We start from the raw sequence: 55665 nt of genomic DNA, 5'->3' as shown, positions 1-55665 counted from the left end.
GCTGAACGCGGTCAGCGACGCATCGACGAACGGCAGCGCCGCATCGGTCCAGCGCGCCATCATCCCGCCGAGCAGCGCGCTGCCGACGACGGCCGCGATCAGGTCGGGCAGCATCTGCCGTGGCCGCACGCCGGTCACGGGCGCGACATCGCCGGCTGGCGCCGCCTCGCCGTCGGCACCGCCGGCGGCCTCGCTCGCGCGCTGCGCGAGCCAGCGCTGCCAGCCGTACACCTGCAGCACCGCGAACGCGCCCTGCAGCAGCATGTCGGAATACAGCTTCGCGTCGAAGAAGATCCAGCCGTACAGCGCGACCGATGCGAGGCCGACCGGCCAGCACAGCATGCGTCGTTTCGCGGTCAGCCAGATCGCGAGCGCGCTGACGATCACGCCGGCGATTTCGAGTGGGGACATCGTCTGTGGTCTCCTGATGGGCTGCCGGGGCCGCGCGTCACGCAGCCGATTCCGGTCGGTCAGAAATCATAGGTCAACGACACGCGCGCGGTGCGCGGCGCGCCCGGGAACAGGTACGCATCGCCCTGCTGCTCGCCTGCGTCGCGCCAGTAGAACTTGTTGAACAGATTGTCCACCGACACGCGCAACACCGTGCGATGGCCGCCGATCTTCGTCGTATAACGCGCGCCAAGATTGAACACGAACCACGACGGCACGCGCGCGGTGCCTTCCTCGTTCGCGTTGCGCGCCGCGCTGTATTCCACGCCGCCGAGCATGTTCAGGCCCGCGATGCCCGGCACCGCGTAGTCCGCATACAGCGACGCGCGCAGCGCGGGCACGTTGATGATCTGGTGCCCTTCGTAGGCCGGCGAGCCCGAATCGACCGCGCGGGCGCGGATCGCCGCGACGCTGGCCGTCAACCCCAGCCGCTCGGTCACGCGACCGGCCGCGCCGAGCTCGATTCCCTGGTGCCGCTGCGTGCCGCGCTGCACGAACGTGTAGGTCGTGCCCGACGCGTCCGGGTCGGCGAACTGGAACGGCTTGCTGATCGAGAACACGGCCGCCGTGAGGCTCAATCGGTCGAGCCAGTCGTATTTCGCGCCGACCTCGAACTGGTGCGATTCGACGGGCGGCAGGAACGCATACGCGTTGGTCGCGCGCACGGGCGCCTGGTCGCCGAGCGACAGCGCCTTGCTGTACGACGCATACAGCGACAGCACGTTCACCGGCTTGTAGACGAGCGCGACCTGCGGCAGGAACACCGAGCGGTCGGTATGCGTCGTGTCGCCGTCGGCGCTGCTCCAGCTGCGCTGGCGCAGCAGCACTTCCTTGCCGCCCGCGAGCACTTGCCAGTGTTCGCCGATGCTGATGCGGTCGAGCCCGAACACGCCGTACTGCCACGCATCGAGGCGCGGATACGACGGCCCGGGCGAATTCGGCGACGGCGAGAAGGTCAGGTCGGGCCCGTAGACGTTCTCGCTGCCCACGTAGTCGTACACGGCGTCGGCCATGTGCACGACGCGGCGCTGCACGCTCACGCCGAGCGTCAGCTCGTGCCGCAGCGGGCCGGTCGCGAACTTGCCCGTCGTGACCGCGCGCAGATCGTCGTTGCGCCGGTATTCGCCGGGGCTGCGGAAATCGTATACGTCGTAGTCGCCGTTCGCGCCGAAGAAGAACGGCGACGTCGCGCCGGCCGCGCAGCTTGCCGCATACGAGCAGCCGTATGCGAACGCGCTGTTGTCGTCGATCATCGTGCGACTGCGCCCGGCGGCGACGTAGGCCTTCCAGTCGTCGTTGAATTGATAGTCGAAACGCGCGTTCAGGTTCAGCGCATCGGTCGTCACCGGTTTCGCCCACGGCTGCGTGCCGAGCGCCTTCGACGTCGTCTTGACCGACGGCACGACGGTGCCGCCGAGCAACTGGTAGCCGGGCGCGGAACGCTGGATCCACTGCTGGAATTCGGCATTGAGCTGCAGGCTCGCGCGCGGACCGATGTCCCAGTCGGCGGCGATCGAGCCGAACGTGCGCCGCCCGTTCGTGCCGTCGATATAGGAGTGCATGTTCTCCTTCGCCGCATTGATCCGGAACCCGAACTGATGGTCGGGGCCGAAGCGGCGGCCGAGATCGACGGCCGCCGACGTCGAGCCGCGGCTGTCGACGCCGCCCGTCACGCTCGCGACGTTCGCCGAGCGCTTGGTCACGAAGTTGATCACGCCGCCCGGCGCGACGACGCCGCTGTCGATGCCCGCCAGCCCTTTCAGGATCTCGACGCGCTCCTTGTTCTCGAGCGGCACGTTCTGCTCGCCGGACACCGTCAGTCCGTCGATCCGGATCGCGCTCGCGAGATCGACCGGAAAGCCGCGAATCGCGAAGCCTTCGAAATAGCCGACCGGCGCATAGTCGTTGACGACCGATGCATCGTTGCGCACGACGTCGCTCAAGCGCTTCGCCTGCTGATCGTCGATCAGCGCGCGCGTGACGACGTTCACCGACGCCGGCGTGTCGCGCAGCGGCGCGTCGTCGAGCCCCGCGACCGACGCTTCGCGCGCCCGCAGCGGGTGGCTGCGCTCGCCGCTCACCGTGATCGCGGGCAGCGTCGCGTTGCCGGTCGCGTCTGCGCCCGGTGCGGGCGTGTCGCCCGGTGCCGCCGCGGCCTGCGCCGCGAAAAGCGTGACGCCGAGGCCGACACCGAGCCCGACCTTCGCGCGCCGCCGCCGTGCGGGCGCCGCTGTTGTTCTATTCACCGTCATCGTTCTGGAAGGAAAACTCGCCACTCGACCCTGTCGAAACCCGTTGGAAGCTGCGAAGCGTACGCCCGCGGACGCTGCCGCGCTCGTCACCGCACGCGTGCGTCGACACGATATTCATCGGACGAACCGGACCATGCGGCGTGCAAGCGGGCCGACCGGTCGGAACAACGCAGGATGGGACATCGGATTCGGAGGACGCGCCGGAAACGACGCAGCGGCCGACGGGTTCGTCGGGTGCCTGTCGTGCGGCCGGCTGCCTCGCGCGGTCGTGTCATGCGGGGGACGCTTCGAACGCCCCGGTGCGGGCGGCGGGCATGCGCGCCGGCCGTTCATCGGAACGGCGGCCTGCCCGGCGCGCGACATCGCGGCGTGGCGCGCATTTTACCCCGGGCGGGGCGAAGGGCCGCGGAATCGGGCGGATCGGGAAACGGAGAAGGCGGGAACGGGAACAAGCGGCGCGGACGGCGCGACAACGGCAGCGGCAACGACAACGGCAGCGGCAGCGGCAGCGGCAGCGGCAGCGGCAGCGGCAGCGGCAACGATAACCACAACGGCAACGATGCGCTCACGATCCGCATCGTGCGCGCCGGCCTCCGACCCCGGCGTCATGGTGCGCCGGGCAGAACGCCTGTAACCGGAGCGGGAATAGCGGCCCGCTACCGGTGCATCGGCCGTTCGCTCAGAACCCCTGCATCGTCACGGTCGGATCGACGACCAGATGCACGACGCCGTAAATGACCGCGCCGACCGGCAGCGCGAGGAGGATCGCCACGAACGGCAGCAGCGTGAAGTTGGCGTTCGCGAGATCGGTCGCGCGCCTAGCTGTTGCGCACGCCGAAGAAACTCCACAGGACCAGGCGCGCCATGCCGAGCAGTTTCATGACGGGCTCCTTTATCGAATCGGTTGACGCTATCGCCGAGCCGGACGGCATCCGAAAAAAGAAGCAGTTGCGCGCGCTTTTCGCGCAGCAGGCCAGCCGCGGCCGCATGTCGCACGCGCGTCAGCGGTCGAGCACGAGCGGCTCCGTGGCCCCTTGCGCGGGCCGCGCGACGCACAGCAGCGCGCAGCCGGATGCGACCGGCGCATCGGGCGTCTGCTCGTAGTCGAGCGCGCCGGACAGCACGCGCGTCGCGCACGTGCCGCACGAACCCGAGCGGCATTCCGACGGCACGGCCACGCGCTGCCCTTCCGCGAATTCGAGCAGCGTGCCGTCGGCGGGTGTCCATGCGGCTTCGCGCCCCGTGCGCCGGAACACGACCGGCACGCTGGCCGCCGTGGGCGCGGCAGCCGAGCGGGTCGCACTGCGCGAGACGCTCGACGGCCCGAACGCCTCGAAACGGATACGCTCGTCCGGCACGTTCAGCGCGCGCAGCCCGTCGTACAGGTCGCGCATGAACGCCGACGGCCCGCACAGGTAGAAGTCGTAGTCGTCGAACGACAGGATCCGCTTCAGTTGCGCGATGTCGATGCGGCCTGCCTGCGCTGCCGTCCCTTCTTCAGGACGACTGTCGAACCAGTGAATCGACAGGCGCTCATCGGCGGCCGCGATGCGAGTCAGTTCCGCGGCAAACGGCCGCTCGGCGGCTTCGCGTTCGCCGTGCACGAACACGACTCGGCGCGACGGCATGTCGTCGGCCAGCGCCCGGCGCAGCATCGCGACCATCGGCGTGATGCCGATGCCGGCCGACACGAGCACGGCCGGGCGCGGGCTCGCGAGATCGAACGCGAAGCGGCCGCGCGGCATCTGCGCGTCGAGTGTCATGCCCGCCCGCGCATGGTCGTGCAGCCACGCCGATACGCGCCCCTCGCGCTTCACGGTGATCCGGTAATGCGCGCCGCCCGGTGCATCGGACAGCGTGTAGCTGCGAATCGACGGCGCGTCGCTGCCCGGCAGCGCGATGCGCAGCGTCAGGTGTTGACCGGCTTCGTATACAGGCAATGCGCCGCCATCCGCCGGTTCGAAATGGAACGACCGGATCGCACGCGCTTCGTCGACGATCTTCGCGATGCGCAGCGGCCGCCATGCGGGCGCCGATGCCGGCGCGGCCGCGGACGGCACGGGCCCGGCCGTTGCCGCCGCGTCGCCCGACGACGCTGCCATCGCCGCGAACTGCGGCGCGCGCTCGACCGCCGACCACCGGAACGGCAGCACCGCCCGCACGCGCCGCACTTCCCGCACATGAAAACGCACGACGCGCTGCGCGCCGTCGAACGACGCAACGACCGGCCCGTCCCACACGATCTCCGCGTGCGCGGCGACATACAGCACATCGCCGCTGTCGAAATCGACGAACAGCAGCCCCGCCCGCGGATCGTGCTGCAGGTTGCCGAGCGTATTGAAGAACCGGTTGCCGCTGAAATCGGGCGTCGTCAGCGTGCGGGCATCGTCGACGCGCACAAAGCCCGGCATTCCACCGCGATGCGACACGTCCGCGCCGCGCGCCGCGCCCGCGTCGGGCGACGTGTTCGCACTCGCGACGAAGAACGTATCGGCCTGCGCGAGCAGCGCGCGGTCCGCGTCGCTCAGCGCGTCGGACACATCGGGCGCGACGGATGCGTCGACGTCCCGTGCGACGAAGGTCGGCTTGCGGCCCTGGATGTATTTCGCGCAATTGCCGAAGCTCTGCTCGACCGCGATCGTCAGCGCATCGCCGTCCGCCGCGCGCACGACGCCGTTCACGCGATTGCGCCGCCGCGTATCGAATTCGATCCCGAGCCCGCCGAACGGCGCGCCCGCCTGCCACGTGCCGGCCAGCGGGTCGCCCGGCAGCGCGCGCGCCGCGATGCGCAGCGTGCGGGCGTCCGGCGACGTGACGAAACCGGGCGCACCGGCCCGCAGCGTCGCCCATGGCTGACCATGCGCATCGACACCGCCGAGCACGAAGAACGGCAGTTGCGCGAAAAAAGTCCGGTGCTGGTCCGGCATGAAACGCCGGATGCCGCGCCGGCCGGCCGCGCACGCCGCGTCCGTCACGCCTGCGCGCTGCTGCACGGCAAGCTCGCCCGCGTGAAACGGCGCGGTGTCGAGTTCCCAGCCCGGTACGACGGTGCTCGGCGCATTCATTGCGTTCTCCTGACAGGCGCGGTGGCCGTGAGCGTCAAGCGGCGAGCAGGCCCGCGCGCGTCGTCGGCATCGCGACGAAGCCCGGCAACGCCTCGATACGCGCCAGCCACGCACGCACGTGCGGATACGGTTCGAGCGACACACCGCCTTCCGGTGCGTGCGCGATGTACGTGTACGCGGCGATGTCCGCGATCGTCGGCTGCGCGCCGGCCGCGAACGGCTTGCCGGCCAGCTCGCGATCGATCACGTCGAGCACCTTCGCGGCCGTGCGCTTGGCCGCTTCCGGGTCGAGCTGTGCGCCGAACACGGTCACGAGCCGTGCGGCGGCCGGGCCGGATGCGATCGGGCCGGCCGCGTACGACAGCCAGCGCTGCACGACGGCCGCGCCGACCGGATCGTCGGGCAGCCAGTGCGCGTCGCCGTAGCGCTTCGCGAGGTACACGAGGATCGCGTTCGAGTCGGCGATCACGGTGCCGTCGTCGTCGATCACCGGCACCTGCCCGAGCGGATTGAGCGCGAGAAATGCCGGTTCGCGCTGCGCGCCGGCCGCGAGATCGACGTCGATGGTCCTGGACGGCAGCCCGAGCAGCGACAGGAACAGCCGGACACGGTGCGCGTGCCCGGACAACAGGAACGAATAAACGCGGATCGGCGAAGCAGGCTTGCTGGCGACAGACATGGAAACACTCCGGAAGCTCGCGCCGCCGGGGATCGGCGACGAACGGCTCCAGCGTAGCGCTCGCCGTTCGTCGCCAGAAGACGGATAATCGAGGAAACATTATCCGTTTCCATAGGACAATCAACGATGGCTGATCTGCGCGACGTGAACCTGAACCGGCTGGCGATCTTCGTCGCGGTGGTCGAGGCCGGCTCACTGACGGCCGCGGCCGAGCGGCTCGGCCTCGCGAAGACGGTCGTCAGCACGCACATGCAGCGCCTCGAATCGGAGGTCGGCGCGAACCTGCTGGTACGCACGACGCGGCGGCTGAGCGTGACCGATGCCGGGCGCGTGTTCTACGACGCGTGCCGCGACATCGTGCGCGCCACCGAAGCCGCGCTCGACGCGGTGTCGTCCGACGCCGGGCCGCTGCGCGGCACGCTGCGCGTGAGCGTGCCGATCGACTATGGCGCGCTGGTCGTCGCGCCGGCCGTCGTCGCGCTGCGCGACCGGCATCCGGCGCTCGCCGTCGAACTCGTCGCGAACGACCGCGTCGTCGATCTCGTCGCGGACAACCTCGACGTCGCGATCCGCATCGGCCGCCTCGCCGATTCGAACCATCGCGCGGTACAGCTCGGCACCTACGAGAAATGGCTGGTCGCGAGCCCGGCGTTCGTCGCGCGACACGGGCTGCCCCGCGATCCGGAGGCGCTCGCCGCGCTGCCGTTCGTGATGTTGTCGTCGCTGCCGCGCCCGCATACGCTCGAACTCGACGACGCGCGCGGCGGCCACGCGTCGGTGCGCTGCGTCGCGCCGGTGGTGTCGAACACCGCGACCGCCTGCCGCGCGATCGTGCTCGCGGGCGGCGGTTTCGGGCTACTGACGGATTTCTCGACCGCGGACGACGTCGCAGCCGGTCGGCTCGTGCGGCTGCTGCCGGGTTGGCGCACCGCGCCGGCCGGGATCCATGCGGTGTATCCGTCCACGCGGCTGCCGTCGCCGAAGGTGCGGGCGTTCATCGATGCGATGAAGGCGCGGCTCGGGCAAACGCCGGCGCTGCCGGCCCGGGCCGCGCCAATGCACGCGAAGCGCGCGAAACGCACGGCGGACTGAATCGGCCGCAGCGCGGCATGACGAATGGCGCGCCCGGCACCGACCGACGCGCTACGCGCCGGCAAGACGCGTGTGCAATGCGTCGATCGACGTCGCGACAAACGACGAGAACGCACGAATCCGCGCGGTGTCGCGAAGATCGGTATGGGTCAGCAACCACAGGTCCGTCGCCAGTGCGTCGATCCGGCCGCCGATCCGCACGAGATCCGGGTCGCCGTCGGCCAAATAGCACGGCAGCACGGCCGCGCCGATGCCCGCGCGGGCGGCAGCGAACAAGCCAAGCAGCGTATCGGCCCGATAGGCACAACGCGTGTCGGCGCCCTGCGCGCGCATCCATTTCTCCAGCGGCCGGTAACCCATTCGCGGATCCGGGCCGACCCATTCGATGTCGTCGCATGCGCCCCATGCCGGGGCCGCATAAACGGCCTGCTCGATGGTCCCGATCCGGCGACCGATCAGCGATTCGGGCGGAGACGACGACGGTCGGATCGCCACGTCGGCCTCGCGCTTCGACAGATCGAATACCGCATTCGATACCGACACGTCCAGCCCGATCTCCGGGCAGGCCCGCCGGAACGCCGCGAATACCGGCGACAGCAGGCCCGACAGCAGGGTATCGGTCGTCGTCACGCGCACCGTACCCGATGGCCGCACGTCGCGGCCCGCCACGCGCCGCTCAACGCCAAGCACTTCGTCCTCGATCCGCTCGGCGGCAGCCGCCACGTCCGCGCCGGCCGACGTCGGTGCGTACCCGGTTCGGGTCCGCTCGAACAACCTGACGCGCAGCGCGGCCTCGATCGCCGCCAGGCGGCGGAACACCGTCGCGTGGCTGACGCCAAGCCGGCGCGCGGCGCCCCCGAGCGATCCCGCCTGCGCCACGGCCAGCACGAGCCGCAAGTCGTCCCAGGACATCCGCTGTTCATTCATGCAAGCCTCGTTTGCAAAACTGGCTAATTCCCGTTCATTTTCGCAACGCGTACCGTATCAGGCAAATACCGACGCAAACCGCCTTCACCGACACGTCACGAGGAATGCCGCCGATGCACACGCTGATCGTTCATTGCCATCCCGAACCGCGCTCGTTCAACGCCGCGCTGCGCGACACCGCCGCGCGGACGATGCGCGCGCTCGGCCACGACGTCGCCGTGTCGGATCTCTATGCGGACGGGTTCGATCCGGTCGAGGCGCCGCGCCACTACCCGTGCCGCGCGAACCCCGACGTGTTCTCGGCGCTGGTCGAGCAGCGCCACGCCAGCACACATGCCACGTTGCCCGCCGACGTACGCCGGGAGATCGCCCGGCTCGAGCAGGCCGATCTCTTGGTGTTCCAGTTTCCGATCTGGTGGCATGCGGCGCCCGCGATGCTGAAGGGCTGGTTCGATCGCGTGTTCGTGAACGGCGCCCTGTACACGGGTAGCCGCCGCTACGACCGCGGCCGCTTCCGCGGCCGGCGGGCGATCTGCTCGGTCACGACCGGCGCGCCGGCCGCGACGTTCGGCCCGGGCGGGCGCAGCGGCGACATCGGCCTGCTGCTGTGGCCGATTCATTACTCGCTGCATTACATGGGGTACGGCGTGCTGTCGCCGGTGCTCGCGCATGGCGTGCAGGACGCGCGCGGCGGCTATGCGTATCAGGACGATGCGGCGCTGGCGGCCGAACTGGCCGCGCACCGCGACAATCTCGCGCGCCGGCTCGCGAACTGGCGGACGGACAGGCCGTTGCGGTTTCCGGGTTGGGACGACTGGGACGAGCGCGGCGTGCTGAAATCGGGTGTCGCCGGGTATGACCGGTTCGTGCGGGGCAGTGCGTGAGCCCCACCCGCGGAAAACTTCCTGACGCCGTCTTGAGCTGACTTGCGCTCAGACAGGGAAGAACGCTGCGGGACTTACCTTGAATCGCCGGGATAGCTCGGTAATTTGACGCACGTTCAGTTCGCGTTTCCCATTCAATACCTCTGAAACAACGCCCTGACTGCCAATCTCCGGAAGGTCCGCCTGGCGAACGTCGTTCTCCAGCATCAAGTATTTGAGCACGTCGACCGCAGATGCCTCCGGCAAGCTGTGATGCGCGTCGTCATATTCGCTGATGAACTCCCCGAGCGTATCCGCAAGCGCAGCAAGCCCGTGATGTTCGTCAGCCGCTCCGGCATCGAGCAATGCGTTAAGCGCGCGCACGGCAAAGTCATAATCCCGCTCAGAGGTGATCGGGTGAAGTGGCACCTTGAGCGAGATAGCTTCGAAGTGGCGGACCAACTCGTCGATGTCGTTCCGTGAAAAAGTCAGGGCTTCCATTTGTTGTACTCCTTGTGCGTCATGACTTCCCGCACATATAGCTTCTGCGTGTTGAAATGAATGGCGGCAATCAGCCTGTACTTGTTCCCGCCAATGTCGAACACGTAAAAATTCCCAACCTTGTCCGTCGCATTAAAGGCGTTCTTAACGTCGGCAAAGTTCGTGAAAAAGCTACCCTCGATCGTCCTGCGCCACATCTGCAGCGGAACAGCTGCATCCGCATGAATTGCGGCAAAGTCGACCAAAGCCTTGTTTGAGATCACTCGCATCCAACGAAATTATCTCAGGATGAGATGATCAACAAGGGCTGTTACAAATTGACTTACCCGCCCGCTTCCCCCAACGTCCCCAGCAACACCTTCCTGCAACTCGCGACCACCTGCGCCTCCGGATCGCGGTATTCGGTGAGCAGCCACGCGGCGCCGACGTTCGTCATCGCGCCCACCAGCGCCAGCCCGATCAGCCGCTGCTCGGTGCGCTCCGCCGGTGTCACGGGCTCGCGCGGCACGCCGATCGCCATGATCAGCTTGCCGAAGTCGATCAGCATGCGCTGATACGCCATGTCGGTATCCGCACTCACGCCCATCACCTCGAGCAGCAACACCCGCGCCGCGCACGGGTCGCGCAGAAACGCGAAGAACGCGGCGAGCCCCGCGTCGACGCGCTCGCGCAGTTCACCGCCGCGCGCGGCGACTGCCTGCGCGACCGCGTCATGCAGTTGCTGCGCGTGATGCAGATAGGTGCAGCGCAACAGATCCTCGGTGCTGTCGAACGCCGCATAGAAATAGCGATCGTTCAGCTTCGCTTCCTGGCAGATCGACCGTACGGTCGCCTTGCGAAAACCCACCGTGCCGAACACGCGCGTCGCCGCGCGGATCAACGCGTCGCGCCGCTCGGCGGCCCGTACCTCGGGCGCCACGCCGCCATACGACCGGCCTCTTTTTTCCGTTTCGAGTGCTTTCTCCATTCCGCTATTTGACATCAGGACACCCGAAAACTAAAGTGGTGACGACAAACACCACAATAGATGCGCCGCCGATGCAGCGCAAGCGGAACGGGAGGGACGACGGATGAAGGGGTTTTCCGGCAAGGTCGCCGCGATCACGGGCGCCGGTTCGGGCATGGGCCGCAGCCTCGCGGTCGAGCTCGCACGGCGCGGCTGCGAGGTCGCGCTCGCCGACGTCAACGATGCCGGTCTCGCCGGCACGGCGGCCGCGTGTACGTGGCACGGCGTACGCGTGAGCACGCGCCGGCTCGACGTCGCCGACCGCGACGCCGTGTTCGCGTGGGCCGAGTTCGTCCGCGCCGAACACGGCAAGGTCAACCTGATCTTCAACAACGCGGGCGTGTCGCTGGCCGCCAGCGCCGAAACCGCGCGCATCGCCGATCTCGAATGGATCGTCGGCATCAATTTCTGGGGCGTCGTGCACGGCACGCAGGCGTTCCTGCCGCATCTGCGCGCGTCGGGCGACGGGCACGTGGTCAACACGTCGAGCCTGTTCGGGCTCGTCGCGATGCCGACGCAAAGCGCGTACAACGCGACCAAGTTCGCGGTGCGCGGCTTCACCGAGGCGCTGCGGATGGAACTCGAACTCGACGGCGCGCCGGTGAGCGCGACCTCCGTGCATCCGGGCGGCGTCGCGACGAACATCGTCGACGCGGGCCGCGTCGATACCAGCATCCACGCACTGACGGGGCAGGACGAAGCGACCCATCGCCGCCAGGCCAACCGCCTGATCAACGCGACGACGGCCGACGAGGCCGCGCGGCAGATCCTCGCGGGCGTCGAGCGCAATGCGCGCCGCGTGCTGGTCGGCGCCGACGCGCGCCGGCTCGACAGGATCGCGCGGCTGCTCGGCGCCAGTTACCAGTGGCTGATGCTGCGCCACGTGCGCCGCGCCCGCGCACGCAACCTCCGCCCGAAGGAAGTCCCCGTGGGAGAACGCGCCCACGCCCCGGCCGCACACCCCACCACGCCGACGAAGGACCCCGCATGACCTCGACGACGACCGACCGGCGCGACGCGCCGCCCGCCCCCAGCGCTCGCCGCGACCATGGTGATGGCAACGACCTCGACGTGCTGATCGTCGGCGCCGGCCTGTCCGGCATCGGCGCCGCGTATCACCTGAAACATCGCTGCCCGCATGCGAGCGTGGCGATCGTCGAGGCGCGCGACGCGATCGGCGGCACCTGGGACCTGTTCCGCTATCCGGGCGTTCGTTCGGATTCCGACATGTTCACGCTCGGCTACAGCTTCCGGCCGTGGCACAGCGACAAGGCGATCTCCGACGGGCAGACGATCCTCGACTACATCCGCGACACCGCGCGCACCTACGGCATCGACGAGACGATCCGCTACGGTCAGAAGGTCGTCGCAGCCGACTGGGATTCGAACCGCGCGCGCTGGACGGTACGCATCGAACGCACGCAAAACGGCGCGACCGACACGCTCGTCTACACCTGCCGCTTCCTGTTCATGTGCAGCGGCTACTACGACTACGACGCCGGCTACCTGCCCGACTGGGCAGGCATGGACACGTTCGAGGGCCAGCTCGTGCATCCGCAGCACTGGCCGAAGGATCTGTCGTACGCGAACCGGCGCGTGGTCGTGATCGGCAGCGGCGCGACGGCCGTCACGCTCGTGCCGTCGATGGCGGCCGATGCGCGGCACGTGACGATGCTGCAGCGCTCGCCGACCTACATCGTGTCGCTGCCCGCGCGCGACAAGATCGCGAACGCGCTGCGCCGCGTGCTGCCGTCGCGGCTCGCGCACCGGCTGGTACGCGTGAAGAACGTCCTGCTGACGATGTACCTGTACAACGTGTCGCGCCGCAAGCCCGACCGGACGAAGCAATTCATCATCCGCGCGGCCAGCAAGCAGCTCGGCCCCGACTTCGACGTCGCGAAGCACTTGACGCCGCGCTACATGCCGTGGGACCAGCGCGTGTGCCTCGTGCCGAACGGCGACCTGTTCAAGGCGATTCGCGCGGGCCGTGCATCGATCGTCACCGACGAGATCGAGCGCTTCACGCCGACCGGCCTCAAATTGAAAAGCGGCCAGCAGCTCGACGCGGACGTGATCGTCACCGCGACCGGGCTGAAGGTGAAGATGCTCGGCGGCGCGCGGGTCACGGTCGACGGCCGCGCGGTCGATTTGCCGGAGACGGTGTCGTACAAGGGGATGATGTACAGCGACGTGCCGAACCTCGCGTCGTCATTCGGCTACACGAATGCGTCGTGGACGCTGAAGGCCGAGCTGATCGCGCGCTACGTGTGCCGGCTGCTCAATCACATGCGCGCAAACGGGTACGACACGTGCGTGCCGCGGCTCGGCGCCGGCGATCTCGGCGACGTGCCGGCCGTCAACCTGAGTTCGGGTTACATCCAGCGCGCGGCCGGCATCCTGCCGAAGCAGGGGCACCGCAAGCCGTGGAAATTCCACCAGAACTACGTGCTCGATCTCGCCTCGCTGAAGTTCAGCGCGCTCGCCGATTCCGCGATGCATTTCGAGCGCCGCGCCAAATCGGGCCCGGCCGCCCTCGCGCCGGCTGCCGAACCCGCACTCGAAACCCGCTGAGGCCGACATGACTCCTGTGCTCCATCTGATCCAGAACGTGCTGCTCGGCGTCGTCGCGGTGCTCGCCGCGCTCGCGCTGTTTTCCGGTTACGTGGCCCGTCGCGTGACGCGCGCGTTTCCGCCCGAAGGGCGCATCGTCGACATCGACGGCGACCGCATCCACTACGTCGAATACGGCAACGGGCCGCCGATCGTGTTCGTCCACGGGCTGGCGGGGCAATGGCGCAATTTCGCGTACCTGCCGCTCACGCGGCTCGCGCAGCGGCATCGCGTGATCCTGCTCGACCGGCCGGGCGCAGGCCGCTCGCTGCGCGGCGCGGCCTCGCAGGCGAACGTGTTCGCGCAGGCCCGCACGGTCGCCGCATTCATCGACGCGCTGAAGCTCGACAAGCCGGTGCTGGTCGGCCACTCGCTCGGCGGCGCGATTGCGCTCGCGGTCGGCCTCAACCATGCGGACCGCGTGAGCCGGCTCGCGCTGATCGCGCCGCTGTCGCACGAGCAGACCGAACCGCCCGCGCCGTTCAAGCCGCTGATGCTGCCGTCGCCGCTCGTGCGCCGTTTCGTGTCGTGGACCTTCGCGATCCCGCTGACGATCCTGACGGGCCGCAAGGCCGTGCGTCAGGTGTTCGCGCCGGAGGACGTGCCGCGCGACTTCCCGGTGAAGGGCGGCGGCCTGCTCGGGATGCGCCCGCACGTGTTCTACGCGACGGCGACGGACCTGCTGTCGGCGCCCGTCGACCTGCCCGCGATGGAGCGGCTCTATGCGGAGCTCGCGCTGCCGGTCGACGTGCTGTACGGGCGCGCCGATCCGATCCTGAACTGGCGCGAGCACGGCGACGCGCTCGCGAAGAAATCGGTGCGCGTGCGGCTGAAGGTCGTCGAGGGCGGGCACATGCTGCCGGTCACGATTCCCGAAGCGACGGCCGACTGGCTGCTCGAAATCGCCGCCGCGCCGGTCGACGTCGCCGCGCAGTCAGTACGTATCGCGTAGATCGCGGCAACGACGCGGGGCCCGATTCCGCGCCGGGCAGCCGGCGCCGCGGCGGAATCAGGCTTCGTCGTCGGGGATCGACAAGCCGAGATCCGAGAGCACCTCGCGCGCGCTGCGGAATGCCTCGACCGCGGCCGGCGCGCCGGCGTACAGCGCGCTGTGCAGCAAGACCTCGCGGATCTCGACGAGGCTCGCGCCGTTGTTGAGCGCGCCGCGAATATGCCCCTTCAGCTCCGTGCCGCGGCCGAGCGCCGCCAGCATCGCGCACGTGCACAGGCTGCGCGTCTTCAGGTCGATCCCGCCCCGTTGCCACGTGCTGCCCCACGCATGTTCGTTCAGCCAGTCCTGCAGCGGACGCGAGAATCCGTCGAGGTCGCGCATCGCGCGCTCGACGAACGCCTCGCCCATCACGTCGATCCGCCGCGCCTTGCCGTATTCCCTGTCCTGTTCGCTCATGTCCGTGTCCTGGTTGGAGTCGGGGCCGCTTCGGCGTCGCCGGCAGCCGAGAGATGTCCTGCCATGTTCATGCGCGCGGCGGGGTTTCGTCAAAGATGCGGCGCTCGGTTCGCGGCCGTTCGCGTCGCGGACGGCCGAACGCTACGTAACATCCGGCCGCGCGTTACGGCGCCTTACGGGAACATCGCAGCCGGGACGTTCACGCACCGCGCGCGCCTGCCGCGCGAAACCGCCATTCCTCCGTTTAAATCGCATCGATATTCCCGATTTCCGCAACAAATCGCGACACCGTTTCGCGAAACCTTTCATGGCGCGGAATTTGCAGTGAAGGCTTGGACACACTTCCAATGTCGAGGCCAACATGCACACTTTCTTCAAGAAGACGACGGTAACGATGGCCGTCTCGTCACTCCTCGCGCTGTACGGCTGCGGCTCGGTCGATGGACCGACGACCCCGCCGACGATCAAGCCGAGCACGTCGGGGACGGGCGGTAGTTCGGGGACTTCGGGTACTTCGGGCAGCGGTAGTTCGGGGTCGTCGGGGTCGTCGGGTACTTCTGGTACGTCGGGCAGCACGTCGGGTAGTACGTCTGGCAGCACGTCGGGCAGCACCTCCGGCAGTACGTCCGGCAGCACGTCCGGCAGCACGTCGGGCAGTACGTCCGGCAGGACGTCCGGCAGCACGTCGGGCAGCACCTCCGGCAGTACGTCCGGCAGTACGTCCGGCAGTACCTCCGGCAGTACGTCCGGCAGCACCTCCGGCAGTACCTCCGGCAGTACCTCCGGCAGCACGTCGGGCAGCACCTCCGGCAGTACGTCCGGCAGTACGTCCGGCAGTACGTCCGGCAGCACCTCCGGCAGCACGTCGGGCAGCACGTCGGGCAGCACGTCGGGCAGCACGTCGGGCAGCACCTCCGGCAGCACGTCGGGCAGCACGTCGGGCAGCACGTCGGGCAGCACCTCCGGCAGCACGTCGGGCAGCACCTCCGGCAGCACGTCGGGCAGCACCTCCGGCAGTACGTCGGGCAGCACCTCCGGCAGTACCTCGGGCAGTACGTCGGGCAGTACGTCCGGCAGCACCTCCGGCACCTCCGGCACCAGCGTCACCCCCCTGGGCAATGTCCTGCAGAAATCCGGCAACCTCGTGACGGCGCTCGGCACGACGGTCGTGAACGGCGGCGCTCAGATCGGCGGCGTGCAGATTCCCGGCACGAACCCGACCACGGCCACCAGCATCGGCAACGCTGTCGGCAGCCTCGGCAGCGGCGTGCAATCGCTCGGCAACGGCGTCGCGGCCGGCCTCGGTTCGATCGGCGTGTCGGCGAACCCGCTCGGACCGACGCTGACGTCGACCACCGGCCTGCTGACCGGCGCCGGCGGTGCGGTCAACAACCTCGGCACCGGTCCGCTGTCGCCGCTCGCGCCGGCGACGACCCTGGTCGGCAGCCTCGTCAACACGGTCGGCACCGCGGTCAATTCGACCGCATCGGCGCTGAACACGGCCCTGAACAGCTCGCCGGTCCAGCAGCTCGAAACGCAGCTCGGCAAGGTGATTAACCCGATCACGAACACGCTGACCGGCGGCGCCACGACGCCGGGCGTCACGCAGACGCTCGGTGGCGCGACGCTGCTCGGCACGCCGCTGAACGGCCTGCTGGGCACGCTCGGCAGCGGCCTCGCGCTCGCGGGCACGAAGGTCGGCGGCGCGACCGACAACCCGGTCGGCACGGGCCTCGGCGGCGTCGTGGGGCAACTCGGCAACACGGTGACGTCGACGGGCGGCCTCGTCAACGCCAACAACGCGGGCAGTTCCAGCAGCGGCACGGGCGGCAGCAATCCGCTCGCCCCGATCACGGGCCTGCTCGGCACGTTGACGGGTGGCCTCGGCGGCGGCAGCTCGAGCGGTTCGGGCGGCACCAGCGGAACGAGCGGCACCAGCGGCGGCCCGCTCGCGCCGATCACCGGCCTGCTCGGGACGGTGACGGGCGCACTCGGCGGCATCGGTTCGAGCGGCACCAGCGGCACGGGCGGAACGAGCGGGACCGGAGGCACCAGCGGTACCGGTGGCGCGGGCCTCGGCGGCCTGCTGGCGCCGGTCACCAACCTCGTCAACTCGCTGACGCCGCTCGGCGCGAGCCTCACCGGCACCGTCACGACGCCGGGCGACAACCTGTCCGGCACGGTCGGCGGGTTGCTGACGAGCGGCCCGGTCGGCACGCTCACGGGTGCGCTGGGAACGCCGGCCGGCTCGGCCGGCGCCACCGGCACGGTCAGCCCCGGCGGCGCGGCCGGCACCGTGACGACGCCGAGCGGCAGCGGCTCCGTGGTGACCGGCCTGACCGGCAGCACGGGCGGCGCCACCGCAGGCGGCACCGGCAACCTGCTGTCGCCGGTGACCAACCTGCTCGGCGGTCTGCTGGGCGGCGGCACCAAGAAGTAAGCTTCAACGCATCACGTATCAGAACGACAGGCCAATGGCCGGGCGCGCATCCATAAACAGCCCGGCCGACGGCCGGCGCCACCCGCCAAGCGGGGGCGCCGGCCCTCATCCCCACGAGGATCCGATCATGAATTCCACGCTCGACGGCGTCGTCGCTGCCCCGGACCGCCCACCCCGCTCCGCCACGCCCTTGCGCGCCGGCCTGCTCGGCATCACGGCCGGACTCTTCGCGCTGTGGACCACGCGCGACCACCCGGCCCTCGACGCGGCCACCCGCGCGGTCATCGCGAGCCTCGCGATCATCGGCACGATCGCGCTGCACGAACTCTTCATCTCGCGTGTCTACCTGCGCCCGAGCGCGGGGCTGTCGCGGCAGGCCGTCCGGTCGCTCGGCATCGCGCGCGTGGCGACACGGCTCGGCGCGCTGACGTCGATCTATGCGGGCATCGGCCTCCTCTACTGGCTGCTGCCCGAATACCACGGCGCGTTCTACCTGCCGTTCTGGTCGCTGCTGCGCTCGCTTGCGCCGTACGTGATCGTCGCCGCGCCGTTCTACTTCGCGTGGATGGACCGCCACCAGCGCGAGACGGACGACGCGTACCTGCTGTGGGGCCGCTTCCTGTTTCGTCACGAGCAGCCCGCGAGCTGGAAGCCCGTGCGCGAGATGCTGGCCGGCTGGGGCGTGAAGGCGTTCTTCCTGCCGCTGATGACCGTCTACCTGTCGAAGGACGCCGATCACCTGAGCGCGTCGCTCGCGAACGCGATGCATGCGCCGATGACGATCGCGACCTTTGTGTTCATGTACGACCTGTCGTTCACGATGGACCTGATGTTCGGCACCGTCGGCTACCTGTGCACGTTCCGCATCCTCGACAGCCACGTGCGCACCGTCGAGCCGACGACGCTCGGCTGGGTGGCCGCGCTGATCTGCTATCAGCCGTTCTGGTCGCTGATCTCGAACAACTACATCCGCTACGAAGGCTCGGTGTTCTGGGACAACTGGCTGCTGTCGGCGCCGACGCTGCGCGTGATCTGGGGCGCGACGATCATCCTGCTGCTGCTGACCTACGCGCTGTGCACAATCTCGTTCGGGCTGCGGTTCTCGAACCTCACCCACCGCGGGATCATCACGTCGGGCCCGTATCGCCTCACGAAGCATCCGGCCTACATCACGAAGAACCTGTCGTACTGGATGGTGTCGGTGCCGTTCGTCGAACCGCTCGGCTGGCAGATCGGGCTCATGCACTGCGCGGGGCTCGTCGCGGTCAACCTGATCTACTACACGCGTGCGAAGACGGAAGAGCGCCACCTGATGCGCGATCCCGACTATCGCGCGTATGCCGAATGGATCGCGCAGCACGGGTTGTTCGCGCGGATCCGGCAGGCGTTCGGCGCTCGGCAGGCGGTGTGACGGAGCGAGCGGAGCGGCCATTCATGCCGCTCCGGTCCTCGCGCGGGTGTCGACCTGCCTGTCGCGGGCGTCGCACCCGCAGCGACATCTTTCTATACACGCCCGCCAGCGCTTGGCGATGTGCTTGCGCGTGGACCTCCTGACGTTTCAGTCCGCCCATGCGGCCAATTGTCGCGAAACACCGCGATTCCGCGCTTTTCGTCGCCTTTCTCCGTCAGTCCGATTGCCTGCCTCCGACGCGTCGCGTATGGTGCTGGCCGTCCGCGTCCGATCCGTCGCCGGACACCCGACCGTCGTCCCGCACGACGGCCGTGCGGGCCGTGCCCGCCGCTCACCGTCTCCGCGACGCCGCCCGCCGGCGCCGCGCATTCATGAGGAAAGAGGCGTGATCCACAAAGTCCTGATCCTGTTCGCACTCTGCATCGCGGGCCTCGCCGCGATCGCCGCCGGTTTCCAGCACATCCCCAGCTGATTCGCGGCCCCGGCTCGCTTCGCCGAGCCCGGGGGCCGCACCCGCTTCCGTTCCCTTTTGCGATGAACCTCTTTCCCGAACCGCCCGGGACGGGCGGCTTTTGCCATGCGTATCGACGTACAGCATTCCCAGCACGACATCGACGACGAACTCGACACCCTTTATGAACGCCTCCACCAGCCGGGCCATCGCCTGCACGGGCTGCCGGCCGTCGCGCTCGGCCGCTCGGGCCTGATCGTCCGCCATCGCGAAGCGGACGGCGAATACTTCCTGTATGTCGAGGATCCGGCCGCGCGCCAGCTCGCCGGCTATACGGTGTTCAACCGCCTGCCCGAACTCCCGCGTCGCGCCGACCGCTACCTGCGCGCACCGCATACGCGGCTGCGGGGCTCGGCACAACGCCAGGGTCTCGCGACGACGCTGTACCGCTGGGGACTCGACGCTGGCCTGTGCCTGATGAGCGGCGCGCGCCAGTCGGTCGGCGCCGCGCGGTTGTGGACGGCGCTCGCGCAGGATTACCGGCATGGCTTCGTCGATGTCGAAGGCCGTGCGCTGCGTTATCTCGGCGAAACCGTTGCCGACGACGTGCACGGTGCGCTGCATACGCGGCGGCTGTTGCTGGGGAGCGGGTGGGGAATCGGTGAATTCGCGCGCGCGGCCGGGATAAGCGATGCGGCCCGCACACCGATGCGATAATCCGTCGAACCCGCGCGACGCGCCAGCTCAACCGCCAATCGAAACGCCGTTCGATGACCATCGATCCCCGAACCGATGTCACCCGCCCACTCGACATCGTCGCGCTGTGCGGCAGCCTCCGCGCGCAGTCGTACAACGCGGCGCTCCTCGATGCGGCCGCGCTCGTCGCCCCGCGCGGCATGCGCATCGCACGCTTCGATCGTCTCGGCGAATTCCCGCTGTTCAATCCGGATACTGAATACCCGACGCCCGCCGCGGTGCGCGATCTGATCGACCGCCTGAACACGGCCGACGGCGTGCTGATCGCCAGCCCGGAATACGCGCACGGCGTAACCGGCGTGATGAAGAACGCGCTGGACTGGGTCGTGGGATGCGAGGCCGTCGTGTACAAGCCCGTGGCCGTGTTGAACGCGTCGCCGCGCGCGACGCATGCGGACGCGGCGCTGCGCGAAACGCTGTCGGTGATGTCGGCGCGCATCGTCGAGCCCGCATCGATCGCGCTGCCGATCCTCGGGAGCCGGCTCGACGCGGCGGGCATCGCCGCACATTCGCCGTTCGCGTCGGCGCTCGTCGAAGCATTGCACGCGCTGCGCGCGGCGATCGACGATCCGGCGCCGGCCCTGGGCAACCCGCACGCCTGAGCGCGCGCGGCGTGGCGTTATCGCGCCTTCGCGCGCGTCGCCTTCTTCGCGGGCCGGGCCGCCTTCGCGCGCGGCGCCTCCTTCTCGGGCTGCGCGCCGCCGCCGGCGAGATCCTCCAGCCATGCGAGCGCATCGACGTACGACAGGAACTGCTGCAGATAGTCCGGCGACAGCTCGCGCATCGTCGCGAGCGAGCGGTGCACGAGGCTGTTCGAATTGAGCGGCCCCGCGTTGCGCGGCACCTGGTCGAGCGACTGGCGATATTGCTGTTCCGTGCGGACTTTCGACCACATCGTACGGAAGTAATCGACCAGTTCGGGATCGAGCCCGCGCCGGTCGGCCTGCGCATCGCGCGCGAGCCCTTCGACGAGCGCGGCAAGCGCGCCGCGCGCGGGCGCGCGCGCCGTGACTTCCACCGTGTCGCGCGTGGTATCGGCGTCATCGGCGCACGCGACGACCTCCGCGAAGCCTTCGATCAGCGTCGCCAGCCGCGCGTCGAGCAGCGCGCGTGCGGCGCCGTCGAGCACGGCCGCGCGCCGTTCGAGCGCGTCGATCCGGTGAAACCGCACGGGATCGAGCCGATCGGCGCCCTGCTCGCGCCATGCATCGAGCGTCGCGCGCACGTGCGTCACGTCGCCCGTCACTTTGCCTTTCCTCCGTTCGACGCCGATTTGCGCGGCACCGGCGCGATTTCCACGCGACGGTTCTTCGCGCGGCCTTCATCGTCCGCATTCGAGCTGACCGGCTGTTCGGAACCGAACGCGGCCGCGAACACCGACGACGCAGGCACGCCGGCATCGATCAGCGCGCGCGTGACCGTCAACGCGCGCTTGGCCGACAGTTCCCAGTTGTCCGCGAACAGGCGGTTGCCGGCGTGCACCTGCTGGTCGTCCGCGAAGCCGCTGATCATCAGGATCTCGTCGCGCGTCTTCAGGTACGTGGCCAGCGGGCTGGCCAGCGTCTTCAGCAGGTCGCGGCCCGCGGGCTGCAACTGATCGGAGTTCAGCGCGAACAGCACGCTGCCGCTGATCCCGATGCGCCCGTTCACGAGCGTCACGCGGCCGGCCGCGAGCGGCCCGGCGAGCGCCTGTTCGAGCGACTTGCGCTGCTGCGCCTCGAGCTGGCGCGCACGCACCGCTTCCTCGAGCTTCGACGTGAGCTGAAGCTGCATGCCGATCACGCCGACGAGGATCAGCACGAACGCGCCGAGCAGCACCGACATCAGGTCGGCGAACGCGGGCCACACCGGCGCCGATTGCGCGCCGCCGTCGATTTCGTCGTGCATGCGTTACGCTCCGACGGGCGCCCGCCGGCCGGCGAGCTGCTGCAGGTCTTCGACGATCTGCTTCTGCGACATCACGCTCAGGTCGATCACTTCGCGCGCCTGCGCGACGTAGTACTCGAGCTGTTCGTCGCTGCGCGCGAGCGATTTCTCGAGCGCGGCCTCGATGCGCTGCAGATGGGTCAGCAACTTGTCGTTCGATTCGCCGAACACCTGCACGGCCATCCCGAACGCGTCGCCGAGGCTCGCCACTTCGACGGCGCCGGCCGTGACCTGCGCGGCCACCGAATCGAGCTTGCGCGTCTCGGTGTCGACGGTGTCGTTGAAGCGCGCGCCGACGCGGTCGAGCAGATCGGCCGACGTGCTGACGAGCGCGTCGATCGCGGCGCGCTGTTCGGTCGACGCGTGGTTGACCGCGCCGAGCAGCGTCTCCAGCGTCGCGAGCAGGCGGCTGCGCTCCTCGAGCGTCGCGGTGTCGCGCACCATGCTGTCGGACAGGCGCTGGCGCAGCTCGGCGACGACGTCGGCCGCAGCCTTCGGCGCCTCCGACGCGGCCTGCACGAGACGCGCGATTTCGTTGATCGTGTCGCTCGCGTGAACCTGCGCCTGCGCGGTGATGTCGTTCGCGGTGCGGGCCAGCGTGTCGCAGATGTCCTGCTGGCGCGCGGCGGCCTGCGCGCTCGTCTGCGCCCATTCGTCGCGCAGCGCGGCCGCCATCGCCGCGAGCGAATCGTTCCAGGCGGACAGGCGGGCCTCGTCGCGTGCGGCCAGTTGCGATTGCAGGCCGGCGTGCGACTCGCGGATCGTCGTCAGCAGGTCGTTCGAGCGCTGTTCGAACGTCGACGCCTGTGCGGCGAGATCGCGCGTCGTTTGCGCCAATGCGTCGCAGATTTCCTGCTGGCGGCCGGCGCTGTGCACACCAGCGCGCTGCCATTCGTCGCCGAGCTTCGCGGCCATCGCGGTCAGCGAACCGTTCCATGCCGACAGACGCTCTTCGTCGCGCGCAGCCAGCTGCGATTGCAGACCGACGTGCGAATCGCGAATCGTCGACAGCAGATCGTTCGCGCGTTGTTCGAACATCGAAGCTTGGGCGGTGAGGTCGCGCGTCGTTTGCGCGAGGGCGTCGCAGATTTCCTGCTGGCGGCCGGCGCTGTGCACGCCTGCATGCTGCCATTCTTCGCCGAGCGTCGCGGCCATCGCGGCCAGCGAGTCGTTCCACGCAGACAGCCGTTCTTCGTCGCGTGCCGCCAGTTGCGATTGCAGGCCGGTGTGCGATTCGCGGATCGTCGACAGCAGATCGTTCGAGCGTTGTTCGAACGTCGAAGCCTGTGCGGTAAGGTCGCGCGTCGTTTGCGCCAGGGCGTCGCAGATTTCCTGCTGGCGGCCGGCGCTGTGCACGCCCGCGCGCTGCCATTCTTCGCCGAGCTTCGCAGCCATCGCGGCGAGCGAATCGTTCCACGCCGACAAGCGTTCTTCGTCGCGGGCCGCCAGTTGCGTCTGCAAACCGGCGTGCGATTCGCGCATCGCGGCGAGCGTCGCACTCGAATGGCGTTCGAACGTCGCGGCGGCTTCGCCCAGCGCGCGCGCATGCTGGCCGGCCAGCGTCTCGCCGACCTGCTCCTGGCGCGAGAGCGCATCGCGCCACGCGTCCGACAGGCGGCCTTCGGTCGATTCGAGGCGCGTGGCGACGCCGTCGAGCAGATCCGACGAACGCTGCGCGAACGTCTCGGTGAACTGGCCGAGCGTCGTCTGCAACTGCTGCGCGACGGCGTCGCCCGCGCGGCGCTGTTCGTCGAGCGCGCGGTTCCACACGGCCGTCACGTTGGCGGTGGTCTTCTCGAAGCCGTCCGTCAGCCCGTCGAGCTGACGCTGCACCGCGCCCGTCACGGTGTCGCGCAGCGCGGCCATCTCCTGCGCGAGCCCCGTCATCGTCGCGGCGACGACCGGCTGCAGCGCCGCACCGGCCACGCGCGCGCTTTCGGCGGCGCTTTCCTTCAGCGCGTCGCCGACGTTCGACGCAAGGCCCGCGTACGCCCGCTCGGTCCGATCGAAAAACGCCTGCTGACTGTCGAGCTGGCGATCGTGCAACGCGACGCTGCGCGCCTCGAGCGTCGTCATCATCGTCTGCAGCCGGTCGACCAGCGCCGGCATCACGTCGGCCTGGCGCTGCAGCAGCCGGAACGATTCGTCGCGCTGGTGCGCGGAAGAATGCACGCGCAGCGTCGTCGCGATCTTCGCGTCGAGCTGCTGGGCCGCATCGATCCGCTCGCGGCGCACGAGCGCGGACAGCAGGCCGAGCATCGCGGACGTCGCGACGCCGGCGATCGACGTGCCGAACGCGAACCCGAGCCCCTTCACCGGCGCGATCAGCGACGCGCGGATCGCATCGAGATCGGTCGCGCTCTCGAGCGCGGCGCCCGTGCCCTTCAGCGTGACGACCATCCCGAGCAGCGTGCCGAGCATGCCGAGCAGCACCAGCAGGCCGACGAGGTAAGGCGTGAGCGCCGGGCCCGGCAGCGCGACGCGCGCGCCTTCGACCCGTGCGCGCACCGCGCCGCGCAGGCCCGGATGCAGCGTATCGAGCCACGTGTCGAGCTTCGCGGGCGGCTCGGTCAGGCCGCCGACCGCGTGCGACAGCGTGGCGGTCGCCTGCCGGTAGCGCAGCAGCTCCCATGCGCCGGCGACGTAGCACGCGCCGATCAGCAGCGTGACGGCCGCCGCCAGCGGGTTCGACGCGACATAGCCGGCACCGATCCAGCCCACTGCGAGCAGACCGGCGACGAAGACAACGAGATCAAGGCGAATTCTGGACATAGCGTGTTGATTAGCAGGTGCGAAGGGCCGCGAGCAGCCCGTCTACCGTTTGAAACCGGACTTCGAGTTCGGCAAGCAGGATGCTTTGCATCTCCTCGCGAAACGTATCGAGCCATGCGCCGGGCACGATCGCCGCGACGGTCGGGATGTCGGCCACCGTGCCTTCAGTGGCAGGCGCATCGGCAGCAGCGGCCGTCGCGGCCGCGGATTCGGCCTCGGCCAGCGCCTGCCGCTCCGCGTCGCGCAGCCGCGCGAAGCGCGTGCCGAGCAGCGCGGGCACGGCCGACAGCAGGCTGCGCTCGCGCGCGCCGAGCACGCGCTCCATGATCGTGTCGAGCGTCGCGAGCCGCGCCATCCCGGACGAGCGCGCGGCGAGCGCGACCCGCAGGCGGCCACGCAACTGGCCGATCGCCGTTTCCATGTCCTGCTGCAGGGTCAGATAACGCTGGCGAAAGTCCGCGAAATCGGCCGTGTCGGCGGCCGGCGGCGGCAGGTCGCCCGGCCGGCGCCGCGTACGCGGCCGGGTGGCCGTGATCGCCTGCGCGAGGTCGTGGCGCACGCGGGCGCAGTCGCGCTCCGCGTCGTAGCCGCGCACGCCGGCCGCGACGCCCGGCGGGCTCGCATTCAGCGCGGACGACAGCGTGATCGCGTCGGTCCAGCCGAGCCACTGGCTCAGCCGGTCGGACAACGTTTGCCGGGATTCCGCGACGTCGGCATCGGCCAGGCGCGCGAGCAGCCGGACGAGCGTCGGACCGCTCAACGCCGGGCGCGGAGATGCGTGCACCATGCTGCAAACCGTCAAAAAAGGCAGCAGTTTACACGTCGTCGGGTCGTCGGCCGCCAGAATCGGGGAAGCGGCGGCGCCCGGCGCGCCGTGCGACCCACGCGAACCCCCGTCGCGCAAGGCTCGACGGGCGACGACGAGGGGTGGGAAACATGCCCGGCGGCGGCCCGCATGCGGCCGCGCCATCGGGAAGCCATGCGTTCGCGAGACGCCGACGCGCGCTCGGGCGAGCGGCGCGGCGGGTTCGTACCGGCCGCCGGCGCCGATACGGATCGGGAATGACAGCGCTCAGATTCCCGCTTTCGGCGCATTCAGGATCAGCCGCAGCCCGAGCAGCGTGATCGCGCCGGCCGCGATGCGGTCGACCCACTTCTTCGCGCGCAGGTAGAGTTCACGCGGCCGGCGCGTCGAGAAGCACAGCGCGACGAGCGTGTACCAGCCGAATTCGACCGCAAACACGAGCGGCGGCAGCACGAGGTAGCACCACAGCGGCGGATGCTGCGGAAGCAGCGCCGCGAAGATGCTGCCGTACCAGATCGCCGTCTTCGGGTTGCTGAGCTGGGTCGTGAGGCCGGTCAGGAACGACTTGCGCGCGCTGCCGCCGGCCATCGCCTGCGGATCGTCCATCGCGATCGGCCGGTCGGCGCCGCGCCAGATCTTCGACGCCATGTAGATCAGGTAAGCGCCGCCCGCGATCTTGAGGCCCACGTACAACCATTCGACAGCCTGCAGCAGCGTGTAGAGCCCAGCCAGCGCGACGCCGCCGAACACGATGCCGCCGATGCCCATGCCGAGCGCGGTGGCAAGCCCGTCGCGACGCGACAGCCCGATCGAATTGCGGGCCACCAGCACGAAGCTCGGGCCGGGAATCATCGCGCCGAGAAACAGCGCAGCCAGGATGGCGAATACGGCAGCCGATGCGGTCATCGAAGTCTCCTTGGTCAGCGACGCCGCTGCGCCGGCGCCTGCGTGTCGTTTCCGACGGTCGAGCCGCTGATTCTGGCACGCTTCGCGCGTAGCCGAAAGCGGTCGTGCGCTGCTATGCTGACCCTCTTTCCCGTCACTGCGCGCCGCCCCATGATCGAGACTCGCGTCGCCCGCCATCCCGCCGCTGCAGTTGCCGTCGAAGCGATCTCGCGCGAGGACGACGCGCGCCCGACCGTCGGCATCGAATTCGACGGCGACGCGCCCGAAAACCCGACGCCCGGCACCGAGTTTCCCGGGCGCGATCAGTCCCCCCGCGCGGCTCGTCCCCCTTTTCTTCCTTCGATCGAACCTCCCGCCATGCGCGCTCTTCGCCTTTCCGCCCTGCTGCTCCCGCTGCTCGCCGCACTCCCGCTCGGCGCCCGCGCCGACGGCCTGCCGAAGTCGATCGCCGCGCAATTGCCACCTGGCTACCAGCCGCTGGTCGCGAACGCCGGCCCCGATCTCGACAACGGGCGACACAGCTTTCTCGTCGTCGTGCATCGCGCGGTCGATACGCGCGAACAGCCGTCGCCGCGCCCGCTGCTGATCTACGAGGAGCAGGCCGATCGCACGTATCGGCTCGCCGCACGCAACGATCAGGTCGTGCTGCGCGCGAACGACGGCGGCCAGTGCGATCCGTTCGACCCCGACGATGCCGCCGACAACGGCTTTTCGGTGAAGGGCCGCTATTTCACCGTGCAGAATTTCGTCGCGTGCGGGCAGCACTGGACCGACTACATCACGTTCCGCTACGACCCGCGCACGCACGGCTGGCTCTTTTCGAACCAGATCGTCACCGAATCGTTTCCGCTCGAGGGCAAGCCCGACCACGTCACCGTCACGCGCGCCGACCCGCATCGGCCGGTGTCGTTCGGGCAGTGGACGCCCAAGGACTAGACGTTGGGCGCAGCGGCGCCCGCGGCGGTGCCGTTTTTCAATGCGGCGCGCCGCTCGCCCGCCGCTCGCGACAGCCGGCCAACGGGTCTACCATAGGCGCTCGTCGCCCGCGGGCGACCGCCGGCACGGCATGCGGCTTGCGCCTGCCCCTTTCCTCGTTGCACCCGCACAGGAGGACGTCATGACGCAACACTTCGATGCGATCGTCATCGGCACCGGCCAGGCCGGACCGCCGCTCGCCGCGCGGCTCGCCGGCGCCGGCATGAAAGTCGCGATCGTCGAGAGCGGCCGCTTCGGCGGCACCTGCGTGAACACCGGCTGCATCCCGACCAAGACGCTGATCGCGAGCGCGTACGCCGCGCAGCTCGCCCGGCGCGCCAGCGAATACGGCGTGTCGATCGGCGGCCCCGTCACCGTCGACATGAAAGCGGTGAAGGCCCGCAAGGACCAGATCTCCGGCCGCTCGAACCACGGCGTCGAGCAATGGGTGCGCGGCCTCGACAACACGACCGTCTTTCAGGGTCATGCCCGATTCGAACGCGCGAACGCGGTGCGCGTGGGCGACGAAGTGCTCGAAGCCGAACGCATCTTCATCAACGTCGGCGGACGCGCGCAGGTGCCCGCGATGCCGGGCCTCGACACGGTGCCGTACCTGACCAACTCGACGATGATGGACGTCGACTTCCTGCCCGACCATCTCGTGATCGTCGGCGGCAGCTACGTCGGGCTCGAATTCGGCCAGATGTACCGCCGTTTCGGCTCGAAGGTCACGATCGTCGAGAAGGGCTCCCGCCTGATCGGCCGCGAGGACGAGGACGTGTCGCAGGCCGTGCGTGAGATCCTCGAAAACGAAGGGATCGACGTGCAGCTCGACGCGAACTGCCTGAGCGCGCGCCGCGACGGCGACGGCATCGTGGTCGGCCTCGACTGCGCGGGCGGCGGCCGCGAGGTCGCGGGCTCGCACCTGCTGCTCGCGGTCGGGCGCGTGCCGAACACCGACGATCTCGGGCTCGACCGCGCGGGCATCGACACCGACGCGCGCGGCTACATCACCGTCGACGACCAGTTGCGCACCAACGTGCCCGGCATCTGGGCGCTCGGCGACTGCAACGGGCGCGGCGCGTTCACGCACACCGCGTACAACGACTACGAGATCGTCGCGGCCAATCTGCTCGACGACGATCCGCGCAAGGTGTCCGACCGTGTCACGGCCTACGCGATGTACATCGATCCGCCGCTCGGCCGCGCCGGCATGACGCTCGCGCAAGCGAAGCAGACGGGCCGCCGGCTGCTGGTCGGCACGCGCCCGATGACGCGCGTCGGCCGGGCGGTCGAGAAAGGCGAAAGCCAGGGCTTCATGAAGGTGATCGTCGACGCGGACAGCCACGCGATCCTCGGCGCGTCGATCCTCGGCGTGACCGGCGACGAAGTCGTGCACGGGATGCTCGACGTGATGACCGCCGGCGCGCCTTACACGACGATCAGCCGCGCGATGCACATCCACCCGACCGTGTCGGAGCTCGTGCCGACGCTGCTGCAGGATCTGCATCCGGTCGAATGACGCACGGCAGGCGGGCGGCCGCGCACCGCGCCGCGGCGGTATGCGAAGATGGCCGCTCGCCACGCCATCCGGGAACGCCATGGACCGCCTGCAAACGATGCAGATTTACGTACAGATCGTCGAACGCGGCAACTTCACGCAGGCCGCCGACGCGCTGCAACTGCATCGGCCGGCCGTCACGAAAGCCGTGCAGCAGCTCGAACAGGAACTCGGCGTCCGGCTGCTGAACCGCAGCACGCGCCGCGTCAGCGTGACGGCCGAGGGCGAGGCGTTCCATGCGCGCTGCGTGCAGCTGCTCGGCAGCATCGACGAGGCGTTCGCGTCGTTTCCCAAGCAACGCGCGGTGCCGAAGGGCCGGCTGCGGATCGACATCGCGCTCGCGCTCGCGAAGACGGTCGTGATTCCGGCGCTGCCCGACTTCCAGCAGCGTTATCCGCAGATCGAGCTCGTGCTCGGCGCGAGCGATCAGCCGGCCGACCTGATCGGCGAAGGCATCGACTGCGTGGTGCGGGTCGGGACGCTGAAGGATTCGAGCATGGTCGCGCGCACCGTCGGCGCGGTGCCGATGGCCACGTGTGCGTCGCCGGCCTATATCGCACGCCACGGTTTGCCGCGCACGCTCGACGATCTCCGTACGCATCGCGCGGTCAACTTCTTCACCGGCCGCAATCGCCGCGTGCTTGACTGGACGTTCCGCGCGCACGGCGAAACCGTCGCGGTGAAGCTCGCGAGCAGCCTGCTCACCGACAACTCGGAAGCGTTGCTGTCGTGCGGGCTCGCCGGCCTCGGCATCGTGCATGCGTTGCGGCCCGCGCTGCAGCCGAGCATCGACTCGGGTCAGTTGATCGAGCTGCTGCCCGGCGTGCCGGCCGTGCCGAAGCCGGTGTCGGTGCTGTACCCGAACCGCGCGCATCTGCCCGACAAGGTGCGCGCGTTCATCGACTGGCTGACCGAGCTGTTCGCGCGGCGTTATCCGGCGTAATACGGGTCCGCGTCGATTGTTATTCGTCGAATAACAATCAATGATCGGGCCGCGCGTTTATCCGGCGCGGGCGCCCGCCTACGATGCTGCTTCATCGACACCCGTTCATCGAAGGAGCGCTCCATGACCCGCATCGTTCGTTTCCACCGCATCGGCGGCCCCGAAGTCCTGCAGATCGACACCGTCGACGTGCCCGCGCCGGGCCCCGACGACCTCCAGCTACGCGTGAAGGCGATCGGCCTCAATCGCGCGGAAGTCATGTTCCGCAGCGGCGAATACACGTTCACGCCGCGCTTTCCGGCGTCGCTCGGCTACGAGGCGTCGGGCGTGGTCGCGGCGATCGGCCGCAACGTGACGGGGTTCGCCGAAAGCGACGCGGTGAGCGTCGTGCCGGCATTCTCGTTCGCCGACTACGGGATGTACGGCGAGGTGGTCAACGTGCCCGCGCATGCGGTGGTCAAGCATCCGGACAGCCTGTCGTTCGAGGAGGCGGCCGCGACGTGGATGATGTTCGTCACGGCCTACGGCGCGCTGATCGAACTCGGCGGCCTCGAGCGCGGCGATGCGGTGCTGGTCGGCGCCGCGTCGAGCAGCGTCGGGCAGGCCGCGATCCAGGTGGCGAACCATGTCGGCGCGATGCCGATCGCGCTGACGCGCGGCGAATCGAAGCGTCAGGCGCTGCTTGACGCGGGCGCGAAGCACGTGATCGTCGGCAGCCCCTCCGACCTGGCGCAGCAGGTAGCCGACATCACGGGCGGCACCGGCGCGCGTATCGTGTTCGACCCGGTCGGCGGCCCCGACGCGGCGAACCTGCTGCGCGCGCTGGCCACCAACGGCACGTTCTTCCAGTACGGCGCGCTCGATACGCGCGACATCCCGGTGCCGGTGATGGACCTGCTCGCGCGCCACCTGACGCTGCGCGGCTACGAGCTGTTCGAGATCACCGGCAACGCGCAACGGCTCGAACGCGCGAAGCGCTTCATCGTCGACGGGCTCGCGGCCGGCACGCTGAAGCCGCGAATCGATCGCACGTTCGCGTTCGATGACATCGTGGACGCGCACCGCTACATGGAAGCCGGCGCGCAGGTCGGAAAGATCGTCATCACGGTCTGAGCCGCCCCCCGCGGCGAGCGGGTCGCGCCGCTCGTCAGCTTTCGAAATACCGCGGCCGGTCGATATCGGCCAGCAGCCGAGGCTGGGTCGGCGCCCAGTCGAGCAACGCCCGCGTGCGCTCGCTGGTTGCCGGCGCATCCATCCCGGCAAACATCGCGAACCAGCCGAAGTGCTCGCCGGCTTGCTCCGCCGACTTCGCGACGACCGGCACGTTCAGCCGGCGGCCGATCACATCGGCGATCTCGCGAAACGGCACGCCCGTATCGTCGACCGCGTGATAGCGCGCGCCGGCCGCGCCGCGCTCGATAGCGAGCCGGTACACGCGCGCCGCGTCGAGCCGGTGCACGGCCGGCCAGCGGTTCGCGCCGTCGCCGACGAACGCCGATGCCCCCTTCTCCCTCGCAAACGCGATCAGGCGCGGCACGAAGCCGTGATCGCCGTCGCCATGCACGGACGGCGGCAGGCGGACGACCGACGCGTGCACGCCGTGCGCTTCCAGCGCGACCGCGGTCGCTTCGGACGCACGCGGATAGCTCGCCGACACCGGCACGTGCGGATCGTCCTCCGTCGCCGCGCGGCCGGGCGCGACGAGCGCGAGGCCCGACGTGACGACCAGCGGCCGCGCCGAGCCGGCGAGCACCGCGCCGATCGTCTCGATCGCGCGACGATCGAGTTCGCAGTTCTGCGCGAAGCGCGAGAAGTCGTGATTGAATCCCGTGTGGATCACCGCATCGGCAGCCTCGGCGCCGCGCGTCAGGCTGTCGAGATCCTCCAGCGACCCGCGATGGACGTCGGCGCCGGCGGCGGCAACCGACGCCGCGGCCGCATCGGACCGCGCCAGCCCGAGCACCGAGTGCCCGGCGCCCACGAGTTCGGCGACGACGGCCGAGCCGACGAATCCAGACGCTCCCGTAACAAAGACACGCATGTTCAGCACCTCCGGATGAAATGGAGGCTTACTATCTGCCGATGGCCGCTCGCGGTGAAGTCGTGACGGTTTACCGGTAAACGAACTAACAGGATATGGCTGACGCCCCCGACAACCTGCTCGGCGCGTACCTGCGGGACCGCCGCGAGAAACTCGACCCGGCCGCGCTCGGGCTGCCGGCCACGCGCCGCCGCACGCCGGGCCTGCGGCGCGAGGAAGTCGCGCAGCGCGCGCACGTGAGCGCCGCGTGGTACACGTGGCTCGAACAGGGGCGCGGCGGTGCGCCGTCGGCCGACGTGCTCGACCGGCTCGCCCGCGCGCTGATGCTCAACGAGGCCGAACGCGAGCACCTGTTCCTGATCGGCGTCGGCCATCCGCCCGAGGTGCGCTATCACGCGCCGGCCGGCGTGACGCCGCGCCTGCAGCACGTGCTCGATTCGCTCGACGCAAGCCCGGCGATCATCCGCACGGCGACGTGGGACGTCGTCGCGTGGAACGACGCGGCGGCCGCGACGCTGACCGACTACGCGACGCTGCCGCCGGCCGCGCGCAACGTCCTGCGGCTGATCTTCGTCGACTCGCGCGTGCGCGCCGCGCAGCCGAACTGGGAGCGCATCGCGCGGTTCGCGGTCGGCGCGTTTCGTGCGGACGTCGCACGCAGCGGCGCGACGCAGGCCGTGCAGGCGTTCGTCGACGAGATGCGCGCGACGAGCGCCGAATTCGACGCGATGTGGCGGGACCACGATATCCATTCGCATCACGAAGGCACGAAGGAGATCCGCCATCCGCAGGCCGGCCGGATCGCGTTCGACTATTCGGCGTTCTCGGTCACCGGCCGCCCGGACCTGAGCCTCGTGGTCTTCACGCCGGCGACGCCGGCCGACCGCGCGCTGATCCGCGCGCTCGTCGCGGCCCGCGAAGAGGCCGGCCGGACACCGGCACCGGTGCCGACCACGTGACCACGCACGAATTTTTTGCGAGCCTAATTCAGAACGGCACGTATCGGCGGATCGCGTAGCAGTACTTGTCGTTCGATATCCATCACTGACGAACGCGGGCGGAAAACGCAAAGGGGCCGCCGCGCGCGAACGCGCGACGCCCTTCGTTCATTCACGGAAAAGTGCCGACTATGCCGCGCGCTGCAGCACGTCCGTCGCGAAAGACTTCGCATGCGCGACGGCTTCCTGGGCGTCGCCGAATACGCCGAGCTGATCCCAGTGCTCTTCGGCCGCGTAGGTGCCTTTCACGGCGAGCGCCCGCTGGACGCTCAACTGCGCCGCGTATCGGCCATCGTCCAGCGGCCGGGCCGTCGCGACGACCTTGTGCGGCGGGCTGGCCCGCTCCGGCTGAACCAGCTCGACAGGGCCGCTGGCCGTGCCGATATTCATCAACTCGTTTCTGGCGTTGCAGTCGGGGCAGTAGAAGCACCAGCCCGCGCCCTCCTGATGGGGCCTGACCTGCCCGCGAGCCAGCACGGCACGACATTCAACGTTTTCGCAGATGAACGGCATCGCAGTCTCCGGAGTTGTTTGACGGAAATCCTAGCATGTCCGCCGGCCGTCAACCATCGGCATCCGCATGATTGCCGTATCGGCGATTTCGGTTCGTGACGGAGGTCCGACCGGGCGAATGTCGCCGCCTTTCGCTGCACTGCAAAATCGGCGTTTTTTTACCGGGTCGGAAAATTGCATACGCGGCCACGCACCGGATCGTGCTCCGCGCATTCCCGGAGAATCGTGCAAGAAATGTGGACTCGCGAGATAACGGTCGCCCCCGCTTCCGCGCAATGCTGTCGGTTCTTCATCCCGAACCGAGGAGCGAATATGACGAGCCACAACATCGAACGAAAAGTGATCCTGATCACCGGCGCGAGCAGCGGTATCGGCGAAGCCACCGCCCGCTATCTGGGCGCGCGCGGCGCGCGGCTGATGCTCGGCGCGCGCCGCACCGAACGCCTTGCCGCGCTCGCCGACGACATTCGCGCCGATGGCGGCACCGCGGCCTGGCGTGCGCTCGACGTCACGCAGCGCGACGACAGCGTCGCCTTCGTCGACGCCGCGCTCGCCGAGTACGGGCAGATCGACGTCATCGTCAACAACGCGGGCGTCATGCCGCTGTCTCCGATGGCGTCGCTGAAGGTCGACGAGTGGGACCGCATGGTCGACGTCAACATCAAGGGCGTGCTGTACGGCATCGCGGCCGCCCTGCCGGTGATGAACCGGCAGGGTTTCGGCCAGATCGTCAACGTATCGTCGATCGGCGGATTGCGGGTATCGCCGACGGCCGCCGTCTATTGCGCGACGAAGTACGCGGTGCGCGCGATCTCCGACGGCTTGCGGCAGGAGAACGACAAGCTGCGCATCACGAGCATCTGCCCGGGTGTCGTCACGTCCGAGCTGGCCGACACGATTACCGACCCGATCGCCGCCGAAGCGATGACGCGGTACCGCAGCATCGCGCTCGAACCCGACGCGATCGCGGCGGCCATTGCGTATGCGATCGCGCAGCCTGCCGATGTCGACGTGAACGAGATCGTCGTGCGTCCGACCGCGACGGTCACGGGCTAGGGGCTGTTCACGCTAATAACGGGCTTGCGAACGTGCCTTTCCGCCCGCAGGGCAAGAAGAGAGGAGGCGCAATAGCCGTCGCTATTGCAACGACGAACGACGCCGCCATGCGGGCGGAAAGGCACGTTCCCCTGTTTGAAAAAATTCGTTCGCGGGGCTGGCCCCCAGAAGGGCCGATCGCCGCGTCATGCTCCTCGCGAATACGTCGAGTATTCGCTTCGTCGCAATCCTTGCGCTCGGCCCTTCTGGGGGCCAGCGAAAGCCCGTTATTAGCGTGAACAGGCCCTAGGCGATGCGTCTGCTGGAGATCACCCGGGATAAACTGTCGGCCCGACACCGAACCGAGAGATGCTCAATGTTGATCCGCGTTGCGACACTGGCCGATGCCGTCCCGCTTGCCGAATTGAAGCGCGATACGTTTCGCGAAACCTTTCTGCACGACGGGTTTGGTATCGATTACCCGCCGGACGATCTGGCCGAGTACGAAGCCCGGACGTACTCGGTCGCAGCGATCACCGAGCAGCTAGGCGACCCGCAGTGCCGGACGTGGGTCGCGGAAGGCGACGACGGCACGCTGGTCGGATACGCGCATGCGGGGCCGTGCAAGCTTCCCCACCCGGAAGTGACGGACGGCGCGGGCGAGATCCATCAACTCTACCTTCGACGCGGCACGCAGGGAACCGGCGCCGGACGCGCGTTGTTCGACGCCGCGCTCCAGTATCTCGCCGCGACGCGCCCCGGCCCGGTATGGCTGGGCGTGTGGTCGGGCAATGCGAAGGCCATCGCGTTCTACGAAAAGGCGGGCTTCAAGCGTGTCGGCACGTACGATTTCAAGGTCGGCGAATCGACCGATCTCGAGTTCATCTACCGTCGCTGACCGTCGCTTCCTGTCGGCATCGCGTAAGCGCGGCGCAAACCGGTACAGTCGATCGATGACGGCGTAAACGTCGTTTTTCCCTCGTTTCGAGCCAATTGGCACGATCCGAGGGTTCCCGGTAAAATTCGCCATTCCGTCGTTATCGACTCATTGCTTCGTCATGCATCGAATTGGATTCTTCGTCTGCCACGGCTACGACGCGCTCGATCTTGGCGGGCCGCTGTCGGCCTTCAATCAGGTGGCCACGGCCGCCGGCCATACGCCATACGATCTTCACGTCGTCTCGCCCGCCGGCGGCCCGATTCCCGGCAATACCGGCCTTTCGATCGACACGAAACCGATCGGCAGGCGCGCGTTCGACACCGTCGTGTTCGTCGGCGGCGACATCGCGCCGATGCAGACATCGGAAAATATCGCCGCGGCCAGCAAGCTGGCCGCCAAGGCGTCGCGGGTGGCCAGCGTGTGTACGGGCGCATTTCTGCTTGCGGAAACCGGTTCGCTGGACGGTTTGAGAGCGGCGACACACTGGCGCTACGCCGCGCAATTGCAGTCGCGCTTCCCTCGCACACGGGTGGACGGCGACAGTATCTATGTCGTCGATGGCCATGTCTGGACGTCGGCGGGCATCGCCTCCGGCATCGACCTGGCGCTCGGCATGATCGAACGGGATATGAGTACGGAAATCGCGCGCGAGGTCTCCCGGCTTCTGGTCGTTCCGTATCGGCGCCCCGGCGGGCAGTCGCAATTCTCCGCGATGTCGCAAATGGAGCCGGAATCGGATCGCATCCGCATCGCGCTGAATTTCGCCCGGGAACATCTGGCCGAAGCGCTGCCGGTCGAGCGGCTCGCCGATGCCGCCCGCTTGAGTTTGCGACAGTTCGGGCGCGCGTTTCGCCGGGAAACCGGTGAAACACCGGCCCGCGCCGTCGAGCGTTTACGCGTCGAAGCAGCGAGGCTGCGCCTTCAGGGCGGCAGCGAACCGATCGAACAGATTGCGCTGGCGGTGGGATTCACCGATCCGGAACGGATGCGCCGAGCGTTCATCAAGCTGCATGGGCACCCGCCGCAAGCGATTCGACGCGAGAGCCGGTCGAACGCAGCGCGCTGATCGACCGCCTGCCGATCGGCGCGCCGCATGGTCGACGTCGCGCTAACGGATGATCGGCGCGTGGGTACGCAACGCGCCATTTCGCCGCGCGTCGATAATCGTCAATCGTTGACGGGCGGATAAGCGTTCCACATGTCGCGATGCAGCTTCCACGTGCCGCCCTGCTTCAGGAAGACGAGCGTCTGCTTGGCGCGGATCTTGAGCTTTCCGTTACCGTCGCGAACCTCCACATCCGATACCTCCGTCACGACCCGGTCGTTACCGTAGAACTCGTCGTTGCTGAACGATACGGTGCCGGGTTTCGATCCGGCATACCCGTTGGTGAAGTACTCGGTGATCGCGCGGCGCCCGGTGACTTTGTCGCCTCCGGGCGGCAAGAGCGCGCCGTCGTCGGTATAGAGACGGCCTATCGCGTCGTAGTCCCCTCGCGCAAAGGCATCCGCCCATCGCGCGTTCTCGGCCTTGATGGCCGCTTCGGGCAAACGTTGCGAACCGCCGGCCATAGCCGGCGCCGTGAATGCAAAAAAGGACAAGTATGCTGCGAGCGCAGCAGTACGAAGATGAGTCTGTCGCATCGAGTGAGTTCCGAATCGGGTTTGAATTGAAGAGGTGGCGACCTGCATGCGTGGCCGGCAAGCGTGTCAGCGAACGCCGGGAACGCGAGCGAGCCCCTTCGATGCGCCGGGCAGCTTCTTGTCGACCATCGCGACGAGTTCGGGCCGCGCATCTCTCGGATGACCGGAGTGGAACGGCGGAGCGGGATCGTATTCGATCACGAGTTGCGTGAACTCGGCCGCCTGCTGGCCGCGCAGTTTCGCCGCCACGCGCAGCGCGAAGTCGATGCCGGCCGTCACACCGCCGCCGCTCATGAAGCGGCCGTTGTCGTCTTCGACGAAGCGATCGGGAACGGGAATCGCGCCGTACTCGGACAGCTTGTTGACGAAGGCCCAGTGACACGCGCTGCGCTTGCCGTTGAGCACGCCCGTCGCGGCGAGCACGAGCGAGCCGTTGCACACCGACGTCACGTGTTTGGCGCTTTCCGCGAGGCGCCGGATCTGCGCCTGATACGCCGGCCGCATCGGTGCCGACAAATCGGACCCGCCGGGCACGAGGATCAGGTCGGTCTTGTCGATGTCGGCCAGCCGTTCGGTCTTGCCGTACACGACGCCGAATTCGAGCGTCACGTTGCCGCCATCGAGGCTCGCGTAGCGAACGTTCGTATTCGGCAGCCGGTGGAAAATCTCGCTGGGGCCCGCGAAGTCGAGCAGCGTGCCGCCGTCGTAATTGACGATCAGGATGTCGAGCGGCTCGTTCGGCGCGAGCAGCCCCGCGCCGCCGGTCTCCGCAAGCGCAGGCGTGGCGCGCCCCAGCAACGCGCCGCCGCCCAGCACGGCGCCGAGGGTGGCGGCGCTGCCGAACTTCAGGACATCGCGGCGCGAACGGCCTGCCCGCGTGAGGTGCCCGGCCGGGACAGGGTTATCGCTACTGTCGGTCATGATGATTGCTCCTTGCACTTTGGCCCATGGGCGAGCGCAATCCCGCCGGGCCGGATGAAATAACCGCCACGGCGAACGGCGTGGCGGACGTGAAAATCGGAATGGGGATGAGCCGCGATGACGTGCCGGGCTCGGAAAGCGTGAAGCGCAGGCTTAAAGCTGCGACGCACCGCCATCGACCACCAGCTCGGTGCCGACGACGAAGGACGATTCGTCGCTGGCGAGGTAGAGCGCCGCGTACGCGATGTCGTCGGCATTGCCCATGCGGCCCACTGGAATCGCTTCGGCGAATTCGGCCTTGCGCTCACGCACCCATTCGTCGGGCATGCCCCACTTGAAGAGCAGAGGCGTATCGATCGCGCCAGGCGCGATCGCGTTGAAGCGGATTTTCCGGTCGAGAAACTCGTACGACCAGCTGCGGGCCAGCGACCGCACGGCGGCCTTCGCCGCCGCGGTCAACGAGATGCCGTGCTTGCCGGTCTGCGCGACGAACGATGTATTGAGGATTACCGATGAACCTTCGCGCAAGTACGGCAGCGCTGCTTGAAGCGTGTACACCACGCCCTTGACGTTGACGTCCATGATGGCGTCATAGAGTGTGTCGTCGATGTCGTCGACTGCGGACGGGAACGCCCAGCCGGCATTGGCGAACACGACATCGAGACCGCCAAACGTCTCGTTGACTCCCGCGGCGATCGCGCGCATGTCGTCGAGCGAACGCACGTCGCCCTTGAGCACGACCGCATGCTCGCCGAGCTCCGCCTTCACGCGCTCGAATACGGTCTCGTCGCGCCCCGTCACCGCGACGCGCGCCCCTTCTGCAATGAACAGCTTCGCGGTGGCAAGACCGATACCGCTGGTGCCACCCGTGATCAACGCCGATTTGTTCTCGAGTCTCATCTTCCGTTCCTTTTCATGTGGTGACCGATCAGGCCGGATACGCGACACGTGATGGCGTTCGCGTGCTTGCTCCGGCTTGATCGTTCACGTGAAGTATGGAGCGGGAGGCAGATGGCGCAAAGGTCTTATAACCCTCGAAAAACGCCATCCGATGCAAACGGGCGCCGACGAAACGGCAACGCCCGACGCGGCTATACGGTTTTCGCCGATAGCCCGAGCATCGGCCGCCGCAACGCGGCGTCGAACGGATTGGTGCGCGGGCCGATCGCGTCGGCCTGGCGCCGCAGCAGCTCGACGACCATCGGCATCCGGTCGTCGCCGAGGCGGGACACGAGCGTGCCGACGCTCAGCGCGCCGACCGGATAACCGGTGCGATCGAGGATCGGCACCGCGACGCCGGCCATCCCGTCGAGCACGCCGCTGTTGCGGCCGGCGTAGCCGAGTTGCCGCACGCGTTCGATCTCGGTGCGCAGATACACCTCGTCGAGCACGCCGTAGCCGCGGATACGCGGCACGTTGAAGCGGATCACCTCCTCGCGTTCGGCTTCGGGCAGGAACGCGAGGATCGCGAGGCTGCCCTGACCGACGCCGAGCGCGATGCGTCCGCCGATGTCGCCGGTAAACGACCGGATCGGAAACGGCCCTTCGCACAAGTCGAGACACACGGCGTCGAAGCCGCTCTTCACGAGCAGGAAGATGGTTTCGCCGAGGCTCGCGCACAGCCGCAGCAGTGCGGGACGGCACAGCGTGCGCATGCTGCTCGGGTTGCCGGCCTGCGCGGCGAGCGCGAAGAAGTCGACGCTCAGCCGGTACAGCTTCGACTGCTCGTCCTGTTCGACCATCCCTTCGGCGATCAGCGATTGCAGAATCCGGTGCGCGGTGCCCTGCGTGAGGCCGACGGCCTTCGCGAGATGCGTGACGCGCACGCCGTCCTGCTGCATGCCCGCCAGCGCGCGCAGGATCGCGAACGCACGCTGCAGCATGCCGGTGCCGGGCGCGCCGGCGGAATCGGACGCGACGTCCTCGTCCGGGTGCGGCATGCGCGCAGCCGGCGATATTCCGGGCGAATGGGGTTCCTGCATGCGGGCTCTCCTCGACGATTTCATTGAACGGAATACGATAGCCGCCATTGTCGTCCGGCCGAAAATCCGCGGGCATCCGGGTGTGCACGAGATTGACGCGCGCGTTTCGCGGTTCGGCCGCTCTTCATCCATCGGAACGATTTGCGGGTGATTTATCGATTCGTTCCGCTGAATGGAATTTTTTCGAAATTCATCCCGTTCAGCAGAATTCGAAATTGACGCTCCGAAATATGGCTGGCTAGAGTCCGCGTCATCGGCGCACCGGCCATGCGGTGTGCGAACCCGGAGCTCTCCATGTCGTTTCTCACGCTTACGGATCTGACGAAAACCTTCGGCGAGCTCACCGCCGTCGCGGACGTCAACCTGTCGGTCGAGCAAGGCGAATTCGTGTCGCTGCTCGGCCCGTCCGGTTGCGGCAAGACCACCACGCTGCAGATGATCGCCGGCTTCGTCGACGTCACGCGCGGCCGCATCGCGCTCGACGGGCAGGACATCACGCACCTGAAGCCGAACCGCCGCGGGCTCGGCATCGTGTTCCAGAGCTATGCGCTGTTTCCGCACATGAGCGTCGCGGAGAACGTCGGCTTCGGCCTCGACATGCGCGGCGTGGACAAGGCCGAGCGCGCCGAACGCATCCGTGCGGCGCTCGCGCTCGTACGGCTCGACGCGCTCGCGCACCGCTTTCCGCGCGAACTGTCGGGCGGCCAGCGACAGCGCGTGGCGATCGCTCGCGCGGTCGTGATCGAGCCGCCCGTGCTGCTGCTCGACGAGCCGATGTCGAATCTCGACGCGAAGCTGCGCGAGGAGATGCAGTTCGAGCTGCGCGCGATCCAGCGCAAGATCGGCACGACGACGATCATGGTCACGCACGACCAGTCGGAAGCGCTGTCGATCAGCGACCGCGTGGTCGTGATGGAAGCCGGCCGCATCACGCAAACCGATACGCCGTACCGCGCGTACGAGCGCCCGGAAAACCACTTCGTATCGCAGTTCATCGGCAAGGCGAATCTGCTGCCCGGCACGATCGTCGCGCATGACGGCGATGCGATCCGCATCGACCTCGGGCACGATCTCGCCGAAACGGGCCGCGCCGCGCAGCTGCCGCCGCGGGAGCGCGACATGCGCGTGGGCGATGCGGTATCGGTGTGCATTCGTCCGGAGAAGCTGCGGCTGTGCGCGCCCGATGCCGGCCGCTTCGCCGCCACCGTCACGAGCCGCTTCTTCCTCGGCAGTCAGTGGCTGTACCGCGTCGACAGCGCGCTCGGCGAAGTGCTCGTGTGCTGCCAGAACGAAGGCGCGGAGCCGCTCGCGGAAGGCGCGCCGGTCGGCATCGACTGGCACAGCGATGCGGTGCGCGTGATGCGCCGGGAGGCCTGAATGAGGCAGCCTTCCCGCCCGCTGTCGAGCGACGGCGCACCGGCCGGGCTCGCGCAATCGGGCGCGACCGCGCCCGCCGGGGCGGCCGCCGACGCGGTGTCGCCCCGCGCCGTCGGCGCCCACGCGCCGCGCGCGAGCTGGCGCGCCTACGCGCCGCCGTGGTTGATGTGCGCGCCCGCCTTCGCATTGTTCGCCGCGCTCGTGCTCGTGCCGCTCGCGATGACGTTCATCCTGACGTTCTACCGCTTCGACCCGGCCACCGGCCCGATCGCCGCGTTCCAGTTCGGCAACTACGCGGAAGTGCTCGGCTCGTCGTATTTCCACACGATCTTCGCGCGCACGTTCGGGATCGCCGCGCTGACGACGGCGATCTGCGTCGCGATCGGCACGCCGGAAGCGTACGTACTGTCGAAGATGCGCGACCCGTGGCGCTCGCTGTTCCTGCTCGCGATCCTCGCGCCGCTGCTCGTGTCGGTGGTCGTACGCGCGTTCGGCTGGAGCATGCTGCTGAACACCAGCGGGCTCGTGAACCAGGCGTTCGGGCTCGTCGGCCTCGGCCCCTACAAACTCGAATACACGACCTTCGCGATCGTCATCGCGCTGGTGCACGTGATGCTGCCGTTCATGGTGATTCCCGTGTGGACCGCGCTGCAGCGACTCGATCCGCAGACCGAACACGCGGCGCTGTCGCTCGGCGCGTCGCCGTTCACGACGCTGCGCCGCATCGTCGTGCCGCAACTGATGCCGGGCGTGCTGTCGGGCAGCCTGATGGTGTTCGGTCTGTCGGCGAGCGCGTTCGCGATTCCCGGCCTGCTCGGCGGACGCCGACTGAAAGTCGCGGCCACCGCCGTCTACGACGAATTCCTCGGCTCGCTGAACTGGCCGCTCGGCGCGACGATCGCGGTGCTGCTGCTCGCCGCGAACCTCGTCGTGATGCTCACCTACTACCGCGTGCTCGAACGCCGCTACGCACGCAGCCTCGGAGGCGCATCGCGATGAGAAAGAACGGCCCCTTCGCCCTCGCGTTCCACACGCTCGTGATCCTGTTCGTGCTCGCGCCGCTCGTGATCGTCGTGCTCGTCGCATTCACACCCGACGAAACGCTGACGCTGCCGACCCACGGCGTGTCGCTGCGCTGGTTCCGCGCGATCCTGGACTATCCCGACTTCGTCACCGCATTTCTCAACAGCGTGAAGCTCGCGTTCGCGTCGGCGACGCTGTCGCTCGCGATCGCGCTGCCGGCGGGCCTCGCGATCGGCCGCGCGGCCTTTCCCGGCCGTGCGTTCCTGAACGGCTTGCTGCTGTCGCCGCTCGTGATTCCCGGCCTCGTGCTCGGCATCGCGCTGCTGCGCTTCTTCGCGCTGATCGGCGCGACCGGCTCGTTCACGTGGCTCGTGCTCGCGCACATGATCGTCATCACGCCGTTCGTGATGCGGCTCGTGCTCGCGTCCGTCGCCGGCCTCGACCGCAGCATCGAGCAGGCCGCGTGCTCGCTCGGCGCGGACCCGTGGACGACGTTCCGCCGCATCACGCTGCCGATGATCGTGCCCGGCATCACGGGCGGCTGGCTGCTCGCGTTCATCAACAGCTTCGACGAACTGACGATGTCGATCTTCGTCACGTCGCCGCAGACGGTCACGCTGCCCGTGCGCATGTACATGTACGCGACCGAATCGATCGACCCGATGATGGCGTCGGTGTCGGCGCTCGTCATCTTCATCACCGCCGGCGCGATGCTGCTGCTCGATCGCGTGTACGGCCTGAACCGCATCCTGATCGGCCAACATTGATGACGACTCCCGTTTCCCGTTCCACCGACCGCGCGGAAGACGGCGCGCAGTTCGTGCGCGTCGCCGAACGCGAGCGCGCCGCCGTCGCGTTCACGCTCGACGGCCGGCCCATGCAGGCGCTGGTCGGCGACACCGTGCTCACCGCGATTCTGGTCGCGCAGCGTCGCGTGCGCGTCAGCGAATTCAGCGGGCAGCCGCGCGCGGGTTTCTGCCTGATCGGCGCATGCCAGGACTGCTGGGTGCGCACCGAAGCCGGCGCACGCGTGCGCGCGTGCTCGACGCCGATCGCCGAAGGCATGCGAATTCTCACGGCCGCCTGGCCGGCCGCGACCGGAGACGCATCGTGAGCGCCGTACTGCAACCGGTGATCGTCGGCGCGGGGCCGGCCGGCGTGCGCGCGGCCGAGGCGCTGGCCGACGCGGGGCTGCGCCCGGTTGTGATCGACGAGAACGCGCGCTGGGGCGGACAGATCTATCGTCAACCGCCTGCCGGCGCCGCATTCGCGCGCGGCAAGCGCACGCTGTACGGGTTCGAGGCCGCGAAGGCCGACGCCGTGCACCGAACGATGGCCGCCCTGCTGCCGCACGTCGACTATCGGCCGGACACGCTTGCGTGGTCGTGCGGCGCGGGCCGCGTCGACACGCTGCAGGACGGCCGCGAAGTGACGGTGCCGTACTCGCACCTGATCGTCGCGAGCGGCGCGACCGACCGCATGCTGCCCGTGCCGGGCTGGACGCTCGCGGGCGTCTATACGCTCGGCGGCGCGCAGGTCGCGCTGAAGGCACAGGGCTGCGCGATCGGCCGGCGCGTCGTGTTCGCGGGCACGGGGCCGCTGCTTTACCTCGTCGCTTACCAGTATGCGAAGGCCGGCGCGAACGTCGCGGCCGTGCTCGACACGAGCCCGCTGCGCCGCCAGGCGGCCGCCGCACCCGCGCTGCTGCGCATGCCGTCGATCTTCGCGAAAGGGCTCTACATGATCGGCTGGCTGCGCGCGCATGGCGTGGCAATCGAAACGGGCGTCACGCTCGAGCGCGTGCTCGGCGATCAACACGTGACGGGGCTCGCATGGCGTGCCGCGGGCGACGATGCACGGGCCGCGGCGCCGCGCCTGCTCGACTGCGATGCGCTCGGCCTCGGCTTCGGCCTGCGTTCCGAAACGCAGCTCGCCGATCTCGCCGGCTGCCGGTTCGGCTTCGACCCGCTCAATCGCGCGTGGCTGCCCGAACGCGACGCGGCCGGGCGCACGTCGGTGCGCGGCATCTACGTCGCCGGCGACGGTGCCGGTATCGCGGGCGCCGACGCGGCCGAGGCATCGGGCCGGCGCGCGGCGCTCGCGTTGCTCGACGATGCCGGCATCGCGTCGCGCGCGCCGTCCGGCAAACCCGACGCGGCGACGCTCGACCGTACGCTCGCACGCATCGGTGCATTCCGCGCGGGCCTCGAAACGGCGTTCGCGCCGCCGGCCGAACAGGCTGCCCGCTGCCCCGACGACACGATCGTGTGCCGCTGCGAGGAGATCAACGCGGGCACGCTGCGCCGCTGCGTGCGCGAAGGCGCGGCCACCGAACTGAACCGGCTGAAGGCGCTGACGCGCGTCGGCATGGGCCGCTGCCAGGGCCGCATGTGCGGCGACGCGGCCGCGCTCGTGCTGGCCGCCGAAACCGGCCGCCCGCTCGCCGATGTCGGCCGGTTGCGTGCGCAACCGCCCGTGAAGCCGTTCCCGATCTCGGCCGCGCTCGCGGGCGACGACGTCGCGGCGATTCCCGACGAGGCGCGCGATGAGTGAGATCCGGCATTACGACGTCGCGATCGTCGGCGGCGGCCTCGTCGGCGCGTCGGCCGCGCTCGCGCTGACGCGCCGCGGGCTGCGCGCCGGGCTGTTCGAGCGGCGCGACTGCGGCGCGCAGGCGAGCGGCGTGAACTACGGCGGCGTGCGCTGCCAGGGCCGCCCGGCCGAGCAATTGCCGCTCGCGCTGCGGGCGCGGCGCATCTGGGATCGGCTGCCCGAGCTGATCGGCATCGACGGCGAATTCGTCGTGTCCGGCCACTTGCGGCTCGCGCGCAGCGACGCCGATCTCGACGCGCTCGACGCATACGCCGCGCTCGCCGTCGAACACGGCTTGCCGCTGCAGGTGATGCGCGGCGACGCATTCCGCCGCCGCTACCCGTGGCTCGGCCGCGCGGCGCTCGGCGGCTCGCTGTGCGAAACCGACGGCCACGCCAACCCGCGCCTCGTGTCGCCCGCGTTCGCGCGCGCGGCCCGCGCGGCTGGCGCGGACGTGTTCGAGCACACGCCCGTCGACGAGGTTCACCACGACGGCACGCGCTTCCACTTACAGGCGGGCGGACGCACGCACACCGCGACGTGGCTGATCAATTCGGCCGGCGCCTGGGCGAACACGATCGCCGAACGCTTCGGCGAAGCCGTACCGATGGAGCCGATCTACCCGAACATGTGGGTGACCGAGCCGCTGCCGCCGTTCATCGTGCACAACCTCGGCGTCTACGGTGGCGGCGTGTATGCGCGCCAGGTCGCGCGCGGCAACTGCGTGATCGGCGGCGGGCGCGGCCGCGGCGACGGCGAATTCGGCCAGCCGTCGGTCGATACGACGCGCGCGGTGATGCGCGACGCGTGCGCGCTGCTGCCCGCCTTGCGCGACGCGCTGCTGATCCGCACCTGGAGCGGCGTCGAAGGCTGCACGCCCGACCACAACCCGATCATCGGCGCGAGCGGCACGACGCCGAATCTGCTGCACGCGTTCGGTTTTTCCGGCGGCGGCTTCCTGCTCGCGCCCGGTGTCGGCGACGTGCTCGCCGATCTCGTCACGACCGGCGAAACCGCCACGCCACTCGATGCATTCTCGATCGGCCGCTTCTTCCCGCAAGCCACGCCGACCGCCCCTTTCCGTCAAGAGGAGATCCAAAAATGAAACTGCTCGGAACGATCGCGGCGGCTGCCGCCCTCTGCATCGCAGGCGCCGGTGCGCCCGCGTTCGCACAAACGAAGACGATCTACGTCGGCATGAACGGCGGCCCCATGGAAAAGGCCTATACGAGCCAGGTGCTGCCCGACTTCGAAAAGGCCAACAACGTGAAGGTGGTCGTCGTGCCCGGTACGTCGTCGGACGTGCTCGCGAAGCTGCTCGCGAACCGCAACAAACCGCAGATCCACGTCGCGTTCCTCGACGATGGCGTGATGGCGCGCGCGGTGAGCCTCGGCGTGTGCCAGAAGCTAGACGATTCGCCGGTGCTCAAGGAGCTGTATCCGTTCGCGCGGATGAAGGACGACGTCGGCGCGGGCGTGCAGCTCGGCATGACCGGCATCGCGTACAACAAGAAGCTGTTCACCGAGAAAGGCTGGGCGGCGCCGACGTCGTGGATGGATTTCGCCGATCCGAAATACAAGGGCAAGGTCGTGTTCCAGTCGGCATCGAGCAGCACGTTCGGGCTGCACGGCTTCCTCGCGATCAACCGGCTGCTCGGCGGCAGCGAGCAGAACGTCGAGCCCGGTTTCAGCAAGTGGGCGAGCACGGTCGGGCCGAACGTCGTCGAGTACATCCCGAACTCGGCGAAGATCTCCGAGATGGTGCAGACCGGCGAGGCCGGCCTGTTCCCCCTCACGCCGACCGCCGTCGGCGATCTGCAGGACAAGGGCATCCCCGTCGCCTATGCGAACCCGAAGGAAGGCCCGGTGCTGCTGCTCGTCGACCTGTGCGTGGTCGCGAACAACCCCGATCCGCAACTGGCGCAGAAGCTCGCGCAGTTCCTGCTGTCCGCGCCCGCGCAGACGAAGGCGGCCGAGGCCGGCAAGCAGATCCCGACCAACCGCCTCGCGAAGATGCCGGCCGGGATGCAGCAAAGCCTCGGCAACGTCGACGATCTGGTGCGAAAGGTCACGGTGGTCGACTGGACCGCGATCAACGCGCGTCGCGCACAGTGGGATACGCGCTGGAACCGGCAGATCGAGCGGTGACGGGCCCCGGCGCGCGCGGGCACGGCCACGCGCGCCGCGACCATCATTTGCGGGAGTGATGACACTCCCCTTTTTCTGCGGATTTGACCGGGGAGACGCGGGCCGACAACACTAGCCCGCAGTGCTGCAAAGACGGCACGCGCCCGCCTTCCCCATCAGAGCCCGCCATGTACCCGACCGACACCGTGCAATCCCCGAGCGCCGCCCGGCCGCTCGCCGACCGGCAACTGCGCCGTATCGTCATCGCCTCCGTCGCCGGCAACGCGATGGAGTGGTACGACTTCTTCGTGTACGGTACGGCCGCGGCGCTGGTGTTCGGCCACGTGTTCTTTCCGCCCGGCGCATCGCCGCTCGCCGGCAGTCTCGCCGCGTTCGCGGCATTCGCGCTCGGCTTCGTCGCGCGGCCGCTCGGCGGGATCGTGTTCGGCCACGTCGGCGACCGCTACGGGCGCAAGGCGTCGCTCGTGTGGACGCTGCTGATCATGGGCGCGTCGACCTTCGCGATCGGCCTGCTGCCGACCTACGCGCAAGCCGGCCTGTGGGCGCCGGCCGCGCTCGTCGTGCTGCGCCTGCTGCAGGGCATCGCGTCCGGCGGCGAATGGGGCGGCGGCGTGCTGATGATCAGCGAGAACGCGCCGCCCGAACAGCGCGGCTATTACGCGGCGTGGAGCCAGCTCGGCGTGGGCGGCGGCTTCGTGCTGTCGTCGGCCGCGTTTCTCGCCGCGCAGGCGCTGCCGGACGACATGTTCCGCGCGTGGGGCTGGCGGCTGCCGTTCCTCGCGAGCATCGCGATCTTCGCGATCGGCATTTATATCCGCCGCCATCTGCCGGAAAGCCGCGACTTCGAGCAGGCCGGCAAGCGCGGCGCGCACACGCATCTGCCGATCGTCGAGTGCATTCGCCGCCATCCGAAGGAAATCCTGCTCGCGATGGGGCTGCGTGTGGCCGAGAACGGCGGTGCGTACATCTTCCTCGCGTTCTCGCTCGTCTATGGCAAATACATCGGCATCCCGAACGGCACGATGCTGACCGGCGTGATGATCGCGATGATCGTCGAGATGGGCGCGATGCTCGCATGGGGCCGGCTGTCCGACCGGATCGGCCGCAAGCCCGTGTACCTGATCGGCGCGCTGAGCCTCGTCGCGTGCGCGTTTCCGTTCTTCTGGCTGCTCGATACGCGCGCGACACCGCTCGTGTGGCTCGCGCTGACGGTCGGCACGGCGGTGAGCCACGGCGCGATGATCGGTACGCTGCCCGCGCTCGTCGGCGAGTTGTTCAGCACCGAGGTGCGTTACTCGGGCGTCGCGCTCGGCCACGAAGTCGCGTCGATCTTCGCGGGCGGGATGTCGCCGTTGATCGCGACCGCGCTGCTCGCGCGCTACCACGCGTCGTGGCCGGTGTCGCTGTTCCTCGTCGCGCTCGGCCTCGTGACCGTCGCGACGCTGTGCGTGATGCGCGAGACGCGCACCACGCCCGCCCACGCTTCGCGCGACGACCCGGCATGACCGCGCGACGCTCAGCGCCCGGCGTCGCGCCGGGCGCTCTCGAACACCGGCGCCAGCCCGAGATGATCGAGCAGCCGCGCGAATTCGCCGAGCCGCTGCCGCATGTACGCTGGCACGTCGACCGCCGCATAGTCGTGGAAGCCGGCGCCCGTGCGGACGCCGTCGCGGCCGGCTTCCATGTTGCGCACGACGCTCGCGGCCGGTGCGAAGCGCGGGCCGATCTTGCCGGCCAGGTACGTCGACGCGTAGTACAGGATGTCGCAGCCGCCCCAGTCGATGAATTCGAGCAGCCCGAGCACCGCGAAGCGCGGGCCGAAGCCGGTGCGGATCGCCGTGTCGATGTCCGCGGCGCTCGCCACGCCTTCCTCGACCATCCGCGCAGCCTCGTTCATCGCGAGCGCCTGGATGCGCGGCACGATATAGCCGGGCGCCGGCCCGCAGATCACCGGCTTCTTGCCCACGCGTTCGAGCAGCGCCGCGAGCGCGTCGACGACGGCCTGATCGTTCGCATCGCTGCGGCTGACCTCGACGAGCGGCATCAGCAGCGCGGGATTCAGCCAGTGCGCGTTCAGCATTCGCGCCGGGTGTGCGACATGGCGCTGCAGTTCGGTGACGACGAACGTCGACGTGGTCGACGCGATCGTTGTGTGCGCATCGACGTGTTCGCCGAGCCAGCGCAGCGCGTCGGCCTTTGCTTCGAGCACTTCGGGCAGCGCTTCGAACACGATATCGGCGTCGCGCACCGCGTCCGCGGCGCCGTGCCGCGCCACGAGCGCGATGCGCGCGACGACGGCGTCGGCCTGCGCGGCATCGATGCGGCCCAGCGCGACCTGTGCATGCAGGGGCCGGGCGATCTCGTCGCGCGTGCGTTCGTCGAATGCGCGCGAGCCGGCCGCGTCGCGCGGCTTGAAGTCGATCAGCGTCACGTCGAGGCCCGCGAACGCGAATACGAGCGCGATGCCCTGCCCCATGCGTCCCGCGCCGAGCACGTGGACGCGCGTCACATCGGCGGCCGCCTTCATGCCGCGTACCCCGCGTCGAGCAGCGCGCGCAGCGCGTCCTTCGACAGCGCCGCGAGCCCCAGCCGCTCCAGCGTGCGGCCTTCCGCATACAGGTCGCGCACCGCGACCGCGCTCGCGATGCTCAGCAGCCCCTGCGCGACGGGCGTCGGCACGCCGGCCCAGCGCCCGCACGACACGACGAACGACAGCCCGAGCCGGGTGTCCTCGAGCATGTAGCGATGCGTGCGCAGATCGATCTTCTCGCGCCAGTCGCCGCTATCGGTCAGCTTGCCGTGCGCGCCGCGCCCGTACATCCACTCGTCGCCCTCGGCCGCGTAATGATCGGCGAGCGGGAAATGCGGCGCGCGGTAGCCGAGCGCTTCGCGCACCGCGATGCGCTCGGCGTCGAGCGCGTTCGTCACGCGGCGGATCGACGACTGCGTGCCTTCGTTGTGGATGTCCCACGCGTCGAAGTGTTCGAGCGGCCCAGCGTTCATCAGGATCAGCGGCGGGTGAATCACCGGGCCCGCGTTCATCAGCGCGCCGGACAATGCATCCTCCACCGGCTCGACCGACGGATAGCCGGCCCGCAGCACGTCGAACGCCCAGCCGGCCGCGTTCGCGGGAAACACGCCGGTCGGCAGGCGCGTCGCGTACGCGCTGATCACGACCTCGTTGTCGCCATGCTTGCGCACCAGGTACGGCAGCGTGCCCGTTTCGGCGAACGCGACGCGCGAACGGTTGCCGGCGTCGGCCGCCGCGCGGGCGAACACGACGCTGCCGAACGTGCCGGGCGGCAGAAAGACGACCTGGCCGTCCTCCAGCAGCGGCGCGACCTGCGCGGCGAGCGCGTCGTGCGACGTGGCCGGCAGCGGCACCACGACGAGCCGTGCGCCACGCAGCGCGGCGGCGAGATCGTCGGTCGGGCGGATCGCGCCCGGCCCGTCGCCGAGCGGCACCGCCCGCTCGCCGCGATAGTCGGTGACGTTCAGCACGCCGAGCGCGCGCAGCCGCGCATGCGGCTCGCGATCGCGCCGCCACCACGTCACGTCGTGGCCTTTTTCGAGCAGGTCGATGGCCGCCGCATGGCAGCCGTGGCCGCCGCCCAGAACACATACCTTCATCGTCTTCTCCTGGTGATCGAGTCTGTCCGAGACTACGCGGCCGCCCGCGCCGCGTCGCTTCGAAACGCGCAACGACGCGCCCGTTCGCGCAACGCATTCGCAAGGCTGCGCATGCCGTCGCGCCCCCGCATCCGCCACGAGGCCCACGAATGCACAATGCCCTTTCCCGCCATGCGCCGAACCGGCTCGGCACGCTACAGGCGCCCGACGAAGTCGAACGCGCGGTCGCGCACCGGCTCGGGCCGCACCGGATGGCCGCGTCCGGCCGCGATCCGTTTCATGCGGAGCTGTACGAGGTGCCGCTGCATCACGGCGCGCTGCTCGAACTCTGCTATGGCCGCGAAACGCGCATCGATTTCGGCGACGACGCCGATCACTTCCTGTTCCGGCTGACGCTCGCCGGTGCGTGCGAGTTGCAGGCCGGCAGCGTCGTCACGCGCGCCGGCCCCGGCGAGCTGACCGTGTCGTCGCCCGCGCTCGCGAGCCTCCTGCGCACGAGCCCCGATTGCCGCAACCTCGTGCTGCGGCTCGAACGCGGCGCGCTCGAACGCAAGTTGCAGGACATGCTGCAGGCAACGCTCACGCGGCCGCTGCAATTCGACCTCGCATCCGGCCGCGCCGGCGCGGGCGCGGGCGCGGCGCTCGTGGCGCCGACCTTCGAGTACCTGTGCCGGCTCGGCGCGCAGCCGGGCATCGGCACGGCCTCGCCGGCGTTCGGCGCCGACCTCACCGCGTGGCTGATGTCGCTGCTGCTCACGCATCTGCCGCACACGTACAGCGACGCGCTGCTGCGCGGCACGCCGCCGCTGCCCGCCTACGTGCGGCGCGCCTGCGCTCACGTCGATGCGCACCTCGGCGAATCGCTCGCGCTCGCCGCGCTGGCGGCCGTCGCCGGGGTCGCGCCGCGCACGCTGCAGCATGCATTCCGCGCGTTCCTGCACACCACGCCGGCCGCATACGTCCGCGAGCGCCGGCTCGCCGCCGTGCACGCGGCGCTGCAACGCGGCGACGCCCGCAGCGTGACCGACGTGCTGATCGCGCACGGCATCCATGGCTTCGGCCATTTCGCGAAGGCGTATGCGCAGCGTTACGGCCATGCGCCTTCGATCACCGCGAGGCAAGCTCGATGACGCATTCCGCCACCAGCCGGCCACCGGCCCGCTCCGACCCTGCGCCGCACGACGCGGACGCATCCGATGGCCTGCGCGTGCAGGATCTCGATCTCAACCTGTTGAAGACGTTTCGCGCGGTGTATGAAGAGCGGCACGTCGGCCGCGCGGCGTTGCGGCTCGGCGTCACGCAGCCGTCCGTCAGCTACGCGCTCGGCCGGCTACGGCTGATGTTCCGCGACGCGCTGTTCGTGCGCACCGGTACCGGCGTCGAGCCGACCCCGCGCGCGCAACGGCTCGCGATCTCGGTCGACAAGGCGCTCGCGATCCTGCAGGACGTGCTCGACGAAGGCTCGCGCTTCACGCCCGACAGCACGCAGCGCGTGTTCCGCCTGCACATGAGCGATTTCGCGGCGAGCGCATTCCTGCCGACGCTGCTCGCCGCGTTCGACCGGCGCGCGCCGGGCGCGGTGATCGAGACGCTGCACGTCGACGAATGCCAGCTCAACGTCGCGCTCGAATCGGGGCGCATCGACTTCGCGCTCGGGCATTTCGCCGATGCGTCGAGCCACTTCCAGCGCACCGCGCTGCTGCACGAGCGCTGCGTGCTGCTGATGCCGCGGCGCACCGCGCAGCGCGCCGGGTTGCCCGACGATTTCATACTCGACGGCGCGGCGCCCGACGCGCTGCGCTTCGTCGCGGTCTCGTCGCATCCGCAATCGATGCAGTTGCTCGAGCGGCACGAACTGATGCCGCGCGTGCGCGCGGCGCTGCCCGATTTCATGGTGGTGCCGGCGTTGCTGCAGGACGGCGATTACGCGCTGATCCTGCCGGAGACGATCGCGATCACGTTCGCCGCACGCCAGCCGTGCGTGCTGTACGAGATCGCCGGCGCCGCCGAATGGGCCGTCAACGCGTACTGGCATCGCCGCTTCGACGCGGATCCCGGCCATCGCTGGCTGCGTGCGCTGCTGCTCGAACTGTTCAATATCGGCGAGCAGGCGCCGTTCGACGCATGGCTCGCGCCGCAGCCGCCCGCCTGCGCGTAGCGGCGCAAGCGGGCCCGCCGAAACGGTCAGAACGACGTGAGGATACCCGCGACGATCGAGCTCGAGGTCGCGCCGGGCTTCGCCACCGCGACGCCGCCGCCCGCCGCGCCGTTGACGACGAAGCGTGCATGCGCGCCGTTGCGCACCATCGCGGCGCCCGTGTACAGCACCGTGCGCTTCGACAGCGGATAGTCGAAGCGGATGCCGTACGAATCGGCGTTGCCGTCGCTGTCGGCCACCTTCCGGTAATGGCCGACGCTCAGCAACAGCGACGCGCGCCCGATCGGCACCGTCGCGCTGAGTTCCATGATGTCGCTGTGCGGATAGGCGCTCTGGCTGTCGATCGAGGTCGCCACGTCGGGGCCGCCGCGATGGCGCATGTACAGCGCGGCTACCTTCACGACGTTGAAGTCGTACGAAATCGCGCCGAGCGTGTAGTTGCCGTTCGCGGCCGGGCTCGTGTTGCCGAGCGCGGACGCCGCGACCGGGCTGAACTTCTGCTGCATGTAGTCGACGTCGACCGACAGGCCGCCGTGCACGTAGTTGAGCCCCGCGCCGTACGTGTCGCCCAACGTCGCCGGCTGCCCGGCCGCGCCGTTCGTGCCGCGCGCGGCCATCGCGCGCAGCATGAAGCCCGCGTAGCGCGGCGACGTGTAGCGCATCGAATTGCGCACGCGCAGGAACGCGGGCCCGACGAAGTTGTTGGTCGCATTGCCCCAGGCGAGCCCCGCGCCGAGCCCGGGCAGGCTGTACGTGACGAGCGTCGTATGCAGGATCGTGTAGAGCTCGCCGAACTGCACGCCGCCGAACGGCCCCGTGACGCCGACCCACGCTTCGCGGCCGAACAGCGCGCTGCTGTTCGACAGTGCGCCGCTCGCCGCGTTGAAACCGTCCTCGAGCTTGAAGATCGTCGCATAGCCGCCGCCGAGATCCTCGACCCCCTTCAGCCCCCACTGCGACGCCCACAGGTTGCCGCTGCCCATGCGGGTCACGTGGTTCGGCCCGGCGTTCGCGTATTCGATCGCGGTGTCGATGCGGCCGTAAAGCGTCACGCTCGATTGCGCGACGGCAGGCAGCGTCATGCACGCGAGCAGCGCGGCAAGCGGTACGGCAAGCCGGTCGGCCCGCCCGTTCGGTTGGTTCATGTTCGTCGTCCCGTAGAAGTGGCGGCGCCGGTCGGCCACGCGCCGCGCGGTGTGAAGCGCGTTCGCCGCGAGCGGCCAACGCTGCCGATAAAAAACGGGCCGAGTCTAGGAACGACAATTTCGGACGTCGACGCAATGCGCTCTATAACGCTTATAGATGCGCCGCATGAAGCGCAGGCTCCCCGCCGCACGCGCGCTGCGCGGCGGCCCGCGCACACGGCCTCGGTGTTTTCTTTATCCGGGTCGGTAAATGTCCGTGTGGCGCGGCTGTCACTCCGGCTATGGCGACCGAATTTGGCCGACTACGCTGCGTCTCCGATCGTGTCACCCGCACGCTTTCGCGCCGCGACGGCGCCCGGCCCGCCGGGCCGATGCCGCGCTTTTCCACCGCCCGCTCCTGGAGAACCCGCATGTCCGCATCCACGGCCCGCGCTGCCGACGGCAAGCGCTATACGTACGAATGGTATGTCGTCGTCATCTGCATGCTCGCGTACGTCTTTTCGTTCGTCGACCGCCAGGTCCTCGTGCTGATGATCGAACCGATCAAGCGCGACCTGCACCTGTCCGATACGCAGTTCAGTCTGCTCAACGGCTTCGCGTTTTCGCTGTTCTATGCGGTGATGGGGCTGCCCGTCGCGTATCTCGCCGACCGCTATGCGCGCCCGCGCATCATCTCGCTCGGCATCGCACTGTGGAGCGTCGCAACCGCCGCGTGCGGACTCAGCCAGCATTTCGTTCAGATGTTCGTCGCGCGAATGGGCGTCGGCGTCGGCGAGGCCGCGCTGTCGCCCGGCGCGTATTCGATGCTCGCCGACTACTTCCCGAAGGAGAAGCTCGGGCGCGCGGTCGCCGTGTATTCGCTCGGCTCGTTCATCGGCGGCGGCATCGCGTTCCTGATCGGCGGTTACGTGATCGCGCTGCTCAAGCATGCGAGCGCATTCACGCTGCCGGTCGTCGGGCAGGTGCACGCGTGGCAGGTCACGTTCCTGATCGTCGGGCTGCCGGGGATCGTCGTTGCGCTGCTGTTCGCCGCGACCGTGCGCGACCCCCAGCGCAAAGGGCTCGCGCAGGATCGCTCGGGCGCGGTGCGGCGCGTGTCGATGCGCGATTCGTTGCGCTTCGTCGGCACCCACCGGGCGACCTTCTCGTGCCACTACCTCGGCTTCTCGTTCTACGCGATGGCGTTGTACTGCCTGCTGAGCTGGACACCCGCGTTCTATATCCGCCGCTTCGGGATGACGGCCGTCGAAGCCGGCTACACGCTCGGCATCGTGCTGCTGGTCGCCAACACGGCCGGCGTGTTCTGCGGCGGCTGGCTCAACGACTGGCTGCTGCGGCGCGGCCGCGGCGATGCGCCGATGCGTGCCGGTGCGATCGGCGCCGCCTGCATGGTGATCCCCGCGACGCTTTTCACGCAGCTCGACAGCCTGCCGGCGTCGCTCGCGATGCTGGTCGTCGCGATGTTCTTCGCGTCGTTCCCGATGCCGACGTCGACCGCCGCGATGCAGACGCTCGCGCCGAACCAGATGCGCGCGCAGATCTCCGCGCTGTTCCTGCTCGTGTCGAATCTGATCGCGCTCGGAATCGGCACGACCGTCGTCGCGCTGTTCACCGATCGCGTGTTCGGTGCGCCGGCCGCGGTCGGCCATTCGATGTCGATCGTCAACGTCGCGGCGGCCACGCTGGCCGCGCTGCTGCTCGCCGCCGGCTGCCGCCACTATC

General features: G+C 69.1%; 53 protein-coding genes and 1 pseudogene (2 of these 54 running past the window's edge). 29 read left to right on the top strand and 25 right to left on the bottom strand.

Annotated features, from left to right (window positions below; genetic code table 11):
- The 5 genes and pseudogenes from pnuC to C4B30_RS22535 form a co-directional block, all read right to left on the bottom strand.
- A protein-coding gene (gene pnuC, locus C4B30_RS22560) for a nicotinamide riboside transporter PnuC (protein ID WP_105133042.1) crosses the window boundary here: on the bottom strand, positions 1 to 411 show its 5' portion. It extends 234 nt beyond the left edge of the window; 411 of the gene's 645 nt are visible here — the first part of the coding sequence; its start codon is at positions 409 to 411; the stop codon falls past the left edge of the window.
- Between the two features lie 59 nt (positions 412 to 470).
- A complete protein-coding gene (locus C4B30_RS22555; protein WP_105133041.1) occupies positions 471 to 2702 on the bottom strand; it encodes a TonB-dependent siderophore receptor in 2232 nt (743 codons plus the stop codon).
- Positions 2703 to 3381: 679 nt separating this feature from the next.
- Positions 3382 to 3583: pseudogene (locus tag C4B30_RS22545) on the bottom strand (DUF2970 domain-containing protein).
- A gap of 120 nt (positions 3584 to 3703) precedes the next feature.
- Complete coding sequence (locus tag C4B30_RS22540) at positions 3704 to 5767, bottom strand: pyridoxamine 5'-phosphate oxidase family protein (protein WP_105133040.1); 2064 nt, start codon at positions 5765 to 5767, stop codon at positions 3704 to 3706.
- Positions 5768 to 5801: 34 nt separating this feature from the next.
- A complete protein-coding gene (locus tag C4B30_RS22535) occupies positions 5802 to 6446 on the bottom strand; it encodes a glutathione S-transferase family protein (RefSeq protein WP_089501313.1) in 645 nt (214 codons plus the stop codon).
- 126 nt (positions 6447 to 6572) lie between these two features.
- Here C4B30_RS22535 and C4B30_RS22530 point away from each other — a divergent pair, with 126 nt between their 5' ends.
- Positions 6573 to 7538 (top strand): LysR family transcriptional regulator, encoded by a 966-nt coding sequence (locus tag C4B30_RS22530; protein ID WP_105133039.1) that lies wholly within the window; start codon positions 6573 to 6575, stop codon positions 7536 to 7538.
- A 51-nt stretch (positions 7539 to 7589) separates the two neighbouring features.
- On the opposite strand, the gene C4B30_RS22525 is transcribed toward C4B30_RS22530, so the two are convergent.
- Complete coding sequence (locus C4B30_RS22525; protein ID WP_105133038.1) at positions 7590 to 8465, bottom strand: LysR family transcriptional regulator; 876 nt, start codon at positions 8463 to 8465, stop codon at positions 7590 to 7592.
- A 113-nt stretch (positions 8466 to 8578) separates the two neighbouring features.
- On the opposite strand from C4B30_RS22525, the gene C4B30_RS22520 reads away from it, so the two are divergent.
- On the top strand, positions 8579 to 9349 hold the full coding sequence (locus tag C4B30_RS22520) for an NAD(P)H-dependent oxidoreductase (protein WP_105133059.1): 771 nt from the start codon (positions 8579 to 8581) through the stop codon (positions 9347 to 9349).
- 48 nt (positions 9350 to 9397) lie between these two features.
- Here C4B30_RS22520 and C4B30_RS22515 read toward each other — a convergent pair whose 3' ends face one another.
- Genes C4B30_RS22515 through C4B30_RS22505 form a run of 3 tightly spaced genes read right to left on the bottom strand, consistent with a single transcriptional unit; the run spans position 9398 to position 10796 of the window.
- Positions 9398 to 9829: a helix-turn-helix domain-containing protein gene (locus C4B30_RS22515; protein ID WP_105133037.1), complete on the bottom strand. Its 432-nt coding sequence runs from the start codon at positions 9827 to 9829 to the stop codon at positions 9398 to 9400.
- Positions 9817 to 10092: a type II toxin-antitoxin system HigB family toxin gene (locus C4B30_RS22510; RefSeq protein WP_199779081.1), complete on the bottom strand. Its 276-nt coding sequence runs from the start codon at positions 10090 to 10092 to the stop codon at positions 9817 to 9819. Before C4B30_RS22510 ends, C4B30_RS22515 begins: the two co-directional genes overlap by 13 nt.
- Positions 10093 to 10151: 59 nt before the next feature.
- Positions 10152 to 10796: a TetR/AcrR family transcriptional regulator gene (locus tag C4B30_RS22505; RefSeq protein ID WP_234015456.1), complete on the bottom strand. Its 645-nt coding sequence runs from the start codon at positions 10794 to 10796 to the stop codon at positions 10152 to 10154.
- 103 nt (positions 10797 to 10899) lie between these two features.
- Here C4B30_RS22505 and C4B30_RS22500 point away from each other — a divergent pair, with 103 nt between their 5' ends.
- The 3 genes from C4B30_RS22500 to C4B30_RS22490 are packed head-to-tail and all read left to right on the top strand — an operon-like array spanning position 10900 to position 14397.
- Positions 10900 to 11826, top strand: coding sequence for an SDR family NAD(P)-dependent oxidoreductase (locus C4B30_RS22500; RefSeq protein ID WP_105133034.1), 927 nt, complete (start codon positions 10900 to 10902; stop codon positions 11824 to 11826).
- Complete coding sequence (locus C4B30_RS22495; protein WP_105133033.1) at positions 11823 to 13406, top strand: flavin-containing monooxygenase; 1584 nt, start codon at positions 11823 to 11825, stop codon at positions 13404 to 13406. Before C4B30_RS22500 ends, C4B30_RS22495 begins: the two co-directional genes overlap by 4 nt.
- Positions 13407 to 13413: 7 nt before the next feature.
- Positions 13414 to 14397 carry an alpha/beta fold hydrolase gene (locus tag C4B30_RS22490; protein WP_105133032.1) on the top strand — a complete coding sequence of 328 codons (984 nt, stop codon included), beginning with the start codon at positions 13414 to 13416 and terminating at the stop codon, positions 14395 to 14397.
- Positions 14398 to 14454: 57 nt separating this feature from the next.
- On the opposite strand, the gene C4B30_RS22485 is transcribed toward C4B30_RS22490, so the two are convergent.
- Both C4B30_RS22485 and C4B30_RS36215 read right to left on the bottom strand, forming a co-directional pair.
- Positions 14455 to 14853 (bottom strand): carboxymuconolactone decarboxylase family protein, encoded by a 399-nt coding sequence (locus tag C4B30_RS22485; protein ID WP_027782376.1) that lies wholly within the window; start codon positions 14851 to 14853, stop codon positions 14455 to 14457.
- Positions 14854 to 14994: 141 nt separating this feature from the next.
- The gene (locus C4B30_RS36215; RefSeq protein WP_325047956.1) at positions 14995 to 15960 is read right to left on the bottom strand and encodes a highly repetitive protein; all 966 of its coding nucleotides are present in this window, start codon (positions 15958 to 15960) and stop codon (positions 14995 to 14997) included.
- 37 nt (positions 15961 to 15997) lie between these two features.
- Between C4B30_RS36215 and C4B30_RS36210 the strand changes: the two genes are divergently transcribed.
- The 5 genes from C4B30_RS36210 to C4B30_RS22460 all read left to right on the top strand — a co-directional run bounded on the left by C4B30_RS36210 (position 15998) and on the right by C4B30_RS22460 (position 20513).
- The gene (locus C4B30_RS36210; protein WP_105133031.1) at positions 15998 to 17293 is read left to right on the top strand and encodes a collagen-like triple helix repeat-containing protein; all 1296 of its coding nucleotides are present in this window, start codon (positions 15998 to 16000) and stop codon (positions 17291 to 17293) included.
- Positions 17294 to 17420: 127 nt separating this feature from the next.
- On the top strand, positions 17421 to 18704 hold the full coding sequence (locus C4B30_RS22470) for an isoprenylcysteine carboxylmethyltransferase family protein (RefSeq protein WP_105133030.1): 1284 nt from the start codon (positions 17421 to 17423) through the stop codon (positions 18702 to 18704).
- Between the two features lie 247 nt (positions 18705 to 18951).
- Positions 18952 to 19176, top strand: a complete 225-nt coding sequence (locus C4B30_RS35385; protein ID WP_143751648.1) for a hypothetical protein — start codon at positions 18952 to 18954, stop codon at positions 19174 to 19176.
- A 105-nt stretch (positions 19177 to 19281) separates the two neighbouring features.
- Positions 19282 to 19872, top strand: coding sequence for a histone acetyltransferase (locus C4B30_RS22465; protein WP_105133029.1), 591 nt, complete (start codon positions 19282 to 19284; stop codon positions 19870 to 19872).
- Positions 19873 to 19925: 53 nt separating this feature from the next.
- On the top strand, positions 19926 to 20513 hold the full coding sequence (locus C4B30_RS22460) for an NADPH-dependent FMN reductase (protein ID WP_105133028.1): 588 nt from the start codon (positions 19926 to 19928) through the stop codon (positions 20511 to 20513).
- Between the two features lie 17 nt (positions 20514 to 20530).
- On the opposite strand, the gene C4B30_RS22455 is transcribed toward C4B30_RS22460, so the two are convergent.
- The 5 genes from C4B30_RS22455 to C4B30_RS22435 all read right to left on the bottom strand — a co-directional run bounded on the left by C4B30_RS22455 (position 20531) and on the right by C4B30_RS22435 (position 26320).
- Positions 20531 to 21157 carry a DUF2894 domain-containing protein gene (locus C4B30_RS22455; RefSeq protein WP_105133027.1) on the bottom strand — a complete coding sequence of 209 codons (627 nt, stop codon included), beginning with the start codon at positions 21155 to 21157 and terminating at the stop codon, positions 20531 to 20533.
- Entirely contained in the window at positions 21154 to 21798 is a 645-nt protein-coding gene (locus C4B30_RS22450; RefSeq protein ID WP_027782369.1) for an OmpA family protein, read from the bottom strand. The genes C4B30_RS22455 and C4B30_RS22450 overlap by 4 nt, the downstream gene beginning before the upstream one ends.
- Positions 21799 to 21801: 3 nt before the next feature.
- A complete protein-coding gene (locus tag C4B30_RS22445) occupies positions 21802 to 24609 on the bottom strand; it encodes a DUF802 domain-containing protein (protein WP_105133026.1) in 2808 nt (935 codons plus the stop codon).
- Positions 24610 to 24619: 10 nt separating this feature from the next.
- Positions 24620 to 25396, bottom strand: a complete 777-nt coding sequence (locus C4B30_RS22440; protein WP_105133025.1) for a DUF3348 domain-containing protein — start codon at positions 25394 to 25396, stop codon at positions 24620 to 24622.
- 285 nt (positions 25397 to 25681) lie between these two features.
- Entirely contained in the window at positions 25682 to 26320 is a 639-nt protein-coding gene (locus C4B30_RS22435; protein WP_105133024.1) for a LysE family translocator, read from the bottom strand.
- 357 nt (positions 26321 to 26677) lie between these two features.
- Between C4B30_RS22435 and C4B30_RS22430 the strand changes: the two genes are divergently transcribed.
- The 4 genes from C4B30_RS22430 (at position 26678) to C4B30_RS22415 (ending at position 30912) form a co-directional block, all read left to right on the top strand.
- Positions 26678 to 27256: a hypothetical protein gene (locus tag C4B30_RS22430; RefSeq protein ID WP_105133057.1), complete on the top strand. Its 579-nt coding sequence runs from the start codon at positions 26678 to 26680 to the stop codon at positions 27254 to 27256.
- Positions 27257 to 27437: 181 nt separating this feature from the next.
- Positions 27438 to 28817 (top strand): FAD-containing oxidoreductase, encoded by a 1380-nt coding sequence (locus C4B30_RS22425; protein WP_105133023.1) that lies wholly within the window; start codon positions 27438 to 27440, stop codon positions 28815 to 28817.
- A gap of 79 nt (positions 28818 to 28896) precedes the next feature.
- A complete protein-coding gene (locus C4B30_RS22420) occupies positions 28897 to 29799 on the top strand; it encodes a LysR family transcriptional regulator (RefSeq protein WP_027782363.1) in 903 nt (300 codons plus the stop codon).
- 123 nt (positions 29800 to 29922) lie between these two features.
- Entirely contained in the window at positions 29923 to 30912 is a 990-nt protein-coding gene (locus tag C4B30_RS22415) for a zinc-dependent alcohol dehydrogenase family protein (protein WP_105133022.1), read from the top strand.
- A 34-nt stretch (positions 30913 to 30946) separates the two neighbouring features.
- Here the strand turns inward: C4B30_RS22415 and C4B30_RS22410 are convergent, their stop codons facing one another.
- Complete coding sequence (locus tag C4B30_RS22410; protein ID WP_105133056.1) at positions 30947 to 31840, bottom strand: SDR family oxidoreductase; 894 nt, start codon at positions 31838 to 31840, stop codon at positions 30947 to 30949.
- 95 nt (positions 31841 to 31935) lie between these two features.
- Here C4B30_RS22410 and C4B30_RS22405 point away from each other — a divergent pair, with 95 nt between their 5' ends.
- Complete coding sequence (locus C4B30_RS22405) at positions 31936 to 32799, top strand: helix-turn-helix transcriptional regulator (protein ID WP_105133021.1); 864 nt, start codon at positions 31936 to 31938, stop codon at positions 32797 to 32799.
- A gap of 168 nt (positions 32800 to 32967) precedes the next feature.
- Here C4B30_RS22405 and C4B30_RS22400 read toward each other — a convergent pair whose 3' ends face one another.
- Entirely contained in the window at positions 32968 to 33351 is a 384-nt protein-coding gene (locus tag C4B30_RS22400; RefSeq protein ID WP_027782359.1) for a hypothetical protein, read from the bottom strand.
- A 312-nt stretch (positions 33352 to 33663) separates the two neighbouring features.
- Here C4B30_RS22400 and C4B30_RS22395 point away from each other — a divergent pair, with 312 nt between their 5' ends.
- From C4B30_RS22395 to C4B30_RS22385, 3 genes are all read left to right on the top strand, one after another.
- Positions 33664 to 34407, top strand: coding sequence for an SDR family oxidoreductase (locus C4B30_RS22395; protein ID WP_105133020.1), 744 nt, complete (start codon positions 33664 to 33666; stop codon positions 34405 to 34407).
- A gap of 355 nt (positions 34408 to 34762) precedes the next feature.
- On the top strand, positions 34763 to 35284 hold the full coding sequence (locus tag C4B30_RS22390) for a GNAT family N-acetyltransferase (RefSeq protein ID WP_027782357.1): 522 nt from the start codon (positions 34763 to 34765) through the stop codon (positions 35282 to 35284).
- A gap of 160 nt (positions 35285 to 35444) precedes the next feature.
- Positions 35445 to 36392 carry a GlxA family transcriptional regulator gene (locus tag C4B30_RS22385; RefSeq protein WP_027782356.1) on the top strand — a complete coding sequence of 316 codons (948 nt, stop codon included), beginning with the start codon at positions 35445 to 35447 and terminating at the stop codon, positions 36390 to 36392.
- A gap of 101 nt (positions 36393 to 36493) precedes the next feature.
- Here the strand turns inward: C4B30_RS22385 and C4B30_RS22380 are convergent, their stop codons facing one another.
- From C4B30_RS22380 to C4B30_RS22365, 4 genes are all read right to left on the bottom strand, one after another.
- Complete coding sequence (locus C4B30_RS22380) at positions 36494 to 36967, bottom strand: YybH family protein (protein WP_105133019.1); 474 nt, start codon at positions 36965 to 36967, stop codon at positions 36494 to 36496.
- A 66-nt stretch (positions 36968 to 37033) separates the two neighbouring features.
- The gene (locus C4B30_RS22375) at positions 37034 to 37888 is read right to left on the bottom strand and encodes a DJ-1/PfpI family protein (protein ID WP_105133018.1); all 855 of its coding nucleotides are present in this window, start codon (positions 37886 to 37888) and stop codon (positions 37034 to 37036) included.
- A gap of 153 nt (positions 37889 to 38041) precedes the next feature.
- The gene (locus C4B30_RS22370; protein ID WP_105133017.1) at positions 38042 to 38788 is read right to left on the bottom strand and encodes an SDR family oxidoreductase; all 747 of its coding nucleotides are present in this window, start codon (positions 38786 to 38788) and stop codon (positions 38042 to 38044) included.
- A gap of 191 nt (positions 38789 to 38979) precedes the next feature.
- A complete protein-coding gene (locus C4B30_RS22365) occupies positions 38980 to 39870 on the bottom strand; it encodes an IclR family transcriptional regulator (RefSeq protein ID WP_105133016.1) in 891 nt (296 codons plus the stop codon).
- Between the two features lie 294 nt (positions 39871 to 40164).
- On the opposite strand from C4B30_RS22365, the gene C4B30_RS22355 reads away from it, so the two are divergent.
- From C4B30_RS22355 to C4B30_RS22320, 8 genes are all read left to right on the top strand, one after another.
- A complete protein-coding gene (locus tag C4B30_RS22355; protein WP_027782351.1) occupies positions 40165 to 41247 on the top strand; it encodes an ABC transporter ATP-binding protein in 1083 nt (360 codons plus the stop codon).
- Entirely contained in the window at positions 41248 to 42246 is a 999-nt protein-coding gene (locus C4B30_RS22350; RefSeq protein ID WP_089501290.1) for an ABC transporter permease, read from the top strand.
- Complete coding sequence (locus C4B30_RS22345; RefSeq protein ID WP_105133015.1) at positions 42243 to 43037, top strand: ABC transporter permease; 795 nt, start codon at positions 42243 to 42245, stop codon at positions 43035 to 43037. The genes C4B30_RS22350 and C4B30_RS22345 overlap by 4 nt, the downstream gene beginning before the upstream one ends.
- Positions 43037 to 43384, top strand: a complete 348-nt coding sequence (locus tag C4B30_RS22340; protein ID WP_105133014.1) for a (2Fe-2S)-binding protein — start codon at positions 43037 to 43039, stop codon at positions 43382 to 43384. The genes C4B30_RS22345 and C4B30_RS22340 overlap by 1 nt, the downstream gene beginning before the upstream one ends.
- The gene (locus tag C4B30_RS22335) at positions 43381 to 44823 is read left to right on the top strand and encodes an FAD/NAD(P)-dependent oxidoreductase (protein ID WP_105133013.1); all 1443 of its coding nucleotides are present in this window, start codon (positions 43381 to 43383) and stop codon (positions 44821 to 44823) included. The genes C4B30_RS22340 and C4B30_RS22335 overlap by 4 nt, the downstream gene beginning before the upstream one ends.
- A complete protein-coding gene (locus C4B30_RS22330; protein ID WP_105133012.1) occupies positions 44816 to 45967 on the top strand; it encodes an NAD(P)/FAD-dependent oxidoreductase in 1152 nt (383 codons plus the stop codon). The genes C4B30_RS22335 and C4B30_RS22330 overlap by 8 nt, the downstream gene beginning before the upstream one ends.
- Positions 45964 to 47010, top strand: a complete 1047-nt coding sequence (locus tag C4B30_RS22325; RefSeq protein ID WP_089501285.1) for an ABC transporter substrate-binding protein — start codon at positions 45964 to 45966, stop codon at positions 47008 to 47010. The genes C4B30_RS22330 and C4B30_RS22325 overlap by 4 nt, the downstream gene beginning before the upstream one ends.
- A gap of 167 nt (positions 47011 to 47177) precedes the next feature.
- Positions 47178 to 48515, top strand: a complete 1338-nt coding sequence (locus tag C4B30_RS22320; protein WP_105133011.1) for an MFS transporter — start codon at positions 47178 to 47180, stop codon at positions 48513 to 48515.
- Positions 48516 to 48526: 11 nt separating this feature from the next.
- On the opposite strand, the gene C4B30_RS22315 is transcribed toward C4B30_RS22320, so the two are convergent.
- Positions 48527 to 49537: a 3-hydroxybutyryl-CoA dehydrogenase gene (locus C4B30_RS22315; RefSeq protein WP_105133010.1), complete on the bottom strand. Its 1011-nt coding sequence runs from the start codon at positions 49535 to 49537 to the stop codon at positions 48527 to 48529.
- On the bottom strand, positions 49534 to 50640 hold the full coding sequence (locus tag C4B30_RS22310; RefSeq protein ID WP_105133009.1) for an NAD/NADP-dependent octopine/nopaline dehydrogenase family protein: 1107 nt from the start codon (positions 50638 to 50640) through the stop codon (positions 49534 to 49536). Before C4B30_RS22310 ends, C4B30_RS22315 begins: the two co-directional genes overlap by 4 nt.
- A gap of 149 nt (positions 50641 to 50789) precedes the next feature.
- Here C4B30_RS22310 and C4B30_RS22305 point away from each other — a divergent pair, with 149 nt between their 5' ends.
- Both C4B30_RS22305 and C4B30_RS22300 read left to right on the top strand, forming a co-directional pair.
- Complete coding sequence (locus C4B30_RS22305) at positions 50790 to 51770, top strand: AraC family transcriptional regulator (RefSeq protein ID WP_105133008.1); 981 nt, start codon at positions 50790 to 50792, stop codon at positions 51768 to 51770.
- Entirely contained in the window at positions 51767 to 52798 is a 1032-nt protein-coding gene (locus C4B30_RS22300; protein WP_105133007.1) for a LysR family transcriptional regulator, read from the top strand. The genes C4B30_RS22305 and C4B30_RS22300 overlap by 4 nt, the downstream gene beginning before the upstream one ends.
- A 26-nt stretch (positions 52799 to 52824) precedes the next feature.
- On the opposite strand, the gene C4B30_RS22295 is transcribed toward C4B30_RS22300, so the two are convergent.
- Entirely contained in the window at positions 52825 to 53943 is a 1119-nt protein-coding gene (locus C4B30_RS22295) for a porin (RefSeq protein WP_105133055.1), read from the bottom strand.
- A 410-nt stretch (positions 53944 to 54353) separates the two neighbouring features.
- Between C4B30_RS22295 and C4B30_RS22290 the strand changes: the two genes are divergently transcribed.
- Positions 54354 to 55665 carry the 5' portion of a spinster family MFS transporter gene (locus tag C4B30_RS22290; protein WP_105133006.1) on the top strand. 86 nt of this gene lie beyond the right edge of the window, so the window shows 1312 of its 1398 coding nt (coding positions 1-1312); its start codon is at positions 54354 to 54356; its stop codon lies off the right edge, out of view.

Origin of the sequence: Burkholderia sp. BE12 (assembly GCF_002959955.1) — a bacterium.
GTDB lineage: Bacteria > Pseudomonadota > Gammaproteobacteria > Burkholderiales > Burkholderiaceae > Burkholderia.
The sequence above is the reverse complement of the archived record's forward strand: the minus strand, read 5'-3'. Positions and strand labels throughout refer to the sequence as shown.

What these genes read in the sequence shown, in the direction of transcription:
- C4B30_RS22555 (WP_105133041.1), bottom strand. Translation starts at nt 2,702, where the DNA reads ATGACGGTGAATAGAACAACAGCGGCGCCCGCACGGCGGCGGCGCGCG.
- C4B30_RS22540 (WP_105133040.1), bottom strand. Translation starts at nt 5,767, where the DNA reads ATGAATGCGCCGAGCACCGTCGTACCGGGCTGGGAACTCGACACCGCG.
- C4B30_RS22535 (WP_089501313.1), bottom strand. Translation starts at nt 6,446, where the DNA reads ATGTCTGTCGCCAGCAAGCCTGCTTCGCCGATCCGCGTTTATTCGTTC.
- C4B30_RS22530 (WP_105133039.1), top strand. Translation starts at nt 6,573, where the DNA reads ATGGCTGATCTGCGCGACGTGAACCTGAACCGGCTGGCGATCTTCGTC.
- C4B30_RS22525 (WP_105133038.1), bottom strand. Translation starts at nt 8,465, where the DNA reads ATGAATGAACAGCGGATGTCCTGGGACGACTTGCGGCTCGTGCTGGCC.
- C4B30_RS22520 (WP_105133059.1), top strand. Translation starts at nt 8,579, where the DNA reads ATGCACACGCTGATCGTTCATTGCCATCCCGAACCGCGCTCGTTCAAC.
- C4B30_RS22515 (WP_105133037.1), bottom strand. Translation starts at nt 9,829, where the DNA reads ATGGAAGCCCTGACTTTTTCACGGAACGACATCGACGAGTTGGTCCGC.
- C4B30_RS22505 (WP_234015456.1), bottom strand. Translation starts at nt 10,796, where the DNA reads ATGGAGAAAGCACTCGAAACGGAAAAAAGAGGCCGGTCGTATGGCGGC.
- C4B30_RS22500 (WP_105133034.1), top strand. Translation starts at nt 10,900, where the DNA reads ATGAAGGGGTTTTCCGGCAAGGTCGCCGCGATCACGGGCGCCGGTTCG.
- C4B30_RS22495 (WP_105133033.1), top strand. Translation starts at nt 11,823, where the DNA reads ATGACCTCGACGACGACCGACCGGCGCGACGCGCCGCCCGCCCCCAGC.
- C4B30_RS22490 (WP_105133032.1), top strand. Translation starts at nt 13,414, where the DNA reads ATGACTCCTGTGCTCCATCTGATCCAGAACGTGCTGCTCGGCGTCGTC.
- C4B30_RS22485 (WP_027782376.1), bottom strand. Translation starts at nt 14,853, where the DNA reads ATGAGCGAACAGGACAGGGAATACGGCAAGGCGCGGCGGATCGACGTG.
- C4B30_RS22470 (WP_105133030.1), top strand. Translation starts at nt 17,421, where the DNA reads ATGAATTCCACGCTCGACGGCGTCGTCGCTGCCCCGGACCGCCCACCC.
- C4B30_RS35385 (WP_143751648.1), top strand. Translation starts at nt 18,952, where the DNA reads ATGGTGCTGGCCGTCCGCGTCCGATCCGTCGCCGGACACCCGACCGTC.
- C4B30_RS22465 (WP_105133029.1), top strand. Translation starts at nt 19,282, where the DNA reads ATGCGTATCGACGTACAGCATTCCCAGCACGACATCGACGACGAACTC.
- C4B30_RS22460 (WP_105133028.1), top strand. Translation starts at nt 19,926, where the DNA reads ATGACCATCGATCCCCGAACCGATGTCACCCGCCCACTCGACATCGTC.
- C4B30_RS22450 (WP_027782369.1), bottom strand. Translation starts at nt 21,798, where the DNA reads ATGCACGACGAAATCGACGGCGGCGCGCAATCGGCGCCGGTGTGGCCC.
- C4B30_RS22445 (WP_105133026.1), bottom strand. Translation starts at nt 24,609, where the DNA reads ATGTCCAGAATTCGCCTTGATCTCGTTGTCTTCGTCGCCGGTCTGCTC.
- C4B30_RS22440 (WP_105133025.1), bottom strand. Translation starts at nt 25,396, where the DNA reads ATGGTGCACGCATCTCCGCGCCCGGCGTTGAGCGGTCCGACGCTCGTC.
- C4B30_RS22435 (WP_105133024.1), bottom strand. Translation starts at nt 26,320, where the DNA reads ATGACCGCATCGGCTGCCGTATTCGCCATCCTGGCTGCGCTGTTTCTC.
- C4B30_RS22430 (WP_105133057.1), top strand. Translation starts at nt 26,678, where the DNA reads ATGCGCGCTCTTCGCCTTTCCGCCCTGCTGCTCCCGCTGCTCGCCGCA.
- C4B30_RS22425 (WP_105133023.1), top strand. Translation starts at nt 27,438, where the DNA reads ATGACGCAACACTTCGATGCGATCGTCATCGGCACCGGCCAGGCCGGA.
- C4B30_RS22420 (WP_027782363.1), top strand. Translation starts at nt 28,897, where the DNA reads ATGGACCGCCTGCAAACGATGCAGATTTACGTACAGATCGTCGAACGC.
- C4B30_RS22415 (WP_105133022.1), top strand. Translation starts at nt 29,923, where the DNA reads ATGACCCGCATCGTTCGTTTCCACCGCATCGGCGGCCCCGAAGTCCTG.
- C4B30_RS22410 (WP_105133056.1), bottom strand. Translation starts at nt 31,840, where the DNA reads ATGCGTGTCTTTGTTACGGGAGCGTCTGGATTCGTCGGCTCGGCCGTC.
- C4B30_RS22405 (WP_105133021.1), top strand. Translation starts at nt 31,936, where the DNA reads ATGGCTGACGCCCCCGACAACCTGCTCGGCGCGTACCTGCGGGACCGC.
- C4B30_RS22400 (WP_027782359.1), bottom strand. Translation starts at nt 33,351, where the DNA reads ATGCCGTTCATCTGCGAAAACGTTGAATGTCGTGCCGTGCTGGCTCGC.
- C4B30_RS22395 (WP_105133020.1), top strand. Translation starts at nt 33,664, where the DNA reads ATGACGAGCCACAACATCGAACGAAAAGTGATCCTGATCACCGGCGCG.
- C4B30_RS22390 (WP_027782357.1), top strand. Translation starts at nt 34,763, where the DNA reads ATGTTGATCCGCGTTGCGACACTGGCCGATGCCGTCCCGCTTGCCGAA.
- C4B30_RS22385 (WP_027782356.1), top strand. Translation starts at nt 35,445, where the DNA reads ATGCATCGAATTGGATTCTTCGTCTGCCACGGCTACGACGCGCTCGAT.
- C4B30_RS22380 (WP_105133019.1), bottom strand. Translation starts at nt 36,967, where the DNA reads ATGCGACAGACTCATCTTCGTACTGCTGCGCTCGCAGCATACTTGTCC.
- C4B30_RS22375 (WP_105133018.1), bottom strand. Translation starts at nt 37,888, where the DNA reads ATGACCGACAGTAGCGATAACCCTGTCCCGGCCGGGCACCTCACGCGG.
- C4B30_RS22370 (WP_105133017.1), bottom strand. Translation starts at nt 38,788, where the DNA reads ATGAGACTCGAGAACAAATCGGCGTTGATCACGGGTGGCACCAGCGGT.
- C4B30_RS22365 (WP_105133016.1), bottom strand. Translation starts at nt 39,870, where the DNA reads ATGCAGGAACCCCATTCGCCCGGAATATCGCCGGCTGCGCGCATGCCG.
- C4B30_RS22355 (WP_027782351.1), top strand. Translation starts at nt 40,165, where the DNA reads ATGTCGTTTCTCACGCTTACGGATCTGACGAAAACCTTCGGCGAGCTC.
- C4B30_RS22350 (WP_089501290.1), top strand. Translation starts at nt 41,248, where the DNA reads ATGAGGCAGCCTTCCCGCCCGCTGTCGAGCGACGGCGCACCGGCCGGG.
- C4B30_RS22345 (WP_105133015.1), top strand. Translation starts at nt 42,243, where the DNA reads ATGAGAAAGAACGGCCCCTTCGCCCTCGCGTTCCACACGCTCGTGATC.
- C4B30_RS22340 (WP_105133014.1), top strand. Translation starts at nt 43,037, where the DNA reads ATGACGACTCCCGTTTCCCGTTCCACCGACCGCGCGGAAGACGGCGCG.
- C4B30_RS22330 (WP_105133012.1), top strand. Translation starts at nt 44,816, where the DNA reads ATGAGTGAGATCCGGCATTACGACGTCGCGATCGTCGGCGGCGGCCTC.
- C4B30_RS22325 (WP_089501285.1), top strand. Translation starts at nt 45,964, where the DNA reads ATGAAACTGCTCGGAACGATCGCGGCGGCTGCCGCCCTCTGCATCGCA.
- C4B30_RS22320 (WP_105133011.1), top strand. Translation starts at nt 47,178, where the DNA reads ATGTACCCGACCGACACCGTGCAATCCCCGAGCGCCGCCCGGCCGCTC.
- C4B30_RS22315 (WP_105133010.1), bottom strand. Translation starts at nt 49,537, where the DNA reads ATGAAGGCGGCCGCCGATGTGACGCGCGTCCACGTGCTCGGCGCGGGA.
- C4B30_RS22310 (WP_105133009.1), bottom strand. Translation starts at nt 50,640, where the DNA reads ATGAAGGTATGTGTTCTGGGCGGCGGCCACGGCTGCCATGCGGCGGCC.
- C4B30_RS22305 (WP_105133008.1), top strand. Translation starts at nt 50,790, where the DNA reads ATGCACAATGCCCTTTCCCGCCATGCGCCGAACCGGCTCGGCACGCTA.
- C4B30_RS22300 (WP_105133007.1), top strand. Translation starts at nt 51,767, where the DNA reads ATGACGCATTCCGCCACCAGCCGGCCACCGGCCCGCTCCGACCCTGCG.
- C4B30_RS22295 (WP_105133055.1), bottom strand. Translation starts at nt 53,943, where the DNA reads ATGAACCAACCGAACGGGCGGGCCGACCGGCTTGCCGTACCGCTTGCC.